This window comes from Pedobacter sp. A2324 (genome assembly GCF_059693705.1).
The window spans coordinates 451,953-509,623 of record NZ_JCASSK010000001.1 but is presented as its reverse complement, the minus strand read 5'-3'; the positions used below and the strand labels follow the sequence as shown (position 1 = coordinate 509,623).

The following is a 57,671-nucleotide window of genomic DNA, read 5'->3' as shown; positions in this document are numbered from 1 at the left end:
GTAAAAGCTACCATCGGAGGCAGTCAACACATTATTAAAGCTTAATGGAGCTAATAGTTTTTGAGCTTCAATTTCAGTAAACTGCTGATAAGTAATAGCAGCAAGTTGCCTGAAATCCAGCCAGCCTTCATAATTATCATAGCCGTTTTTTATCAGCCACCATCTTTCTTCTTTCTCTATAATTTCTACCTGATCACCGAATAACAATTGCGAAACAATCTCCGCTTTGTCTGATGGTTCAGCCCTTAGAGGAGCTACTGCAATTCTGCAAATACCGTATTGATTTTCCATTTAATGATGCTCGTGAAAGATTTAGTAAATCTAACAATTTACATCCATTGCCTAACATTTTGCCATGAAATTTGTTATTTTTATGATGTACACATTTAAAGCTGCCCGTTATGAATTTTAAGAAAATATTAATTGCTGTTGATAATAGTACCTGCTCGGAAAAAGCGGCTAAAGCGGGTTATGATATGGCCGGAAAGTTTGGCGCGGAAGTAGCGCTGGTCAATATTATTGAGCCCGTACCCGCGAATGTAAATCCTGATTTAACACTGGCTCCTGTATTTTTAGAGACTTACGACAACAGTGAGGAAAATAGTCATATTCTGCTAAGAGAAATTGAAACCAAATTTGGCAATGGAATAACAACTACCTATCTAAGTGTAGTAGATACAGCGGCTCACGGTATCATTCAACAATCTGACGAGTGGGGATCAGATTTAATCGTCATCGGAACTTATGGAAGAACCGGACTCTATCATTTTCTGATGGGCAGTGTTGCAGAACACGTGGCGCGAAAATCCGCTTGTCCGGTTTTGATTATCCCAAATAAATGTGATGTTTAGCCATTAAGTGATGAGAAAGCACTTCTACGTACAGCTCCTATCTCTCGTATTGTTCTTTAATATTTCCTATGCTCAGGTTAAAGAATCGAAAATTTCCTTATCAGAGAAAGGGCTCGGCAAAATAGATATCTTGTTCAAACAATATCTGGATAGTGGGTGGATTAAGGGCATTACAGCAAATATTTCTTACGAGGGAAAAACGGTATATAATAAGGCTTTTGGTAATCAGATTAACAGGCCTTTTAAAACTAATGATATTTTAAGAATTGCCTCGCAAACGAAAGCAGTTACCTGTGTTGCAGTGATGATGTTATTCGATCAGGGCAAGTTTACACTCGATGACCCCATCTCAAAATTCATTCCGTCTTTCAAACATCCGAAGGTTTTAGATAAGTTCAATAAAAAAGATTCGACCTATACCACTAAGCCTGCAAACAGGGAAATTACCATTCGGGATTTACTTACCCACACGTCAGGACTGGGTTATGCTCAGATTGGGTCGCCAGAGATGAATGCAATTTATGCAAAAGCAGGGATTGAAGCCGGATTTGTAATCAAAAAGAAAACACTGGAAACCGACATCAATAAACTGGGAACACTTCCACTTGCTCTACAACCCGGACAGAAATGGCAATACAGTTTAAGTATGGATGTTTTAGGCCGGTTGGTAGAAGTTGTATCGGGCTTAAATCTGGACCAATTTTTTAAAGAGAAGATATTTACGCCGCTTGGAATGAATGATACTTATTTTGCCCTACCAGAAGAAAAGCAATTCAGACTGGCAACAGTATATACCGAAGATCCTAATACCAAAAGTGTTAAACCCTGGAAAGATGGCACTTTCCCAGGTGCCACTATTAATTACCCGATAAATGGCAACGGGTATTTCTCAGGCGGAGCGGGCCTGGTCTCAACTTCAAAAGATTATGGTAATTTCCTCCAGATGCTGGCGAATAATGGCGAATTGAATGGTAACAGAATACTTTCTAAACAGAGTGTAGCGCTAATGACTACCAACCAGCTCGGAAACATTTCTTTTGGCGATAATTATTTTGGCCTGGGTTTTGAAATCATTTCCGAAAAGGGAAGTAGGAAGCTTGGTCAAAGCGTGGGTTCATACGGGTGGGGAGGCTTTTTTGGTTCAACTTATTGGGTTGATCCACAGAAGAAAATCGTAGCCCAGATCTATATTCAGCAATGGCCATTTTCCCATGGACAACTTTCTGATCAGTTTAAATCACTGATATATCAGGCAATAAAATAAGTGAGAAAACAAAAAAGTCCCGGCAATACCGGGACTTTCATTTCTATATCTTTCAGGTCACTATCCTTCCTGGTGTAACCACGCTTTCTTAGCCAATAATTCTTCTTCTGTTTCACGAATATCCTCATCGTCAACACAACAATCTACCGGACATACAGCCGCACATTGAGGCTCATCATGGAAACCCTTACATTCAGTACATTTATCAGAAACAATATAGTATACTTCATCAGAAACTGCTTCCTGAGTGGCATCAGCTTCAATTTGTTGATTACCAAAATCTATAACGCCTTCCAAATTTGTTCCGTCGGAGAAACGCCATGCAGTACCGGCATCGTAAATTGCATTATTCGGGCATTCTGGTTCGCAGGCCCCACAATTTATACACTCATCTGTTATTTTAATTGCCATGTTTTCTTCTAATTCTTTTGCTTAGTTTACCTTTGCGATGCAAATATAAGATATTAACAATTAATAATAATTCTAAATATGTCAGCATTAACTCAGGATAAAGTAATTATTGCATTTAAAGCGCTTGGACAAAAGCTCATAAACCCTACTTACCTACTAGGAGATGCGTTTTCCAGTGCTCAAAACAGCAATTCCTGGTTCACGCCAGAAAATGTAGGAAAATCACTTTTATCATTTGCTGAGATGTTAAATCCTGCTGATATCGATATCTGGTTCAGTAAAATGACCTTCACTGTATTGCCTAAAAAAGTTGGTTTGATACTGGCGGGTAACATTCCAATGGTTGGTTTCCATGATGTATTGTGCGTTTTGGCAACTGGCAATATTGCCTTAATTAAACTATCTTCATCAGATGATAAGTTGATCAAAATAGTAATTACTGAACTGATCAATATCGAACCCTTGCTATCAGATCGAATTCAATATTTGGAAAGGTTAAAAGATTTTGATGCAGTAATTGCAACAGGAAGCAATAACTCGTCACGATACTTTGATTTCTATTTTAGTAAAGTGCCCAATATCATCAGAAAAAATAGAAATAGTGTAGCTGTACTGGACGGATCAGAAACACAAGAAGAAATTGGACTGCTTGGAAATGATATCTTCGATTACTTTGGTCTCGGATGTAGAAACGTATCGAAGGTTTACTTACCGAAAAATTATGATATTGCCAGCTTATATGAGGGAATTGAAATTTTCCTTCCGGTTATTAACCACTTCAAATACCAGAATAACTACGATTACAACAAGTCCATTTATTTGGTTAATGGAGCTAAACATTTTGACAATGGCTTTCTATTGCTGAAAGAAGATGATAGTATGGCTTCCCCCCTGGCCGTGTTATACTATGAAGAATATGAAACTATTGATGAAGTAAATGGTAAACTTAAATCCCTGGAAGATCACATTCAATGTGTGGTTTCGAAATTAGATCTTGATATAGCCACCTTCCCTTTTGGAGAAAGTCAGCACCCCAAACTGTGGGACTATGCAGATAATGTGAATACTATTCATTTCTTAGGTAGCATTTGCAACAAAGAGGTCCATTAAACAGACGACAACGATTTTAACCTATGACCATTAATATCTAAATTATTATGAAAAAATTACTAATCTTTTTTTTCGCATTAGCACTTTCATGCTCAGGATTTGCACAATCAACCAGTAACATAGCTTTAACAAATAGTGATTTATTTGTTTCCGATTATCCAACTGGAATTTATAAGACAAAGGAGGACTTTCAGAAAAAACTACCAGGTGATACAACGCAGGTTATCCCCAAAAACTTGCCAGGTAAGAAAAAAGACTCACTCATCCTAAATCAGAATACATTTTTCTACACACTTGCTACAGATAAAAAAGTAAAAAATGTATTTGCCATCAGCTATCGCGGTTACATATTTTTTAACGTTCAATCAATCTTATTAAACAGGAACAAAACAGATCGGTCTCAAACCAATAGTAATCCAAATGCATTTGTAGGTGTAATGTATGCAGGAAACAATTATCTGTATACTGAAGCCAACCTTGCTAATGCCTGGGCGCAAGGCTTTTCCTATGGAATGGGCGGAGGAGTAGGTGGTGCAGTTGCCCAAACAATAGTTAATGGCAAGGGAATTCTTTGGGATTTCAAAAATAATGAATTCAATATTTTTAAAAACTGTAAAGATTACAACGATTTTATTAAAGACAAATATCCGGCTGGCGTACAGGAATGTAAAAACAATTATCCGGATATGCTAAAAGTCAGAAACGATATTAGAAATATTTTATAAACCATTCAATTTATTTCTCAATCCAAATTAGATCAATTTTTAAGGGTTTTATAAATTGAAATGCTATTTTTGAACACAATGTATATCGTTAAAGTAAAAGGCATAGCCAAAATACCTGATTATGTTCAGTTAAGGGATGAAAAGTTCACATTGCTGGCATATTTCAGGGTTGATCGCCCAGACAAATCACTCGAAAAGCTAGGGCTGGCAGATAAGCAGGATTACATAATGGAAATGGTTAAGGATTTACCTTTCGGGGAAATCAAAAAATTAGAAATATAAAATGGCAGGAAACGCAGTAATTCATTTAAGCAATGTTGATGTATTTCAACAGAAACACTTAGTACTCTCAAACGTTAATTTACATATCGAGAAAGATGAATTTATATTTCTAATCGGTCAAACAGGCTCAGGTAAAAGTAGTTTGCTTAAAATATTGTATGGCGATTTACACATCGGTAACGGGGAAGGTAATATTGCCGGATTTGATCTTAAAAACTTAAAAGAAAATCAGGTTCCCTTTTTACGTCGTAAACTGGGTGTAGTATTTCAGGATTTCCAATTGCTTACCGATCGTACCATAGAGAAAAATCTGGAATTTGTTTTGAAAGCCACAGGATGGAAAGACGAGAAACTGATCAGTGAACGCATTAAAGATGTTTTAGATAAAGTTGGACTGCGTTCTAAAATCAAGAAAATGCCACATGAAATCTCCGGTGGCGAACAACAAAGAATTGTAATTGCAAGGGCGCTGTTAAATGATCCCGAAATTATTCTTGCGGATGAACCAACCGGGAATTTAGATCCGGAAACATCTGAGGAAATTGTAACCCTGTTAAAACAAATTAGTCAGAATGGTACAGCAGTTCTGATGGCAACGCACGATTATCACATCATCCGTACCTTTCCATCGAGAATCATCAAATGTGAAAACGGTGCCGTTCTAGAAGGCGGCCAAATCGTATAAAACGCTGACATCCGTCAGTCTATCAGCCAATCTGTACAGATAAATTCAAATAAATCTGACAGCTTGGCTGATTTTGCTTTATGGCAAAATAGTTGATCATCCCACAAAAAATTCAGCCTCCTGTTATGTTTAATAAGAAGAAAAATAACGATCAAGAAGAAAATATAATGAACACTGAAAATGCATCAGAAAATCCTGCTGAAAACGTAGAAAATACTGATACAACTGCTAACGAAACAGAACAAGCTCCTGAATTATCAGCAGAAGAAAAATTACAGGCAGAAGTTCAACAACTAAACGATAAATATTTACGCCTTTATGCGGAATTTGATAATTACAAACGCCGCACCCAGAAAGAACGCATAGAATTATTGCAAACTGCAGGTAAAGATGTAATCGTTTCTTTACTTCCGGTATTGGATGATTTTGACCGTGCTTTAAAAGCCATGGAAACTGCAGCAGATGTTGCGCCAGTTAAAGAAGGTATTTTATTGGTGAGCAATAAGTTAAAGAATACGCTATCGCAAAAAGGCCTCAAAGATGTTGAAAGTATCAATCAGCCTTTCAACACCGATTTCCATGAAGCGATTACCAATATTCCAGCACCTACAGAGGAGCTTAAGGGAAAGGTAATTGATGAAGTAGAAAAAGGTTATACCTTAAATGATAATGTGATTCGCTTTGCTAAAGTTGTAGTTGGAGCATAAATTAATTTTGAATGAGAAAATTTTGGATGATAGAATATTAACCCCATTCATTCACTCAATCATTCAGTCATTCAATCATTAAAATAAAGATGAGTAAAAGAGATTACTACGACGTATTAGGCGTTAGCAAAAGTTCTTCTGCAGAAGAAATCAAGAAAGCGTACCGCAAAATGGCAATAAAATATCACCCTGATAAAAATCCTGGTGATAAGGCAGCAGAAGATCAATTCAAAGAAGCCGCAGAAGCTTATGAAATTTTAAGCAATTCGGAGAAGAAACAGCGTTACGACCAGTTTGGACACGCAGGCGTGGGAAGCAGTGCTTCCGGTGGTTATGGTGGCGGTAACATGAACATGGACGACATCTTCAGTAACTTCGGGGATATCTTCGGTGGCCATAATCCGTTTGAAAGCTTCTTCGGCGGTGGAGGGGGCGGCGGCCAGCAACGTGGTGGCCGACGGGTAGCTAAAGGATCTAATCTTCGTATAAAAGTAAAATTAACTTTAGAAGAAATAGCCCATGGTGCGGAGAAAAAGATCAAGGTTAACAAATTAATTGTTTGTAAAACCTGCGATGGATCTGGTGCAAAAGATAAATCATCAGTAAGCACTTGCGGTACCTGCGGCGGTAGCGGTCAGGTACGAAGAGTTACCAATACCATATTAGGCCAGATGCAAACGGCATCTACCTGCCCTACGTGTAACGGTAGTGGTCAGCAAATTACGGCAAAATGTAATGTGTGCCATGGTGATGGCGTTGTTCGCGGAGAAGAAACCATTACCATAAATATTCCTGCTGGTGTAAGTGAAGGAATGCAGTTGAGCATGAGTGGAAAAGGAAATGCCGCACCTAACGGCGGTATTCCGGGAGACTTGATTATACTGATTGAAGAAACTCCTCATGAAACCCTGAAACGCGAAGGAAATAATATTGTTTACGATTTACATTTAAGCTTTGTTGATGCGGCGCTGGGAATGAGTATCGAAGTTCCGACAATCGATGGTAAAGCAAAAATCAAGATCGAGCCAGGTACGCAAAGTGGCAAATTATTACGCTTGAAGGGTAAAGGATTGCCAGAGGTTAATTCTTATCACCGTGGTGATGAAATTATTCATATTAACATCTGGACGCCTAAGGCGTTAAGCAGTGAAGAGCGTACTGTTTTAGAAAAACTACGCGAATCGCCAAATTTCAAGCCACAGCCTGGAAAAAATGATAAAAGCTTCTTCGAAAGAATGAAAGAATATTTTGAGTAAGTAATTAATATTTTACTAAAACCGGTGTCAAAAGCACCGGTTTTTTTATTTGTATCTATTTCTGGTTACATTAGTAGTCATTCTAATTGTAAACGATTATGCGCATTGCTGCCATTGACTTAGGTACGAATACATTCCATTTAATCATTGTCGAAATTAAGGATTCGGCATTTCAGGTACTTTACAAAACCAACCAGGCTGTAAAACTTGGCGAAGGAAGAATCAACGAAAACATAATCATCCCTCCTGCTTTCGAGAGAGCAATCATTTGCCTCAAGGCCTATAACGAAACGATTAAATCCTATAATGTCGATATTGTAAAAGCCACAGCAACTTCTGCAGTTCGAAGCGCAAACAACGGACAAGAATTTATCGCTGCAGCGAAAGCTAATGCCAATATCAGTATTGAAGCTATAACCGGGGATGAAGAAGCAACGTTGATTTATGGAGGCGTAAAGCTGAGTGGCGCCATTAACGGAAAATGCCTCATTATGGACATCGGAGGCGGTAGCGTAGAATTTATTTTGTGCGACGAACGGCAAATATTTTGGAAGAAAAGTTATAACATAGGTGCCGCTCGCCTGATGCAACAATTTTTTAAATCCGATCCGATCGCAGACAGCGATAAAACTCATATTGTCACTCATATCCAACATGAATTGCAAGATTTGTTTAGCGCCTGTGCAGCGTTTAATCCCGAAACACTTATCGGTTCAGCTGGTGCATTTGAAACCTTTGCTGAATTAATAGAAGCAAAATACAATCGGGTGATAGATATCGCAAACATTAAAAACTATACTTTCAAACACGAAGATTATATTGGGATCAGTACAGACATCATCAAATCAACGCATCAGCAACGTTCAGAAATGAAAGGAATGATCCCCCTGCGCGTAGATATGATTGTGATGGCTACATTAATTACCAATTGCATATTAGACCGTCTGCAGATCGCTGATTTAAAGCTTTCTACCTACGATTTAAAAATGGGAATCATTGCTTCTTACGTCTGATATCAATCCCTTAACATATAGCTGAAAGAACGGTGTATAACTTTTCTGTTGGCAGGCCCATCACATTGGTGTACGACCCTTCTATTTTTTCAACTACTGTATTCCCCCACCAATCTTGTACGCCATAGCTTCCAGCCTTGTCGAAGGGTTCATAATTGTCTATATAGAAATCAATTTCCTCATCGCTTACTGTTCTGCAGTATACAACAGTGCGATCATAAAAAGAGCTTAAATGTCCGGACTGAATTACCGTTACTCCGGTAAAGACCTCATGTTTCTGCCCTGAAAGCTTTCTAAGCATTTCCTGAGCATGTGCTTTGTCGCGTGGTTTGCCTAAAATCTCTCCGCCAATCGCTACAATAGTGTCGGCGGTAATCACAATCTCATCCGCAGCATCGAAAGCGCGGGCCTTCTGCTCAGAAATATAAACGGCTATTTCTGCCGGACTTAGGTTTTCAGGGTAGCTTTCGTCTACATCCTTAAGCACAACTTTAAAATTTAATCCCATTAAGGTTAAAAGTTCCTGCCTGCGTGGCGACTTCGAAGCTAATATAATAGACAAGTGTTTCAGCATAGTATATAATATGGTCCTAAAATAAGAAAAGCGGCCGATAAGCCGCTCCTAATATTAGTTCTAATCTAAAAAGATTAGTTATTTCCACCACCCTGACGCTCTTTCATGCGTTTTTCCATTTCAACACGTTGCTCATCCTGCCACGTTTTGTAGGTTTTTTTCTGATCTTCAGTTAAAAGAGCAGTAATTTTCAATTCGCTTTCAGCACGCAATTTCTGGCCTTTCTCTCTCATTGCATCACGATCACCATCTTTAGCTTCTTCACGCATTTTCTTCATCGTTTCCGCCTGCTCGACGTAAATCGCTGTAAGTTTAGTTTTTTGGTCGTCACTTAATTTAAGTTTCTCATCCAATTGCTTAACCCTGTCCTCAGGTTTCATCATCATACCGCCTCTTCCCGGACCGCCACCTTGCTGCGCATTTGCAAATGTTACCACAGAAAATAACAGTGCACAAATCATCATTAATTTTTTCATGTTGTTTTTGTTTTGAAATTTAGACTAGTTGGAGTCATAATAAGATTGAAAGTTTAACAGCAAAAACGCAACTTAACTGTTACACTCAAACACGAAGAAATAATAATGATCGAAAGGGAATTTAAACGCCGGAATCGGCTGCATTAGGATCTTCGTCATGCCATCTTCCCTGAACTTTCATTACCTTCTCGATAATATCACGTACAGCGGTTTTTCCACCAGGGTAAGGTGAAATGAATGCCGAAACGGCCTTGATTTCTTCAACAGCATCACAAGGGCAAGTAGCCAATCCTACGAGCCTCATTACTTTTAAATCCGGGATATCATCGCCCATATACAACACCTCTGCAGCACTAATATTTTTATCAGCTAAATACTGATTAAAAACGGCAACCTTATCTCCGGTACCTAAAAACACATCTGAAATCCCAAGATTAGAAAAGCGCCTTCCCATAGCAATCCCGTCGCCTCCTGAAATAATACAGAGCTTATATCCCTTTTTTACCGCTAGCTGCATAGCGTAACCATCTTTGATGTTGAAAGTGCGAAGCGATTGGCCGTTATCAGTTACCTGTACAGATCCATCGGTCAATACGCCATCAACATCAAAAATAAATGTTGTAATATCTTTGAGCTTTTGTAGAAACATGAGCAGTTATAAAAAGGGAAGGACTGTTACAGTCCGATCAAATCCGGAGTTAATCTTGATTGTCTCTCCACTCGTAAACCCAGGCAGATTGAATTTGCTCCAGATGACCTTCATTACTTTCTTCCCGGGTTCCTTTAAAGTTTGGCAAGGTTAAAACCCATTCTAATAAATCGGTAAAACGAATACGGTAGATTTTAGTTTCACCAAATTCGTCTCCAAATTTTTCATATAAAGACATTGCTATGTCTTCGTAATCATTCCAGTAAAACGGTAAGGCAAATTTATCGTTGTTCATGTTTGTTTTGTTGTAAAGTTGAATGTTTGTTTAGTATGGTTCTCGAGTAAAGGGTCAAGATGCGAGTGATTTAGTGACCCATAAATCCAGACTGATCTGGAATGGTAACTTCAATGTTTCCATCAATTACGATACACTGGCAGCCTAATCTTGAAGTAATTCTCGGACGAACAGCCCTGTCTATAAAATCTTCTTCCTTATCTGAGATTTCCTGAATGTTATCCATTCCTTTGGTTACATATACATGGCATGTACTGCAACCGCAAACCCCGCCACAGTTGTGTTGTAACTCAACACCGTTGTCAAGGCAAACATCTAAAACAGATTCTCCCGCAGCAATAGGCAATTCTATCGATTCGTGATCTGCTTCTTCAAAATTTATTTTTAATTTAAAAATGCTCATAATATAATGCAAAAGTAATAAGCAAAAGCGGCACTTACGCTATTTATGTGTTATTTTAATGCTATTGCTTAAGGTTTGATAAATTTCCTGCAAGTGAGGAAGGTTATTAAGCATACTTAAATGCTTGTTTATAGTGGTTTCATCCCTACGTACAGATGGACCAGTTTGAACATCAAAAGGCATATTCGACATTACTTTATCGGCAGTTTCGCTGATCAATGGCCTCATGATATCAAAATCAAGTCCGCTTTCTTTTAAAACCTTTGCTGCTAATACGTAAAGGTGATTTGGAAAATTACAGGCAAAAACTGCCGAAAGATGCAACACCTTTCTTTTTTCACTATCTAATTGGTAAACCCGGCTGCTTAATCGTTCTGCTAATGCAATCAGAATGCTTAAATCATCATCATTGCTACTCTCCAAACAAAGGGGTACATCGTCCAATGAAACCAATCTGCTTTTTGAAAAAGTTTGTAAAGGATAAAACACCCCTACCCTTTTTAAATACCTTGACAAAGATTTAAGGCCAGTAGTACCCGAGGTATGAACAACCAACCCACTTACTTCAGTAAGCGATTGAGCAACCTGTTCTATCGCATCATCTTTAACGGAAATGATGTATAAATCGGCATAACGAACAACTTCAGATAAATTGGAGATACCTTCGGCTCCGACTTGTTCGGCCAGTACACAAGCATGCTCAATGTTTGGACTGTAAATCTGTAATAGCCTTTCACCAGCCGCATCAAATGCTTTGGCTAAATTTGTTGCAACATTCCCCGAACCGAGTATAACGATATCCATCTTAAGCTAGTTTGGCTTCTTTTCTTCTTCTGAAAATTGAAAGTAAAAAGCCTACAACCATAACAATTGTACCTGCCCAGTAAAGGTTAATGAATGGAAATTCTATCGCTTTAAAAACCACCCAGTCTTTAGCCTGCTGTGGCTTTTCAAAAATTTGAAGCTCCACTTTCTTCTCATCAGGCAGAACCTTCGAAAAACGGAATTTTAAGTCCAATTCGTCCACTTTCCGGGCAAAATCGAAAGTGTTGTTCCCCTTGATTAAGAACATCGGCTCAGCATTATAAACTTTGCCTGCCGAGTTAATTTCCAATGGCAATCCCACTGCGTAGTCGCCTTGTGCCAGTACTAAATCTTTGGCCTCTGGTTTATTGTTTAAAGCTTTTACAGTTACTACACCACTTGAGGTGTGAATGGTATCACCCGCCGAAACTTTCACAATGCGTGGCTCTTTATAATTCTCATCGTCCGAATGTCCTTCGTGATCATCATGCGATGCTGTCTTTATGGCCGCACTGGTAATATGCGTATACACATCATATGTTAAATAATGCTTGGTATCAGGCGATGCAATTAATCCCATTTTCTCATTATCCTGAACGTGCGGATGCAAATCGAAATCTTCTTTAACCTTACCTTCCTTGTCTACAATCTTAAAATTAAGGGTGTAAATGGTATTAGGTGCTACTGTTGTGTCTGTTGTATAAGTAACAGTGTATTTGCCCATTTGCTTAGGCTCATTCTTATACAACATAATGTTCTCACCTGGCTTTTCAGTTTTTTCAAAATCTTTAACAGGAATGAAATTATTCGCATTAATAGAAATTGGTTTATTGGTAGCCGCAGATATTAAGGCGCCCAATATCAAAAAGGCAAAACCTATATGTGCAATTGCCGAACCGGCCAGTTTAACTTTGCCACCAAAAGCCTGATATAATACGGCGGCATTGGAAAGCACGGCAAATAAACAACTGAAAGTGATGAGGATATACATGGTATTGGTATACACATCTGTAACGTACACCAATCCTGCCGTTAAAACAATAGAAAACAATACTACTGAAACCAGACTACTGTAAAACTTCCGTGGATCTGTACGTTTATATTTTAGGTACTGAGAAAACCCCGAAATAAGTGTAATCAACACCGCAAATGGCGCTTGCCACTGATTATAATATTTTACTGCATCGATAGGCGGAGAGAAATTTGTCCCAAAGGCCTTATTAAATACCGGAACTGATGTGGAGAATATAACCTGAATGCAGGCAATGGTTACCACAAGTGCCCCGATAAACATCCAGAACTCGCGCGAATACGTCTCTTCATCCTTTGTAGTGATTGGCAATTCTTTCCACCGCCACATAACTAATCCGATAGCTAGAACAGCAAAAACTACGTTGTACAGGATTAAATGCCCAAACATACCCATGTCGGTAAAGGAGTGAACTGATGTATCACCCAGAATACCACTTCTGGTTAAGAAAGATGCATATAATACCAGAAGGAAGCTTAGAAAAACAAGTGCAATAGCAGTGAAATAGGCATGACCGGTATTTTTATATGCAATCATTACGTGCACTGCCCCGATTAAAGTCAGCCAAGGAATCAATGATGCATTTTCAACAGGATCCCATGCCCAGAAACCACCAAAATTAAGTGCTTCATACGCCCAGAAAGAACCCATAATAATGCCTGTGCCCAACACCATAACTGCAAATAGCGTCCATGGCATGGCTGGCTTAATCCACTCTTTATATCTTCTTTGCCACAAACCCGCAATTGCATAAGCAAAAGGAACCACCATACTGGCAAAACCAAGAAATAAGGTAGGTGGGTGGATCACCATCCAGTAATTTTGGAGCAATGGATTTAATCCCCTGCCGTCTGTAATAAACTTCAGATAGTTGGCAAAATTTTCAGGATTGGCAAAAACCACAGGTGCCATCGATTTCAAATCAAGAGATTCTCTTAAAAGAATGAAAGGGGAACTGCCAATACGTTCTCCAAAAATCTCCACACCCAAGAGCATTGATGTTAGAAAAACCTGCGAAAAGGCAACAACAGTCATTACCGGACGCTCCCACGTCTTGGCTTTCCAGATTAACAGTGCACCTAAAAAAGACTGCCAGAAAGCCCAAAGCCAAAAACTTCCCTCCTGACCTTCCCAAAAGGCAGAGATGATAAAGTAAACAGGCAACTGTTTCGAAGAGTGCCAGTAAACGTAGCTGTATTCGTTATAATGTCCTAAAACAAGATAAAATAGAATGGCGCCGATACCGATTATACTGGCCCAGTTCACCAAAAATCCAATTCGGCCAAGGTTTCTCCAGGAATTATCGTTTAAGTTTTTTTCGCGACTAGCGTAAAAATACGCGATGGCTGATAATAACGATGCGCTAAACGCCAACACAATAAAAAACTGACCGATTTTACCCGGCAACAGGTTTTCGCCTACAAATTGAATGTCCATTAAATTAATTATATTTTTCGCCGTATTTACCTACTGTATCCGCCTTACCATCTTTATTAATCTCAACAAGATTATCGTTGTACTTAGATGGGCATTTCATTAATATTTTTGAGGCATAGAATTTGTCCTTATCCATTTTTCCGATAAGTACTAGCTTTTCAGATTTTTCGAAATCCTGGGGCTTCGTTCCATTGTATACAACTTCCCGAACCTCACCTTTTTCATCTTTCATGTGGAAAGCAAAATGATTGGCATCTTTTGCAGCATCATAATAGGTACCCATAGACTTTTCCCAGTAACCCATCACATGCTCTTCTTTCTGAGAGGCAGCAGCCTCTTTAAAATTAGAATACGTATCAGTGTTTGCGTTTAAACTAAAAAGAATTCCAACAGAAATCGCAATGGTAATGAGACCAATTATTGCACTTTTTTTCATTTTATATGTTATTGTAAAAGCTGGCAACAAAGATAGAAAAATAGCCTTAGCAAGCATTCTTTTACATTTTTCGTGTCGTTATATTGACAATTAACTGATAGTTGGGTTAGTAGGAATTCAGCTACATCACACTATTTATCTATGTTCTTAAGGGGAATATTGAACCTCGGCAGAAATGGCCACAAAATCTCCTTGATATTTAATCATAGATCACATCTTTCCTGGCTTCATATAACAATCGGGCAGAATCACCGATTTCATTTCCGTTTTCCAAATAATATCTATTTTTTTGTTATAATTATTCAACCGATACAAACTGCACATGCTACACGACAACCTGGTCCTTATTCTTGTACTTCTTCTGGGCGTAACCCTTCTGGTAATGTTAGGCCAGAAAATAAAAATTTCTTATCCGATATTTCTGGTTATGGCCGGTCTAATCATTGGCTTCATTCCAGGTATGCCGCAAATTAAAATCGATCCTAACATTGTTTTTCTATTATTCTTACCTCCTTTGCTCTATGAAGCTGCATGGTTTACCTCATGGAAAGATTTCTGGGAATATAAAGGCGCCATTTTCCTCATGGCGGTTGGACTGGTTTTTATTACTTCCGTAGCAGTTGCATATGCATCTGTAGCTTTTATACCAGGGTTTACCCTGGCTCTCGGCTTCCTGTTAGGCGGAATCATTTCACCTCCAGATGCAGTAGCTGCAGCAGCCGTTTTAAAAGGGATGAAAATACCAAAGGCAGTTAGTTCTTTGTTGGAGGGGGAAAGCCTGGTAAACGATGCATCCAGTTTGATTGTATTTAAATTTGCACTGGCAACTGTGACCACAGGTAGCTTCGTATTGCATGAAGCGGCCGTAAGTTTTGTTTCAGTGGCTGGATTGGGGATCGTAATCGGGCTGGCAATCGGAGGAATATTTTATTGTATACACAGATGGCTACCAACTAATGAAAACATAGATACCGTACTTACATTACTCACCCCATATTTTATGTATGTGGTAGCCGAGCATTTTGAAGCATCAGGGGTAATGGCTGTGGTATCAGGCGGTTTATTACTTTCGAGTCAATCACATGTAATCCTAACCCCAAATTCCCGAATCAAAACGGTTTCAGTATGGTCGGCACTTACTTTCATGCTTAATGGTGTCGTTTTCATCCTGATAGGATTAGCGCTGCCAGATATCGTACGCGGCCTCGGGCCCGATTACCCGATGATGACTGCAGTAGGTTATGGCGTAGGAATTAGCTTTCTTGCTCTTATAGTAAGGTTTATCTGGCTCTTTTCGACAGCCAACATCACTAAAGTTTTTAACAAAAAAACCCGCGTCAGATATCAGGATTTAACCTGGCATTCATCCCTTGTAATTGTTTACGCAGGTATGAGAGGTGTGGTATCACTCGCAGCAGCGCTCTCCATCCCGGTTATGATTTCTGAGCAGATTCCATTTCCATTAAGAAACCTGATATTGTTCATTACATTCGTAGTAATCTTCGTAACACTTGTTTTACAAGGACTTACACTGCCGTTTTTAATTAAATTACTCAAGATACCTGAAGCCAAACACAAGTTATCAGAATCAGAACAAAGCAACCAGATTAAGTTGAAGTTGCTGGACTTATCACTCGAAAAACTTCAGTCAGACTATCAGCATCAGTGTACCCACAACGAACTTATGGTAAATTTAAAGGCCGAACTTCAACATTCATTAGTGGAAAAGAAGGATACCATACAGGCTTACAAACGTGGGGATATCGATAAAGAAGATTTAAGTGCCTATAAAAAGATTGTACTCGAACTCATAGAGATCCAGAGGAATGAACTTCATCACCTTAAACACAACAAAAATTTCGACGATGAAATTATTAGAAAAGAAGAATGGAGACTAGATCTGGAAGAGTTGGGAATAACTTCTTAGACATTTTTTCTACATAAAAAAACTCCTTCAGATAAATGATCTGAAGGAATTTTTCATTTTTAGCATCTGCCATATGTGTTTACGGCCAAACACCGAGATTCATATAAGAAACTGCAATTTTATCAATTGAATTCACAAAAGCAGCAGTTCTAAGGGTCTGCGTACCTGGCTTATTTTTCAAAGTTTCACGAATTTCATGGTAAGAATGAATCATCGTATCCTCTAATCCCGAATTTACCAGTTCCATTTCCGAAGCGCCCTTAACAATCATTAGCCTATGCTCTGGAAGGATCGTTTTTCCTGTTAAGTTCTCTAACGTTGCAATCAGGTTCGCATTTGAATTAGCCGCGTAACGGTTCTCCATACGCCCGAATGCCACGTGTGAAAGGTTCTTCAACCACTCGAAATAGGACACAGTAACACCACCAGCATTGCAATACATATCAGGAATAATGATGCCGCCCATCTCCGTGAAAATAGCTTCAGCTTCAGGTGTGGTTGGTCCGTTTGCACCTTCAGCAATAATTTTAGCCTTAATGTTACGGATATTGCTTTCAGTAAACTGATTTTCTAATGCTGCAGGAACAATGATATCACAATATTGCTCTAAACCATCCATCGAGTTTTTAAAATCAGTTGCACCAGGAAAACCTAAAATTGAACCTGTATTTTTACGATGTGCAAAAACCTCGTCAACATTTAAGCCGTTAGGGTTATAAATTGCACCTTCAAATTCACATAAGCCAACAATAGTTGCACCAAATTCAGCAAGAAATTTAGCAGAGTGGTAACCAACATTTCCTAAACCCTGAACAATAACTCTTTTATCACCTAAACCGGCTTTTAATCCAATTTTAGCCATATCTTCAGCAACGTCTACACATTCGCGCACAGCATAAGCTACACCACGTCCCGTTGCCTCTTTACGTCCGCGTATCCCATGCAATGCAATAGGTTTTCCGGTTACACAACCCAGTGCGTCAAGCTGACCAGGATTCATGGTCATATAGGTATCGGCAATCCAGCTCATTTCACGTTCACCAGAACCATAATCCGGTGCCGGAACATCAATACCTGGGCCAATAAAGTTTTTCTTGATTAATTCTGTGGTATAACGACGGGTAATTGTTTCCAATTCCGCTACGCTATATTGTTTTGTATTAATTTTAATACCGCCTTTTGCGCCGCCAAAAGGGACGTTTACTATCGCACATTTGTAGGTCATTAACGCTGCAAGCGCCATCACCTCATCCTCATTTACCATCTCGCTGTAGCGGATACCACCTTTGGTTGGACTCATATGATGCGAGTGCTCTACACGCCAGGCATCGATAACTTCAAAACCGTTTCCACGGCGGATTGGAAACTGAAAACGATAAACACTATTACACGCTTTGATCTGGTTCAATAAACCTTCCGGATGATTGGTAAATTGAGCCGCACTGTCAAAGTTCTTGCATACATCAGCAAAAAACTTGTTCTCGTCTGCTAGATTAGCCATTTTTTATTTTTATGAATTAAGTATGCTGCAAAATTGCCTAAAAAAAATGCATATATCCAAATGGAAAAATACTTAGTGTAAAGCACACACCAATAGAAAATGTTTTAAAAAATGGCTTTAAACAGTTTAAACTTAGTTTTTAGGAAAGTTATCTTTCTCTATTTTTTTTAATCTTTTATCGATCGAGAAAAGATAGGCAAGCAAACCAACAAGAATGATCACAATACACGTTACCACAACGTAAATTTTACCATCGCTACGTAACTTATCGGCCATTTCTACACCATTGTCCTGCGCAAACAATTGTAAACCGGCAAGCATTAATATAAGTGAAAATAATATCTTTTTCATTAATTGTTTTGTTGTTTGTTTTCTATTGAACGTAGTCTGAAACGAATAGTGTAAACCCAGTATCCTATTAATATCCAGCCTAAACACGCTGGATAAAATACCATACGCATTCTGCTATCTAAATCATAACTGTTAAATCCCGGGTTTCCGCCATTCCCCGGATGAAGTGAGTCTTTTAATCGTGGCAAAACGAAAAGCAAAACAACCATCATCGGGAATGCAAAAATATTGTAGATGGCAGAAATCTTCGCCCTTTTCTGTTCTTCATCTATTGCATTGCGAAGGATTAAATAAGCGAAATACAATAGCACCGAAATGGCAGCGAAATTCTGCTTTGGATCAAAACTCCAGAATTGTCCCCATGTATATTTAGCCCATACTGCGCCGGTTACCAAACCTAAAAGCCCGAAAATAATTCCGGCGTTAACACTTTCTACGGCTTTGATATCATCGGCTTCGCTTTTCGTACTTAGAGATTTTATACTATAAAATACAGAAATAGAGAATAGCACAATCATGGCAAACCACATCGGTACGTGAAAATACAGGTTTCTTATTGATTCATTTAATATTGGTAAACGTGGTACACCAAGTAATAAACCTGCAATTGCAGTATAAATAACTAATACCGAACCTAAAATTTTCCACCAGATTTTATTCATATAAATATTAATTTTCAAGCACTCGTTCTATCATTTATCTAGTCCCGCCAAAGGTAAGGAAATAACAATAAAGAGGTCGCAACCGTTAATACATTTACAACAAGCAACATTCCTATTTCATCATAACTATTTTCCCAGGGCAATCCATCAACTGCATTTTTCGCTAGCTTAATAAGTAAAATCAAAACCGGAATAATGATTGGAAAACTTAGGATTGCCATCAACATGCCTCCATTGCCGGCTTTACTGGCAATTGCCGAAACCATGGTAAAAACAGTCGAAAAACTAATACTGCCAATTACAACCGCAACATAATACAACAGCAAATCGGGTGGCGTAAACGTGTCAAAAACAAGTGTATAAAACCCCAGCGCAATTGTTGTTAACACCAGCATTAATAAGATATTGTAAACCGTTTTGGAAATTAAAACGGCAGAAGGACTGGCGAGAATATAACTATACAATTGTTGTCCTTTGGTTTCCTGTAAAAAACTTTTCGAAACGCCATTGATTGAGGCAAAAAGCATAATTACCCAGAAGAGAGCATTCCACGCCAGCTTATCACTAAGGCTTACAAATGAAAGATAACAGGTAAAAATCGTAGATACTACATACAACAAAACACCATTAATAGTGTATTTGGATCGCCATTCTAACAGTACTTCCTTATGGATTAAATATTTAACCTCTTTGGCCAGTTGCATAACCGCAAATATACTTTTATTGACAAATATTGGATGCAAAAATTGTAGGATTGTTGTAATATTGTTTAAAGTTTCAACCACAGATATTGGCCACCGAAACACAGAATATAACGAAAATTGTGACACCCTATTCGGCAGTCTTTGTATTAATGCGGCATAACCTATGAAATATGCATCAATTATAGCGTCGCCAATTGGCAACATTACCATCTTTGCTGATGATGATTTTGTATACAGCATCACTTTCGCTGAGATAAAAGCTGAAGACCTGATTGAAAATGAGCTGACAAGAAACGCTGCCGCGCAATTAAATGCATATTTTGATGGTAAATTAAAAGATTTTGATTTACCAATAAAGCAAAAAGGAACTGAATTCCAACAAGATGTTTGGCAAAACTTGCTCACTATCCCCTATGGAGATACTACATCATATGCTAAATTCTCTGCACATAAGCCGTTAGCCATCAGGGCAATTGCAGCAGCAAACGGAAAAAACGACATTGCCATAGTAATTCCCTGCCACCGCGTAATCGGCAGTAACGGTAAACTTGTAGGGTATGCAGGTGGCTTATGGCGTAAACAATGGCTTTTACAACACGAAAGCGAAACGGAACAAAAAGGACAAACAACACTTAAATTTTAAAATGAATCACCCATCAACTCAAGCCGGTATACCAAATTACATAAAAGCAATACGCCTGATCAATATCAAAAATGATGAATGTGATTTCGAGATAGGGAGAATTCCAATCAGGCAGCACATAAACACCAGTTACTTTTTCGCACAAACAGATACTTCTTTGCAATATTCATCACATCCGGCACCACGAAGGCAATATGTAATAACGTTAAAGGGTAAATTAAAATTCACGGTTACCGATGGACAAACCTTTATCCTGGAGCCCGGCATTATCCTGATTGCCGATGATACGCAGGGAATTGGCCACACCTGGGAAATTGTTGAGGGCACTGAATGGGAAAGGATCTATCTTCCATTAGATGAAAATGCAGATGATCATTTTGTAAAGGATACTGTTTAAATCCGGTAAAGTCGCTATTTCGTACATAACATTAAACCTGTTGATGCTATGAAAACGATCTGCTTTACTCTTCTTGTACTTTTCTCCTACCTGCCAATGGAGAAAAATGTACCCGTGGCTAAACTTGATTTGAAGAAATATTCAGGAACGTGGTATTCTCTATACTCCATACCAACCATTTTCGATAAGGGAAGTAGACAAACTACCACAAAATATACCTTAAATAAAGAAGGCTACTATAATGTAGTAACAACATATAAGAAGCCCAACGATGAAAAAACCTATTCCAGAAACTCAAAGATGTTTCCATCAGAAGGAGGAAATAAAGGCGAATTACAGGCACAATTTGTATGGCCGATAAAGGTAGATTACTGGATTATAGAACTGGACGACGACTATTCTTATGTAGTAGTGGGCCACCCCGACCGTAAATTTTTATTCATCATGAGCCGCAATCAGACCATGCCGGCAAAGACCCATGATGAAATAGTTGCCCGTTGCAAGGCAAAAGGCTATGATGTTGCTAAGCTTACCGCTCAGTTTAAAGGTTAGTTTCGGATGTAATTTTTTCGCCTCGTTTAGTACTGAATAACATAAAGATTACCCCTACCAAAAATACAATCCAACCCCACTGGAAGTGTACAACTTTACCGATCAACTTATTTGCGAAACCATATTTTGTATAGTTGTTTGCTGTGAAATATACAGCTACAACAGCCAAAATATACCATATCGTCATTACAAAACTCATAAACTTAAAGGCTCCGGCCTTCCTTACAAAAAGGAAAAGGACTGATAGGGCAATGATTACGAAGGTAATCAGGAACAACCTGGCATCAGACTGATATAAATTCCAGTTACCTTTAATCGGAACTTTTAACATCGGGCAAAATGCAGCAATTACACAAAGTAATATACCCAACCAGGCCCTGAATTTGTTTAACACTAACATAGATATTTGGAGTTTTTTAATTTAACAATTACTGACCCTCAATAATGCCCATTTTCTCCGCGAAGTGTGCACAGTAATCGCGCAAATCTTCTACAATCAAGGTCTCATTTGTAGCCTTTAAAAAGCTATCACCCATAGTCTGCAAAGTCTCGTAAAAGAAACGTTTCATCTCATCAACAGGCATATCTTTAGTCCAAAGATCAATTTTCAATGTATTTTTATAGTTATGATCCCAAACCGATAAGAACATTGCTTTCGCAGGTACTTTATCGGCATTTCCAGAATCAGTACTTTCCCAAAGAATATTATCTGGGTTATTGGCCTCGTCTAACTCAACTGTTAATTTTATTTCTGCTGTTTTCATTTTAATTTTTTACAACTGCAAAGATGATGATTTTAGTAAATAATCACCCTTCACCTCATGCTACTTTTTGTAATATTACCATCAGGATTACCGTTATCAAAATGAAAACCGACTCAATAATCCAGATTCTTTTCAAACTTTTTAAGGTAAAACGGAAAATCAAATCCGTAATGAAAGTAACCAGAACCAAACACCCCAATATAAGCTTATAAAAACCACTCATATCAAAGGGCTGATTTCCGCTACGCGTTTGAAATAAACTAACCATTAAAAAAGCAAACGCAATGGAGCTTACGATATTCAAAGGTGTTACTCTAAACTTCATTATTTTTTCTTATCGAAACGTTTGCCCTTTTTAAAAGATTTTATCTGCTTGCCCGCCTTTTCTTTGGCCTTATCCCTGGCTTTTTGCTCAATTACCTTTGCATTCTTTTTTTCGTGAAAAGCTCCCCTGAAATCAGGGTCGTCCTTCCTTTTCTGCATATCGATTTCACGTGCAATATGCTGCCTTTCTTCGTAAGGCGTTTCATCGATATATACACCTACAGGTATATCAGTAACAGGAATCTGCTGACGGATTAACTTTTCAATTTTTTTGATATAATAAAGTTCAGCATCAGTAGCAAAAGTAATGGCATCGCCTTTAGCAAAAGCCCTCCCTGTTCTTCCAATTCTATGAACATAATCCTCAATAATAATTGGCACATCAAAATTGATAACATGGCTTACATCGCTTACATCAATCCCTCTGCTAGCCACGTCCGTAGCTACCAAAACCCTGATATTACCCTCTTTGAAACTATTTATCGAATTGATCCGAGTATTCTGCCCCTTATTCGCATGTATTACCCTAACATTTTCCGCGCCATACCTCCGTTCAATAAAACTGAAAATATTATCCGCAACCGTTTTTGTTTTACAAAAAATAATCAAACGGCTAAAAGCCTCATCATCTTTAAGCAAATACTGCAGCAGGTTAATTTTGGTTTTGAAATTCGGAACATGATACAACGTTTGCGTAACATTCGCTGCTGGTGTTGCCTGCTGCGAAGTTTCAATTATAGTTGGATTCTTTAGAAAATCCCCGGCAATCTTTTGAACCAGGTCGCTCATCGTTGCCGAGAATAATAAGTTCTGCCGTTTACGGGGAACAATTTCAAGTATCCGGTGGATCGAACCAATAAATCCCATGTCCATCATTTTATCTGCCTCATCCAGCACCAAAAATTTCAGACTTTGTGTATTAATGTCACCGGCAAGGTATAATTCCAAAAACCTGCCTGGGGTAGCAATCAAAATATCAACACCCTTTGCAATCTGCTCTTTCTGTGTTTTTGGTCCGATTCCGCCAAAAATCACCAGCGAACGCAAATCGGTATAAGTTGAAAATAACTTCACCTGTTCAGCAATCTGCATGGCCAGTTCACGTGTAGGAGACAAAATTAATGCCCTTGGGTTTTCTCCCTGAGCATATTTCAATTGCATTAATATCGGCAATACGAAAGCCGCAGTTTTTCCAGTTCCTGTTTCAGCAATACCGAAAATATCCTGTCCCGATAGTACCGGACCGATAGCCTTCTCCTGAATAGGCGTCGCAATGGTATAACCTGCATCGGCAACTGCGTTTAAAATTTGCCTGTTTAACTTAAATTCCTCGAACGATTTTGCCATAGCCTGCAAAGATAGTGATTAAGGTTGAGGGTTTGAACTCTCCTTTTGCACTACCAAACCCTGCTACATTTCTAAAATCTCACATCTAACTTCTCAAATCTATTTTTAACTTTGAACCTATGAATACTTACCTGATAAAAGCCGCCACAATTGTAAATGAAGGGCAGAAACTTGTTGCCGATGTATTAGTACAAGATGGATTGATTGCGAAAATTGGTCAAAACCTCTCCGCAAACGGTGCAACTGAAATTAATGCAGAAGGACAATATCTTTTACCAGGGATGATTGATGATCAGGTACATTTCCGCGAACCAGGGTTAACACATAAAGCAGATATTTTCACCGAAAGTATGGCTGCTGTTGCGGGAGGTATAACATCCTTCATGGAAATGCCCAACACTATTCCAAACACTTTAACGCAGGAACTATTGGCCGATAAATACGCAATTGCAGCTGAAAGTTCCCTGGCTAACTACTCATTTTATATGGGAGCAAGTAACGACAATATCGAAGAAGTGTTAAAAACGGATCCGAAACATGTCTGTGGGATAAAGGTATTCATGGGATCATCAACCGGAAATATGCTGGTTGATAACGAAAAGACACTGGAAAACATCTTTAGCAAAGCGCCGATTTTAGTAGCTACCCATTGTGAGGATGAAGCAACCATCCGCCATAACCTCGCGCAATTTAAAGCTAAATACGGTGACGACTTAACCATTGATATGCATCCGCTTATCCGCAGTGCAGAAGCTTGCTATAAATCTTCATCCTTAGCGGTCGAACTGGCAAAACAATATCAAACCCGCCTGCATATCCTTCATATCTCTACAGCAAAAGAAATTTCATTGTTCGATAACACTATCCCATTGAAAGATAAGAAGATTACTGCGGAAGCATGTGTGCATCACCTTTGGTTTAACGATGCTGATTACGCAACTAAGGGTAATTTCATAAAATGGAACCCGGCTGTAAAAACTGCATCAGACCAGGATGGTATTCTTCAGGGCGTACTTGCTAACAATATCGATGTAATTGCAACCGACCATGCACCTCATACGCTGGAAGAAAAAAATCAGCCCTATGCTCAGGCACCATCAGGAGGCCCCTTGGTTCAGCATGCACTTCCTGCTCTATTGGAGATGCATTTACAGGGGAAGATCTCGCTAGAGAAAATTGTCGAAAAAACAGCACATAACCTGGCAATATGTTTTGATATTGAAAAGCGCGGCTTTATCCGTGAAGGGTACTGGGCAGATTTAGTATTGGTTGATTTGAATGACTCATGGAAGGTAACAAAGCTGAATAACTTTTACAAATGCGGATGGAGTCCGTTTGATGGAGATACCTTCCAGGCAAGCGTTACCCACACTTTTGTATCAGGAAACCTGGCCTATCAAAAAGGCAGGTTCACCACCGATCAGATCGGTAAGCGACTAACCTTTGCAAGATAGATTTCTTGATAATCAATGATAACCCGCCCATTATTCACAAAGTCATTTATTTTAACAACGCTGGCCGTTCTCACGTATCTGCTCAGCTTCTTTCCCCATCTGATCAAAAGATATTATTCAACCGGTATCTATCCTTACATTTCCTCAGCTCTTCGCTTTGTTTCCGCATTTTTTCCCTTTGCATTAGGCGATATTGTTTATATGGCGCTGATTGGCTATGTATTGTATAAAATCATCAGGTTTTACCTAAACCGTAAAACATTAAAGATTAAACACAGAATTATAGTTCCGCTACAGGTTTTAAATTTCTCGTTAATCCTTTACATCCTATTTAAACTTTCATGGGGGCTAAACTACAGCCGACCCAGCGTTAGCGAGGAGTTAGGCATAGGGAATGAAAAATATAATGTTAAACAGTTGGTTTTACTGGGTAATTATTTTGTTAATAAAACAAACATATTAAAGCTCAAACAAAATAAAAACCTAGTCTATAACGTAAAAGACCTGGAGAATAAATCAGCTTCGGCATACAACTTAATGGGACATAAAAATCCATTATTTAAATATCCTTACCCCTGTTTAAAAGCAGTTTCAAGTGCCTGGCTAATCAGCAAAGCAGGCATTGAAGGCTATTATGCCCCCCTAACAGGCGAGGCCAATATGAACATGGCCCTCCCCGATTTTGTAAAGCCTTATGTTTCCTGCCACGAAATTGCGCACCAGTTGGGAATTGCCTACGAAGATGAAGCCAATCTTTTAGGTTATTTAACCGCAAACAATAGTCCTGATGTGAATTACCAATATTCGGCCAATTACGAAATGTTGAGATATATCTTATTTGAAATCAGGATGAAATCTCCTGATGATTATAAAATCCTGCATGATAAACTCTCGGCTGATATTTTAGCAGATTTTACAACCGAAAAAGAATTTTGGCGAAAATACAACGGAAAGATGTTCGGCTACATGGATAAAGCATTTGATAGCTTTTTGAAAATGAACAACCAGCCAAAGGGAACAGATAGTTACCAGGATATTGTAATCTGGTTATGGAACTTGCATAAATCCGAAATCACTAAGCCCAAAAATCTCGAATCAACTATCCATGTATCGCTTCTCTCGTCCCGAAGCTCTGAATAAGCTCCCCCTCAAACTCCAGCCATTCCTTCCACCGTTTATCTACATCAACATCAATAGCATACTTCCGTGCAAAATTTAAGAAAGTAGTGTAATGTGTCGCTTCAGAAACCATTAGTTCGTGGTAGAATTTTGCCAGTGCCTCATCCCTAATATTTAGTGAAAGTACCCGAAAACGCTCACAGCTTCTGGCCTCTATCATTGCCGCGAATAGCAGCCTGTCGATAAATGCCTGATTTCGGCTACCATCTTTCTTGCTAAATTTCACCAATCGGCCAACATAATCATCCTTACGCTCACGGCTCAAAGTATAACCACGTTCTTTAATAATCTCAATAACCATCTGAAAATGTTGCATTTCTTCAATCGCAATGGCTGTTAGCTCCTCAACCAAATCCTGATGCTCAGAGTTTTGGGTTATTAAGGTAATCGCATTGGTAGCAGCCTTTTGCTCACACCAAGCATGGTCAGATAAAATTTCCTCTAAATTAGATTCAGCAATATTTGCCCAACGTGGGTCTGTCAACAACTTCAATCCTAGCATCTGGTATTATCAATTAAGGTGCAAAATTAAGAATATTTAACATACATTTAATACGTCCCGGAGATTAAGATGGTATAGCTTTTAATCTGCGAAAATCACATTTATCTGCGGGAGCCAGAAAAAAGCACTTATTTTGTGGCTACATAAATATGGATCTGAAAAAATTATTGATTATTGGATTAGTATGGCCTGAGCCGTCTTCGTCGGCGGCAGGAACTCGGATGATCCAATTGGTCGATTTGTTTTTAAGCAAAGGATATCTGGTCACTTTTGCATCCGCTGCATCCAAAGGTGAATTCAGTTATGAGTTCACAGGAATGACAGTAACTGAACAGCATATCAAACTAAACGATGAAAGCTTTAACCGCTTGCTGAAAGAATTAAATCCTGATGTAGTGCTGTTCGATCGCTTTATGGTGGAAGAACAATATGGCTGGAGAGTACAACAAGAATGCCCCTGGGCGATGCGCATATTAGATACAGAAGATTTGCACTTTCTTCGCAGTGCCCGTCAGATAGGCAGTAAAAAGCGGGAAGCCTTAAATCTATTTAATGACATTGCAAAGCGTGAAATAGCTTCGATACTACGCTGCGATATATCATTGATCATTTCCGAAAAGGAAATGGAAATCCTTAAGGATAAGTTTAATATCGATCCCGCTCTACTACATTACCTCCCCTTTCTCGAAAAAGAAATTACACAAGAAGCCATTCAAAAATGGGTGCCGTTTGATGATAGAGCCGATTTTATCTTTATTGGCAATTTCCTGCACGAACCAAATTGGAATACAGTTCAAACGTTGAAAACACAGGTTTGGCCCCTGCTCAGAAAAAAGCTGCCGGGAGTGGCCATGAACATTTATGGCGCATATGCTGCTCAAAAAGCTTTGCAATTAGATAACAAGAATGAAAAGTTTTTTATTCGTGGTCGGGCCGCAAACGCGCAGCGAACCATAGCCAGGCACAGAATATTAATTGCCCCTATCCAGTTTGGCGCAGGTGTAAAGGGCAAGTTTATCGATGCCATGCACACCGGAACGCCATCAATAACCACAACAACCGGCGCCGAAGCCATGAAAGGCGACTTTGAATGGTGTGGATTTATTGAAGATAATCTGGAAATATTTGTTGACAAGGCGGTTGAGTTGTATTCGAATCAAAATATATGGCTGTCAGCTCAGGAAAAAGGTGTAACTATTATCAACAACCGCTATAGCGCCGCTACTTTCGCCGATAGATTTATTGCTGAAATAGAAAAACTGGATTTAACCGCTCACCGGCAGAAGAATTTCATAGGACAAATCTTAAATCACCATACACTACAAAGCACAAAATACATGTCGCTATGGATTGAAGAGAAAAACCGGAAGTAATTAAGTGTCACCAAAACCTGCCAACTTTACAACATTCCAACAATTTTGAGTGAACTATTACGTAAATTCGCCCCATGGCGAAAATATCGATTAACCTGGCCACAGGTTCATTACAGAAAGAAGAAATCATTGTTGGTATCGACTTAGGTACAACAAATAGTCTCGTAGCATTTATTAATCCTGAAAAAAATCCACAGGTGATAAATGATGCAGGAAAAGGAATACTGGTTCCATCAGTGGTTTACTTCAATAATCAAAACGAAGCTGTTGTAGGAAATGAAGCAAAGGAATTCTTAACAACAGATCCAGCAAATACTATTTTTTCTGTGAAAAGATTGTTAGGCCGTTCTTATAAAGATGTGGCCGAACACAAGGATATTTTCTCTTATAAAGTTATAGATGATGATACCGATGCGCTGGTGAAAATCCAGGCAGGGAATCGTTTCTATACCCCGATAGAATTATCGGCAGAAATATTAAAAGAACTTAAAGCAAGGGCTGAACACGCATTAAAAACACCTGTTAACCGAGCGGTTATTACTGTTCCAGCCTACTTCAACGATAGTCAGCGCCAGGCTACACGTGATGCTGGAAAACTTGCAGGATTGGATGTAATGCGAATCGTAAATGAGCCCACAGCTGCAAGTCTGGCTTATGGGATAGGTCTCGACCCTAGTGAGCAAAAAACGATTGCTGTGTACGATTTAGGCGGCGGAACTTTCGATGTCTCCATCCTTCAAATTCAAAACGGCATTTTTGAGGTCTTGTCAACGAATGGAAACACTTACCTGGGAGGCGATGATTTCGACCGTGCAATACTAAACTATTGGCTGGAGAAAAACAATCTTGAGCTAAGCACAGTAGCTAAAGATAATATTTTAATGCAAACACTGCGTTTGCAGGCAGAAGCTGCGAAAAAAGCATTATCAAACCAGAATTTATATAACGAAAAGGTTGGTGAAATTTGGTGTACGCTTGATAAACAAACCTTTGAGCAACTAATTTCAGCAAAGGTGGAAGAAACCATTACTGCTTGTAAAAATGCTTTAACGGATGCTGAATTAACAGCTGCCGCTATTGATGAAGTAATTTTGGTTGGCGGCTCCACACGTACGCCATTTGTAAAGCAGGCCGTAGAAAATTTCTTCGGTAAAAAACCACAAGATAACATTAATCCTGATGAAGTAGTAGCATTAGGCGCCGCTATCCAGGCGGATGTTTTGGCAGGAAACCGCTCTGATATTTTGTTGCTTGATGTTACCCCCCTTTCATTGGGTATTGAAACTATGGGAGGACTGATGGACGTGATTATCGCCCGTAACAGTAAAGTGCCTACCAAAGCCGGTCGCCAATATACTACATCTGTCGACGGACAGGTAAACATGAAAATTTCGGTTTACCAGGGGGAACGCGATCTGGTAAAAGAAAATCGTAAACTCGCTGAGTTTGATCTCAAAGGGATCCCCGCAATGCCTGCAGGTTTGCCGAAAGTAGACATCAACTTTTTGCTTAATGCAGATGGAATTCTAACTGTTCAGGCAATTGAATTACGTTCCGGAGTGAAGCAGGAAATTGAAGTGAAGCCAAGTTATGGTTTGAATGATGATACAGTGGAAAAAATGCTTATAGACAGTATTACCCACGCTAAGAGCGATGTAGAACAACGTATGCTCATTGAAGCCCGTAGTGAAGGAGAGCAACTGCTATATACAGCTGAACGTTTCATCGAAAAACACCAGGAACATTTAATAACCGAAGAGATCGCTGAAACAAAAGTTCACATCGAAGCACTAAAAACCGCATTAGCCTCGCAGGAAAAAGATACTATCCTTAAAAAAGCCGATGAATTAAATGAATTCACACGCCCCTTCGCAGAACGTGTAATGGATGCAGCCATCGCTACGGCCATGAAAGGTAAAAAAATAGAGTAGTAGAATTAAACCTCCATAAATTCTTTTCTTACCATACATCAAATGTCGCAAATCTTAAATCAATTACTTTTGTTAAATAAATTTTAGCACAATGGAATTAGGTATCGGCATGTTTGGCGATTTGCAAATCAATGCAAATGGGGAAATTCAACCCGCACAGCAAAGACTTCAGGAAATTATTGAGGAAATTAAACTGATGGATGAAGTAGGATTAGATTTCTATGGAATAGGTGAACACCATCGTCCTGATTATGCAGTATCAAGCCCCGAAATCATCCTGGCAGCTGCAGCAACAGTTACGAAAAACATCAAATTAAGTAGCGCTGTGTCTGTGTTAAGCTCTTCCGATCCGGTTAAGCTGTACCAGAATTTTGCAACAGTAGATTTGATCTCTAACGGCAGAGCTGAATTGATGGCTGGCCGCGGAAGCTTCATTGAGTCCTTCCCGTTATTCGGCTATAACCTTCAGGATTATGATGAACTCTATGAAGAAAAATTAGAACTCCTGTTAAAAATCAATAAAGAACCCAAAATTACCTGGAAAGGTAAGTTCCGCCCCGAATTAGCTAACCAGGAAGTCCTGCCCCGCGCGGTTAATGATCATTTAAAAATCTGGGTGGCCGTTGGTGGTACGCCTGAATCTGTAGAAAGAGCAGGAAGATTGGGCTTGCCCGTAATGTTTGCCATCATCGGCGGACAACCGGTACAATTCAAGCCACTTTTCGATTACTATAAAAAAGTATATCAGGCTTATGGCCACGACTTGAATAAGTTCGAAGTCGGGGTACATATGCACTCCCTGTTCGGAGAAAACAGTCAGGAAATTTCCGACTATTATTTCCCGCTGTATTCAGCTCAAATGAATAGAATCGGAAAAACACGTGGCTGGGCTCCCTTTCAACGCAATCAATTTGAAGCAGGAAGAAGCAGCAATGGCGCGCTTATTATTGGTGATGTCAATGAATCGGTAGATAAAATTCTGGCGATGGAGCAAACTTTCGGGCTAACTCGTTTTTCAGCGCATATGGATGTTGGAGGACCATCACATTCAGCGATGATGAAATCAATTGAAATCTTTGGCACACAGATAGCGCCAAAAGTAAGGGCAGCTTTGGGTTAAACAGATGATCAGAAACAGAGCACTCACGCTCTCCCAACCAGCAAATCAATAGCTTTTAGTTTTCTTGAACAGCTGAGTCAAAGTGTAAATGTGACATCCCACACAAACTGCAAATAAACTCTCAAGTAAGGCAAAAAAAGTCATTACCGATGTAAGAATAAGTGCAGCAACTGGAAAGTCGAAAATAAATGTTGCGGTAATCATAAGGCAAAAAACAAAGCCCATGGTTGCTGCAAACTTTTTTGGAGCCAGATCAGTCATCTTAGGCGTTAAGTTCAGGAACCTTGTGGTTTTAGCAGCAATAAATTTCAATAAACTATACTTTCCTACACTAAAAGCCCTCACACCGAAATCAAAAATCAGAAACAGAACAGGCCAGTAGTCAGACCACACAATACACCCGATTGCAATCAGGGCTACCATGAATGCAATCAATCGTACAACATTTTCATTTACTCTTTCGGCAGATACCGGGCACGATAAATCCATATACCTTTATTTATTAGTAAAAATACAAATTGAATATTGATAAATCTTAAAAATTCATTCCTATATTTATTAACGTAAATTACGCACATCAACCTAAATATAGAATGAATAATTCGGACCAGTTAAACCTGCTTTTAGTTAAGCTCGAAAATTTGCTACTCCGGCAACAAGGCTTTGAAGAGGAAATAGAAGCTTTAAAACAACAAGTAAGAGCCATGCAGTCCACTGGAACTGCCGGGTTATCGCCAAAACCACAAACAAATCCTTTAGCTGTGCCCCCAACAATAAAAACACAGCCGCCACTTGTTCATAATAACAGACTACCTTCACAACCTATTCCTGAAAAGTTTAAACCACCTGTAAACCAACCGCTAAGTAATTTTTCAGATCGTTTTAAGCGTGAGAATATGGTTAAATCCGATTTCGAAAAATTCATTGGTGAAAATCTGATCAGTAAAATCGGTATCCTTATCTTAATTTTAGGCGTTGCTATCGGCGCAAAATATGCCATCGATCATGATATGATAAGCCCGCTCACGCGTATTATTTTAGGATATGCAGTAGGAGCCGCTTTGATGACATTTGCAATTAAACTAAAAAACCGTTACGAAAACTTTTCAGCGGTACTTGTGAGCGGTGCCATTGCCATCATGTACTTTATTACCTATGCTGCCTATGATTTTTATTCCCTCATTCCGCAAGCTTTGGCGTTTATATTAATGTTCATATTCACCTCGTTCACGGTAGTGGCAGCAATAAAATACAACAAACAGGTCATCGCGCATATTGGTCTTTTTGGCGCTTATGCAGTCCCGTTTTTACTCAGCGATGGATCCGGTAAAGTGGGCGTCTTGTTTACATATATGGCCATTATCAACATAGGCATTTTAATTCTGAGCTTTAAAAAATACTGGAAACCGCTATTTTATGCCTCCTTTGGATTAACGTGGATCATTTTCTTAGCCTGGAGGCTAAACCTCAGCTCTAATACTGACTTCTTTACGCTGTCATTACTATTCTCTGCTATATTCTTCATCACATTTCACATTACAAACCTGGCATACAAAATCACCAAACAGGAAAGGTTTGAATTTAGCGATGTCGTAATGTTACTCCTAAACTCGTTTATATTTTATGGAATAGGTTATTTTATACTCGCGCAAAATAAAAATAGCGTAGAATTCCTTGGTCTCTTTACACTGGCTAATGCAGTAATTCACTTTTTAGTAGGTTTAATCGTCTACAAAAAGCAACTCGCAGATAAAAACCTTTTCTACCTGATCTTAGCAATGGTAATTACCTTTATTACTGTTGCTGTACCTGTGCAACTTAATGGTGGCTGGGTAACAATCTTCTGGGCAGTAGAGGCCGCAGTTTTATTTTATCTAGCTCGGGTAAAGGATATTGCTATATATGAAAAGTTGTCCTTTCCACTAATATTTTTGGCATTTTTTAGCCTCCTGCAAGATTGGACTACCTTTTATGATTTTTACTACGGCAATTATTTTTCCATAACACCAATAATAAATATTGGTTTTTTAACCGGCTGCATTTTTATAAGTTGTTTTTCCTGGATGCTTCGCGTAAGCAGCGCAAAAACAGAACCTCAGCCTGAATGGCCATGGATGAGACAGGTTTTGACTTATGCCATCCCTTGTATTTTGATCATAGCAACGTACGTAACCTTTAGATTGGAGATTTCGAAATACTTCAACAACCTTACCCAAACGACCAGAATCAGTCTTCATCCACAGGCCAAAACTGATAACCAGACCTATGAATTCAACTATAATTACGAAACACTCGAAACTGCCTGGATTTATATCTACACCTTATTTTTTGCATCAGCACTGACCTTTCTCAACCTTAAAAAACTGAAAAATAATGAGCTTGCTATTGCAAATCTGATCATCAATTTAGTGGTTGTGGTAATATTTCTAACGCATGCCCTGTATACCCTGAGCGAACTTAGGGACCATTATCTTTTTCCAGACACGACTTATTTCACCATAACCACCTTCAATATTGTAATCAGATATGTGTCGATAGCTTTTTTTGCTTTACTGATCTTTCAATGCCATCAGCTCCAGCGCTCAGGGATATTGAAACGTAACTTTAAAACTATGTTCGATTATCTGCTGTATATATCGATTTTGTGGGTAGTGAGTAGCGAGCTGATCAATATCCTGGAGCTATCACATTCGGAGGCGAGTGATAAGTTAGGTTTGAGTATTCTTTGGGGCATCTATGCATTGTTCTTAATCAGTATAGGCCTGGCAAAAAACAAAAAGCATCTACGGATCGGAGCAATGATTTTATTTGGTATCACATTGATTAAACTATTCTTCTACGATATTTATTCACTCTCTACCATTTCGAAAACAATAGTTTTTGTATCATTAGGTATGCTCCTGCTCATCATATCCTTTCTCTATAACAAGTACAAACATTTAATTATTGATGATGCTAAAATTGAAGATTAATTCTTTTTTGTTATTGATGCTGCTCTTCACCATTACGAAGGCACAAACAAATAAATTTAAATTCAGGCGAAATATAACTGGCGTTAATACAAACTGGCATAACTTAAAACTGCCGGAAGGACTGTATAAAAATGTTGGTTTAGGCTTTGATGATTTACGAATCTTCGGCATAAATGGTAAAGACACATCGGAAGTACCATACCTTTTGAAACAAAAGGATGATCTGATCAGCAGCCAGGATGTTCCGTTCAAACAAATCAATCAGAGCACTAATACGGAGGGCTACTTCTATACTTTCCATTCGCAACAAGCCAATACCATTAATCAGATTACCTTAAATTTTAAAGATCAGAATTTCGACTGGCAGGTAAAACTCGAAGGAAGTAATGATAATAAGGAATGGTTTACTATACTGAACAACTACCGCATCCTGTCAATCAAAAATAGCAGCACCGATTATCATTTCACTAAACTGGACTTTGCAGATTCGAAATATCAGTTTTACAGAGTTGCGCTGAAAAGTCAGGTTCAGCCTGGATTGTTATCCGCTAAAATTTCCAGAATTGATACCATTAAGGGAATTTCTCAGGAGGTAAAGTATAAAAAATTTAATATACAGAATGACGCGGTTCAAAAGGAAACAATTATTGATATTCCCCTGGAAAACACAGTGCCGGTTTCATTTTTAAAATTGAAAGCAACGAATAGTTTCGATTTCTACCGACCACTGAGAATCGAATATGTAACAGATAGTTTCAAAACCGATAACGGCATTCGCTATAATTATGCAGAACTCTACCAGGGAACCTTCAGCTCATTTGAAAAACCGGAATATCATTTTTCAAACACCATCACTTCAGGATTAAGAATTACCATTCAGAATAATGACAACCAACCCCTGCGTTTAATTGACTTGGAATTAAAAGGTAATGTTTACGAAATTATTGCCCGCTTCGATAATCCTGCACAATCCTTTGCACTATATTATGGAAATGAGAAAAGTACCGCGCCGAGCTATGAAATAGAAAAATTTCAAAGCAAAATCCCCGCAGACTTATCTTCCGCAACAATTGGAGATGAAGAAAAAAATCCGGCATATTCCGTAAATAAAACTAAACCATTATTTGAAAACAAAGCATGGCTATGGATCTTAATGGCCATTATTATTGCACTATTAAGTTGGTTTTCATTCAGAATGTTGAAAAATTAAAATACATGATTATATTTAGGTATGAAAAGATTAACGATTATATCGGCGTTAATCATCCCTCTGCTTCTTTGTACATCCTGGGGATTCTTTGCGCACCAAAGGATCAATAACCTCGCCGTTTTCACGCTACCTGCTGAAATGGTTGGGTTCTTTAAAAGAAATATCAAATACATTACTCAACATGCGGTAGATCCTGATAAGCGCAGATACATCGATAGTCTCGAAGCACCAAGACATTATCTCGACGTTGAGAATTACGAAAAGGAGATAGATAGCATTCCTGCAAAATTCAATGATGCCAAAACAAAATATGGGGAAGCACACCTACAAAAGAATGGAACGCTGCCCTGGCAAATTCAGAGAACTTATTATAATTTGGTTGCTGCCTTTAAAACAAGGGATTCAATTAAAATTCTTAAACACGCTGCAGATTTAGGGCATTACATCGGTGATGCTCATGTTCCATTGCATACAACTAATAACCACAATGGCCAGCTCACCAACCAGGTTGGAATCCATGCCTTTTGGGAAAGCCGTTTACCAGAATTATTTTCAACGAATTATAGCTTCCTCGTAGGTAGAGCCCTTTACATTGAAAACCCATTGAAGGAGGCATGGAAAATAATAAAGCACACACACAGCTTAGTAGATACAGTATTGGCTTTCGACGCACAGCTCTCAGCCTCATTTCCGTCAGATCAGAAATACAGTTTCAGTGAAAGAAACAATGCAGTTCTGAAACAATATTCCTTTGCCTATTCAAAAAAATACCACGAAATGATGGACAAGATGGTTGAAAAACAAATGCGATCAGCAATCCTGGAAATCGGATCCTATTGGTATTCGGCGTGGGTAGATGCCGGACAACCTGAGCTAAAAAACCTCGTCAAAATCGAACCGGATCCGGAAGAGAAAAAGTCAGAATTAAACGCTGAAAAGAAATACCAGGATGGAAAACCAATTGGCCGGGAAATATAGCCAAAACAAAAAAGCGGGAATAAATCCCGCCTCCCTATTTTCTTTATTTAGGTTCTTCGCCCTCAATAATTTTTTCAATTTTCTTTGGCTCCATACGGCTTTTTATTGCCGCCCATATCGCTGGAACAAAAGTCACCACAGCTATTGTTAAAATCACAATTTCAAAATTGTTCTTAATAACAGGAATTTGTCCCAGTAAATAACCTCCTACCAACAAGGCAAAAATCCAGGCTATACCCCCAATAATATTATAGTAGGTAAAACGACTAAATGGCATCTTCGCAATCCCCGCAACAAATGGAGCTATGGTTCTGAAAATTGGTAAAAACCTGCTCAACATAATGGCCTTTCCCCCATGCTTTTCAAAAAACTCGTGAGATTGATGGTAATACTTAAGCTTCAGTATTTTATTATTTTCCTTAAATACACCCGAACCCAACACTGTTCCCAATTTATAGTTCAAGGTATTCCCTGTAATGGCAGCAATAACTAAGATGACCAGCATTAACCAGATATTCAATCCGGTGTTTCCACCTGCAATAAGCGCACCTGCAGCAAAAAGCAAAGAATCACCAGGCAAAAAAGGCGTAACCACAAATCCTGTTTCAGCGAAAATAATCAGGAACAAAATAAGGTACGTCCAGGTTTGGTAATCGCGAATAATCTCTGCTAAATGAACGTCTATATGGGCAATAAAATCCCAAAGTTGATGTAGTAATTCCAAGTTATATGATTTTAGGCAAAAGTAGGGATATCAAATGATTTTATTTGTAATCTTTAAAACAATTAATTGTTCGAAACCAGGCGCTCTTTCAACTTTCCATTTGCAGCACCTTCCAGAATAACGGTGTACACTTTGCCCAAAGCCAAACCCGAAAAACTAATCGAGTCAACAACACCTGTCGAGTCTGCCAAATTAAATAACATGGTTGCCTGATTATTTTTAATATTCGTAAACTCGTAATACTGAGATTTTTTTCCTAACGTAAGCGCACTTGTAAACGTTTTCGCTCTGTTCGTAATTTGTACTGCAGAACCCAATGTATATCCCATATTAATAAACATCACTTTAGCCATTGTTGCATTAGGCCTAACGGTATCTTGATAAACAATCATCTTGGCTTTTCTGCCGGAAGATGCGTCGACCTTCGTATAGTAAATGGAATAATTTAAACCCAAACCAAACTTGGTTGTAAGGGAAGTATCACTTGATCTTGCGGTAATACTGTTCCTCGCATCGATAGTATACTCCTTATCGGCATCAACCACAAAATAAGATGAATTTGTAGCAGTAGCGAGTGCACTAACGCTCGTTAAGTCATTAAATAACCTGTTATTGAAATAAAAGTTCTTGGTCGTATCAGAAATCACAGTGTTGAAAATCCTCACTTTTGCATCTCCGGTTAAGTTACCTTCGTTTTTAATACAGGAACTGGCCAGCAAAATCACAAAAAACAACAGAAAAATTTTTGAGAAGAGAAACCGCGGATTATTCATATATGTAACTAAACAATTAAAACGTAAAGATAGCAGAAAGCATACCAATCTCTGAAATTAATTATCGGCGATCACGTGGGCTTCTAAATTAGCAGCTGTTGTGCCACTAAACCAAATGGTGTAAATCTTGCCCGCGATAAAATTCGAATTATCTATCGTTTTGACATTTCCAGAACCCACAACTGTGTAACGAAGATTAATATCCGCGTCAATAGAAAAATAGTTAGAAGATTCTTTATAGGCTAATGCATTCACAAACTGTGTTCCCGCCTGTACACTCACATTGATCCCCGTAATAAAAGATGGCGTTAAACTAATCAGTTTCACCTTTGCTTTTCCAGTTTCCGTATTACTTAAATTATCCTCATAGCTTACAATCTCCCGGTTTCCTGCCCGGTCGCTGGTTAAAAACGTAGTATAAGTAATCGATGGGGTAAAGTTCATCGATGCTGTAGTTGGCCCGCTGGGAGAATTGGTGAAGGAGATGTTTCTCATGCCGGAAACAATTTTAACATAAGAACTCATTTCCCCAAAAGCAAGTGCTGTGGTGGTCAGCTTGGCATCATCAACATAAACATCCTGATTGGTTTCAGTCGATACCGCATTTACAACTTTCAGTTTAGCCTCTCCTCTTACCACAACATCAGGATCATGTTTTTTGCAGGAGGTTAATGCGACTGTTAACAAAACGATTAAAAAGAGTGAGAGATTAGTAAAGATTTTCATACGAGCTGATTTGGTTATAAACAAAAATAGCCTGGTCAAAAACCAAGCCATTTTATGTTAAAACTAAAATATCAGTTGGTTAATAGCTGTTATTTAACATAACGGGCATCACCAACATCAACACATCCTCATTTTCATCATTTGTCTGAGGAATTAAAAGTCCTGCTCTGTTTGGTGTTGAAAGCTCCAATGTAACTTCGTCACCACTTAAATTATTTAGCATTTCGATAATGAAACGTGCGTTAAAGCCAATTTCAAGATCTTCACCATCATATTGACAGCTTAAACGTTCATGTGCCTCATTAGCAAAATCTAAATCCTCAGAGGAGATATTTAACTCACTGCCGCTGATCTTTAATCTTACCTGGTGTGTAGTTTTGTTAGCAAAAATCACAACCCGACGAAGTGTGTTTAAAAACAAACTCCTGTCAATGATCAGTTTGTTTGGATTGTTTTGAGGGATTACTGCCTCATAATCAGGATAGCGCTCGTCTATTAAACGACACACCAGATTAATATTTTCAAACTTAAAAAAAGCACTTGTTGCATTATAATCTACTGATACATTGATATCTGTAGATGGAAGCGCACCTTTTAAAAGCGTCAATGCTTTTTTGGGTAAAATAAATGAAGCTGCTTTGTCTGCCTTGCTATCCATACGGCGGTAGCGCACTAATTTATGTGCATCTGTAGCTACAAAAGTAATGTGCTGTGGAGATAACTGGCAAAATACACCAGTCATGGCCGGACGCAGTTCATCATTACTAACTGCAAATATGGTTTTAGTAATAGCCTCTGTTAAAACTGATGCCGGCAAATTAACAGATGAAGCATTCTCTACAACCGGAATCTTTGGAAAATCATCACCATTTTCACCGCTTAATTTGTATTTTCCATCACCGGCACTGATCTCAATCGCAAATGTTGTATCATCAATATTAAAAGCAATCGGTTGATCTGGAAGGGTTTTAAGCGTATCTAATAAAATTTTAGATGGAACTGCTACTTTACCCTCCTCTTTCGATTCTACAAGCAAAGCAGTGGTCATACTCGTTTGCAAATCAGTAGCAGAGATCGTTAAGTTTCCGTCTTTAATTTCGAAAAGAAAATTTTCCAGTATAGGCAAAACCGTACTGCTGCTCGAGGCACCATTTACAGTTTGTAAATGTTTTAATAAAGTTGATGTGGATACAATAAATCTCATGATATCTTTTAGTCTTCTTCAAAAATATAAAAATTATTTAGCGTACTTGTATTTACGATAATAATGTTGAAAAATCGCGAACAATATTAACAATAACAGTGGAACTACTATATTTACGATCTGCCATTTGGTTTTTTCGAGCTGTATTTTTGCCTTATCCAATAACCTGATCTTAACCTCCTTGTTTCTTAAATCTATTAAATTTCCCTCATCCGTGAAATAATCAACAATATTTAACAAAAGCGCTTTATTTCCGAATGTACGTTGAGTATACCGGTCAAAGCCAAGTGGAAATGGCGCACCATCCTTTTCCGAAACCTGATTTTTAAACACGTCTCCATCGCCAATAACAATCATTTTTGCTGGCTTACTCCTTCCGGCAAGAGTATAGGGCTCATCAATGCCAGCGGGTAGCGGCCTGCCTGCAAACACCGAAGGAAAACTCCCCTCAAGCAATATAGCTGCATTTTGTGGAGCACCTTGAAAATTTCGGGGATCCAGTTGATCGCCAACCATTTGCAAGCTAAACAATTTTGGGGTACTAAATACCTTATTGAACGACGAAGTTGTCAAGATATATGACTTGGATACGCCTGTCACTCCAATAGTATCTACAGTGCTGGGAAATTCCGACTTAATCCCATCCAGTTTTTTCACTACACTGTGCACAGTATCTGCCAGTAGTATGGGATAATATATCCATGGAACCAGCTGCATTTGATTCTGCCCGCCTACAACCCCTGTCGATACCGGAATCTCAGCAGCATTAGCCGGATCCGCAACGACGTTATAATTAATCCTCGCTCCATACATAAACAGCATGTCATCCAGGTTTAAGTTCTTATTTGTTGCCAGTTGGCCGCCGCTTCTCCTCAAACTGTCAAGCTCAGCGGTGACCTGATCTATGCTCCAAAGTACACTTCCACCATTCATCACAAAATAGTTGATCTTATACTTCTCTGTCTCTGTAAACGCCTTTCTCGGCTTCGCAATAACAAGCATGCTCAGCTTATCCAAACCGGCCTGGTCGATAGTGCTCAGGTCTACCCTACCAACCTCATAGCTGGCCGATAACGTATGAATGGCATCAGCCAGTTGTAAATCGCTTAACTCGCCGTTCGACTCCGAAAATCCAACACGCGGACTCTTACCCGATAATACTTTTTTTAAACCTGAGGTAAAAACATATTCCAGGTTTTCAATGGCCCGGTTGATATTATCCTCATAACTGCCTCTGGTATCCAGATTCTGAAAAAGTTTTATTGGAAATTCGTTCCCGTTACCTTCTACCATAGCCATTGGAAATACAAGCTTTTGTGTTAAGCCCGAGGCCGTTTTAACACTTAAATTGGTAGCTTCAATCCCGCGCTCGTAAAGGTTATTGATAACTGTATCCTGTTCTGTCTGATTCAATCCCGCAAGCGGATCAACAAAAACAATCTTAAAATCAGTTTTCGAATAAGCGCTATAATCAGACAAAATATCGTTAACTGCTACTCGCAGACGCTTAAAAGCAGGCGGAAGTTCTCCATCCAGATATACGGTAACCACAACTGCTTGCTGATTGTCCTCAAGAATATTTTTGGTTTTATCACTTAACGAAAAACGCTTATCTGCCGTAAAATCAAAACGATAAAAAAAATACTGGCTTATAATATTCAGAACGAAAATTCCAGCCAACAAAATAAAAAAACCTACCCATTTATTTCTAGTCGCCATCATTTCTTACCTCCGATAATTAAGCTGGTTAACAACAGAAACAGAAATGAAAAAGTAATGAAATACATTAAATCTCTGGTGTCTAGCACACCTCTGCTAATCGCTGTATAGTGCTGGTTGATACCCAGATTGACAATCAATGATTCTATCGATTGAAAGCCCGTGATTTGACTGGAATAATCGAATCCCAAAAATGCAAAAGCACATAACCCTGCGCAAATTACAAAAGCAATGACCTGATTTTTGGTGATTGAGGAAGCAAATATCCCGATAGCAGTGAAAGAAGCGCCCAGTAGAAATAAACCAATGTAAGAGCCAATAACCGCCCCCGAATCAATATTACCCTCCGGAAAACCAAGTTTCGAAATTGAATAGTAATACACCAGTGTGGGTATCAGTGCAAATAAAACCAATACCAGGCTCGCGAAATATTTTGCAAAAACGATTTGCCATACTGTAACTGGCCGGGTAATTAAAAGCTCAAAGGTTCCTTCCCGTTTTTCCTCAGCAAATGAGCGCATGGTAATCGCCGGAATTAAAAACATAAATAAATAAGGAACCAGACTAAAAAAACCACTCAGTTCAGCATAACCATAATCCAGAATGGATGTATCGGGAAAAACCCAAAGCAATAATCCGGAAACCAGAAGAAAAATGCCAATGGTGATATAAGCAACCATTGAACTTAAAAAACTAAAGAATTCGCGTTTAAAAACTGCGTACATGGGCTATTGAAACGTCGAAGTTAACTAAATAATAATTCAATTATGGAATAATGCAATCCCTAATTAATTCCAGACAATCATAATGCGTAACCCAAACCAGCTGAGAAAATAAGATTCCGAGCGTCAAGATAAGTATCACTGGAATTGGATATTTTAAATGCACTTGCACTGATACCGGAGTGAATGTTTATGCCGTTGCCAAATGTATACCCGGCAATTGCATTTCCGCCCAGGTCAAACCGCTTGAAGTTTTTGGTTGAACCAAATTCAATAGCTTGCTTAGTTTGCGTAGCAATGTTCGTATTACTGAAAGTGTATTTTGCCGTGCCAGAAAGTGCATAAGCAACGTAAGGCCCCAAACCCACAAAAAAACTGCCCGCTTTAAATGGAAAAACACGAACAAGATTCGCAGGGAGTTCAAGATAAGTCAGATTGATTGTAGCTGATGAGGGTGAGTTTGGCAGATAACTGTAATAAGAAACCTTTGTACCTTTTCCCGAAACAGAAAATCCTGGTTGCACCAATAGGTTTTTACCTACAGGTAAATTCACTGTTGCTCCAAAATAAAAAGAAGTATTGATATCACTTTCTTTAATGCCGCCACCATCGTAAGCGATCGCATCGTTAGAAGTATGTATATTGGGAAACATTACTCCCGCCTTTACTCCAATCTTTAAAGGTTCCCGCTGCGCCATAGCACTAGTCGAAATGATGGAGAAAAAAAACAATAAAAAGACTGTTCGCTTCATCTATATGTCAATTTGCCGCTAAATATAAAAAATCCTAAGCTGTTAACTTCCTGAAAATATGCTCTAGTGAGTTATTCCCATATGTTTTCTTTATCCCCTCAAGAGAATCGTTCGCAACAATTTTACCCTTGCTGATGATGATAATGTCATCACATATTGCTTCAACCTCCTGCATAATATGCGTGGAGATAACTACAGTCTTATTTCTCCCAAGCTCCTTGATTAACGCCCGGATATCTACCAGTTGATTGGGATCTAACCCAGAAGTTGGCTCATCCAGAATTAAAACTTCTGGATCATGGATAATGGCCTGAGCTAATCCCACCCGCTGTTTATACCCCTTAGATAACATCCCTATCTTTTTATGTTGCTCTGGAGTTAACCCTACCAGTTTGACGACTTCGTCAATCCGCTGCGATAGGTTTTTAAGTGCATAAGTTTCCCCAACAAAACTTAAAAACTCTTTCACATACATTTCCATATAAAGCGGTGTATTTTCAGGGAGGTAACCAATGTGCGTTTTAGCTGCTATAGCATGGGTGAAAATGTTATAACCCGAAATCGTTGCATTACCCGAGGTGGGGTCCAGATAGCCCGTAAGCATCCTCATGGTTGTTGATTTTCCTGCACCGTTCGGACCAAGAAAACCCAAAATACGCCCAGGTTTTGCATCAAAACTAATTGAATCGACCGCTTTCTGTTTGTCGTAATGTTTGCTAAGTTTCTCGACTGAAATACTCATGTTGTTTAATTAGAAGTCAGTTGTCATCATTAGTTAATGTGCTCCGAACTTAGCTTTTTATTATACCTGAACTTATTCAGTTCCTCCGAAGCCTGAGGCAAATTATCGCCCGAAAGAATATCTGCTCCATTATTCACCAAATGATAATAAACATTCTTCGCCGGACTAGTAATGGCACTTTTATCAATATTTCCCATTGTACCTAGTATAGTAGTGATTCCCTTAGAATGAAGAAACTGATATAATTCCTTTTCCGGAGCAAAAACGCCAACAAAGGCAACAATCCTGCTATCTGGAATTCCCAGACCATTCAGTCTTTTCAACTCCGCTTTTTTCTGAACAGATGCTGAAATCATTAAATCGGGCGCCAATTGATGAACTTCCCTGGCCTGATCTGCAGTATAGGTGATGATAATGGAATTACTTTCAACCTTATATTGCCTCACCTTTTCAATTACTTTAGCATAGGAGACCCCTTTTTTTAAATCTATAGTCAACAGAACTTTTCCTTTGCTCCAACTCAAAACGCTATCTAAAGAAGGAATTTTAAAGCTGGTCTCTTTCCCTTCATCATCTTTTAAATTAAATGCTTTCAATTCTTCATAAGTATAACTACCGATATTCCCCTTTCCTGTTGATGTCCTTTCCAGTTGATCATCATGCATAATTACCATTACAGAATCTTTACTATACGCAATATCAAACTCTATAATCACAGGATTAAAAGTCGTTGCATTTTCAAACGTTTCAATGCAGTTCTCAGGAAATCCAGGCATCGGCCCACCCCGGTGCGCACTAATTAGTGGAAAACGGTTTTCCGGTGTCCATTTTAAAAAACCGTATAATTCACTTGTATTATTAAAATGAATGTAATGATGAACTTTTTCCTCTTGCTTACACGAGGCAAACACAACAGCAAAGGCAAGAAAAAGCAACTGACGAAATTTCATGGTTCAAAAATAGAAAAAAATGAATGATGTAAGAGGGCCTTTTACCGCTTACCTTTAAACCCTCCGCCTTTTTATTATCTTTGCTTCCATTATGGCTCAAAAGAATAACGACGAACAATTTAAAAATGTAATCTCACACGCTAAAGAATATGGTTTTGTATTCCAGAGCAGTGAAATATATGATGGCTTAAGTGCTGTTTACGATTATGGCCAGCTGGGTGCCGAATTAAAAAACAATATCAAATCATACTGGTGGAAAGCCATGGTTCAAATGCATGAGAATATTGTCGGTATCGACTCTGCAATTTTCATGCATCCTAAGGTATGGAAAGCAAGTGGTCACGTAGATGGATTTAATGACCCGATGATTGATAACAAAGACTCAAAAAAACGTTATCGGGCCGATCAGCTCTTAGAAAACAAAATTGACGAATTATACTCCGAGCTGGCTAATTTCAGCGCTGAAAACAAAGCAAAATTCGAAGAATTCCAGCAGGAAATACTGGGTTTAAGTGACGAAGGACAGGCAAGCTGGATTCCCGGATTTAAAGAAGAAAATTCAATTTTAGACGCTACACAATACCCGTTTATTGATGAGGCAAGCTGGAGGTTTGTGAAAAAGGGCCTTGCTCTGGAAGTTGAAATGAACCTGGCGCTGAAAGCTGAGAATCTTGCACAACTAAAAGATTTAATTGTTGATTATAAAGTAATCTGTCCCATTTCTAAAACATCAAACTGGACCGATGTTCGCCAGTTCAACCTGATGTTTAGCACACAGTTTGGTGCGATGGCCGAAGGCAGCGATGAAGTATACCTCCGTCCTGAAACCGCACAGGGAATTTTTGTAAACTTTCTTAACGTGCAGAAATCAGGACGAATGAAAATTCCTTTTGGAATCGCCCAGATTGGTAAAGCATTCAGAAATGAAGTAATTGCACGCCAGTTCATTATGCGTATGCGCGAATTCGAACAAATGGAAATGCAGTTTTTTGTACGCCCGGGCGAAGACAAAAAATGGTTCAAATATTGGAAAGAAGCACGTTTGAAATGGCATAAAGCGCTGGGAACTAATCCAGATAAATACCGTTACCATGATCACGTAAAATTGGCTCATTACGCAAATGCAGCAACAGATATAGAATTTGAATTTCCATTCGGCTTTAAGGAAGTTGAAGGTATCCACAGCCGTACCGATTTCGATTTAACCCAGCATCAGGAGTTTTCGGGAAAGAAAATGCAGTATTTTGATAACGACTTAAATGAGGAAGGAAAACCTTACGGTAACTACGTCCCTTATGTAATCGAAACATCAATTGGCCTGGATCGTATGTTCCTGTTAACCATGATCAACGCATTCGAAGAGCAGGACTTAAGCACGGATGAAAAGCAAGACAGCCGTACACTATTACGCTTACACCCGGCTTTGGCACCTTACAAAGTGGCGGTTTTCCCACTAACCAAAAAAGATGGTTTACCAGAAAAAGCCAGGGAGATTATGGATGCATTGAAATTCGATTTCAATTGTATTTATGAAGAAAAAGATGCGATAGGTAAACGCTATCGCCGTCAGGATGCCATTGGTACACCTTTTTGCTTAACAGTAGATCACCAGAGCTTGGAAGACAGTACAGTTACCATTCGTCACCGCGACAGTATGGAACAGGAACGTGTTGCCATGGCAGATTTAGCCGGCATTATCGGCAATGCAGTGAGCTGGAAAACACTTTTGGCCTAACCAGAAACACATTTCTCAACACATTAACTTAGATATGAAGTCGCAAGCAAAAGCTTGCGACTTTTTTTTGGACCTTTTAAGCCCCTAAAACACATTTGAACTGAATCCCTAAAAAACTTATATTAGCACCCAATTAATCAAACAAATAACTATCACAATTTTACGCTCGTGAAAACAAACAAACTTTTTATTGTTCTGGCCTGCCTGTGCCTCATCATCATTTCTGCCTGCAAAAAAGAAATCGACTGGAGTTCTGAGCAGGGAAAATCCACAATGAGTGGAAAAATTGACGGTATTTTACTCGAATGCACCACCTCCGCAGCAGCATTTTACCCACTCGGTAACAAAACAACAGTACAAATTATCGGGTCAAAAGAATTGAGCGGCTTCAGCTTAACCATCGACGATTTCAAAGGTGCAGGGACTTACAATGTTTCTGGCACCAATATGGCTATTTATCTGAAGGGTGTTAGCGGCCTCCAGGATGCTTATCTGGGTACAACCAACGGAACGATCAAAATTATCAGTTACACGGAAAATAAAATCCTGACGGGCACATTCGAATTTAAAGGGGAAAATACGAATACTTCGCTTGAAAAAACAATCACAGAAGGTAAGTTTTCCATTAGCCTGGTACCAGTTAAATTACCGGAAATAAACAGCACAACCAATAATCTGTCAGCAAAAGTTGATGGCATAGCAACTGGTTTTACCGGCGAAGCTATGTCTGCAAATACTGCTATGGGAAAAGTTCTTTCTATCGTTACAGTGAATGGTGATAAAAGAATGATTTTAGCTACTTCCAGTTATAAAGGAGTTGGCATCTATACCATGCCTGCCGATGCCGATGGTGTTTACATGAAAGACCAAACAGCTACAGGATCATTTTCGAGTGATAGCGGCACATTAAAAATCACAAGCGAAACCAGCAACCGGATCAAAGGCACTTTTTCTTTCACCGCTAAGAATGAAGATACCCGCATTAATACCTCAGTATCAGTTACAGAAGGCACTTTTGATATTCCATTAACAAAAATGTAAAAAACCAGAGCTGATTACTGAATGCCCTGGCTGATATAAATTCAGTCAGGGCATTATTTTTTACAGGTATTTCAAGAAGCCATGATTTGTCTCAAAATTTTTATATCTAAATCATTCGGTAGCTGATGTAGAAAATTGTACCTTGAAACGTAATTTTTCTCATATGCTCTTAATCAATAACTACCTGCAAAAAGTACGCGATTACTTTAAAAATCAGACAAAAACATGGAATTTCTTTGCCATTGATAAAAATAAGGAAGAGCAGCTGGAACAGTTTAAAACTGAACTGTTAAAAAACACTTACAAATTCGATGAAAAAAGTGATCAGTTTATTTACGATAAAGTTAACAAAGCCAAAGAACACCTTAACCTCGGCACACTACCTGTTACGGTTTATCAGGCGCAATATTCTGATGAATTAAATGCTAATATCGTTTATTTAAATAATGAGGCCCACATTGTATTTAGTGGTTCGATTACGAAAATATTAAACGAAGAAGAGTTACTTGCAGTGTTGGCACATGAACTTTCTCATATTAAGCTTTACACCATGCTTAACGGAGATCTGGAAATTGCCGACCGCATTATTACTTCAATAGCAAATAATTACGGCAGCGAACCCGCCTGGTTTGAAACTGCCAGGCTATTCAGGCTCTATACCGAAATATTTTGCGATCGGGGCGCTTACACTGTTCTTCAAAATATCGACCCCATTATCACCAGTCTGGTAAAAGCCTCAACAGGTTTAGAAAACGTGAACGTAGAAAGCTATCTGAAACAGGCCGACGAAATATTGTCAAGGGATAATAATTTTAAAACCGCTGCTGCTACTCATCCCGAAAACTTTATCCGTGCAAAAGCAATTCAGCTTTGGCATATGAAAAAAGAAGAAGCTGAAAAGGAAATTACGACCATTATTGAGGGCCTGACCGATATAGACCAGCTCGATATTTTTAAACAAAAAGAGCTTTCCTTGCTAACCCAAAAATTCATCAGCTTAATGCTAAAACCAGGGTGGTTTAAATCAGTCACTGTAATGAGTCTGGCAAAACAATACTTTCCTTCCTATAAGAGTGATGACAGCATACTGCTTGGAGAAGATATGGTTGAAAGTTTTAAAAATGCCCATCAGAGCATTAAGGATTACTTTAGCTATGTATTAATGGATTTTGCTATGGCTGATCCGTCGCTCGAAGAAGTTCCGTCGGGGTGGGCCTTTCAGCTGGCCGAAGATCTCTTTCTGAAAGAAACATTTGACGAGCTAATTAAAAAAGAACTGAAATTCAGTGATAAAAAACTCCAGCAATACAGACAGAAAACATTGTCAGCTTATTATGAAGTCAAAGAAAGCGATAGCGAACAGATTTATGACGGGTAAACACCGGTAACATCCTTCTCAAAATAATTTGCCATTTGCTAAAAAAACAACCATGACTCCTGATAAAATTACATTCAAAACTTTCCTCAATACAGCTTTTGATAAGGGCCAGTACGCAACTGATGATATTATTGCTTTTGTGACCCCGCTATTTGAAGAAGTATTAAGTTTTCACGAAAATAACCAGGTTGCACCCTTCTATAATGACGATGCCATCTTTATTACAGAAGCTGCAATTGATATTGATGAAAATCTCACATCACGCCCTCAATACAATACTTCGAAAATCACTGAACTGTTTAAATCTCTGAAATCTAAACAATTCCATATTGTTGAACGCGAAAAATTAGAGGCCGATATAGACAAGGGGACTTATAACAGCGAAACGGTTCATATTCACACAGCTATCAATGAACCATTAAGTTACCCTGCTTATTTAACCGGATACAACTGTTTTGAAATATTACTCAATCATCACGATGCGCAGACAGATATTTTTTGCCTCGGACTGATATTGGGAAGTTTAGCTTTGAGCTTAAACCTGTACGACAAGGATGATCTGGTTACCTTTACCAGATACCGCCAGAATCCGGTTCAGTATAACCAGCGCATACATCCTACCATAAGTGCACTCATTAAGGAAATGACAGAACTGGATCGGCAGTTAAGAAGTCAGGATTTGTACGATGTGATTCACCGGTTAAAATTTTACCGCGATTACGACATCGAAAAGCAAGTCGATTTAAGTCATATTGCAGGTTGGGTTAATAAGGAACTAAAGGAACGTAGCCAGTTTATTTTGAATAAATTACGAAACAGGTTGTTTGATACCAGCAGAAGAAACAGGCTGTTATACTATAAGCCCAATATGCGTTTTGTAAACCTGACGGTAAGCAGTGTACCTATGGTTTTGCATTATCAAAGTATTCGCCCCGACCTTCTCTTTACATGGAACAGTGAAATTTCTGCCAAAGTTAAAGGCATGAAAGAAATTGTACTGAACAAGTATCTGCGTTTTGAAGATCACAATTATTTACTAGGTGCGTTAGACAAGATCAGGGTAGAAAGTCAGAGAGATATTCAGGAGTATGGATTTAGTCAGTTAAAACTGGTAATCACGTTTTTAAATTGGCACAACTTAAAGGAAGATATCAGTGAGCGTATTCAAAGTCCGCTGTTGATGATCCCTGTAGAACTTAAAAAAACAAAAAAATTAAAGGAAGATCATTATACCGTTCAGGTTCTTGATAATGCCGCCGAAGTAAACCCGGTACTGGCTAATCAGCTTCGTGAACTATATGGAATTAAACTGCCCGATTTTGTTGATCTTGATGAAATGAGTATTGAACAATTTTATCAGATCTTAAAATCGCAGATAGATAGTGCAAACCAGGGAATACAGCTTCAGTTTATACAGAAACCCCTCATAAAGCTCATTCATGGCGTAGCCAAACAAACTGTTGGAAACTACCGTAAACGCCTGCGAAAAAACTCAGGTTTAGACAGCTATAAAAATATTTTATACAGTTACCAGCATGAACATTTTAAACCCCTTGGATTAGAAATATTTAAACAAAGAATTGAACAGAATCCTTCATTTCTTGAATTTTTAATTAACGACGAGATAAAACTGGCCAGTAAGCAACTTACCGGAGACAAGAATAACGGACGTGAGCTTTTTGAATTAACTGAAAATGCAAATAACCCCTACAGCTGGGATTTTGATACCTGCAACATGGTTCTGGGCAATTTCAACTATAAAAAAATGAGCCTGGTTCGCGATTACAACCATGTTATCGATAACAAAGTTCAGCATGAGGTGTTCGAATCACTTTTCAGTAATCAGCCGAAGCAGATCAGGGAACATCATATCAATTTAAATAAGCTTGAAGACTGGAATCATGTAATTACAGCCGACCCTGCACAAACAAAGGCCATTCTGCAAAGCCGTACCGGCGAAAGCTATATTATCCAGGGGCCGCCTGGAACCGGAAAAAGTCAAACCATTACCAATCTTATCGCCGATTTTTTGGCACAAGGCAAAAATATCCTCTTTGTTTGCGAAAAGAGAGCTGCACTGGATGTGGTATTTCATCGCCTTAAACAAAACGGACTTGATGAACTTTGCTGTTACATACACGACAGTCAGGGAGATAAACGCGAATTCATCAAAAATTTAAAAACAACCTACGAAGAATTTATCCGTAACAGAAAAGATCTGCAACTGATTATTCAAACCAAGCACAGTTTAATCACCGACCTCAATGTTCAGCTAAATACCTTACTGCAATTTCATCAGCACCATAACGAAATACCCGAAACAGCAGGCATTCCGATTCGGAAGCTGATTGATAGAGTCATAGAACTTAAAAACCAGATTTTACCTTTACAGCCCCGTCAGGAAGAGCTGGTACCCGACTATAAGCAATGGGTAGATTTTGGTGAAATGATTGTAGCACTAAGTAAGCAGCTGGAAGAAACAGGTGCCGAACCCGAATTTGCCGGTCACCCGCTGAGTAAGTTAAACGATGAGGTTTTTAATCAGGAAAACCCCTTAAATTACCTCGAAAACCTCATTAAAGATTTGCAGCATTCGCTAACTGACATAGATAACTTTATCCATACCAATCAAATCAGCTCCGAACACTGTACCTATCTTACACAACTAACAGAACTCGCTGAAGATGCCCTTTTACTTGCACCCTTTGTAGAATTTAATAATACAGAGTTGCTTGAAGCAAATTCAGCTGCAGCAAAAGCCTTTGATAAGGAAATCAGTCAGTACAAACAGTTGCAGCAAACGCTCGATAACCTGACCGAACAAAACCTGAACTGGCTTCACAAATTAAGCAGGCAGGATTTGGCAAATGCACTGGCACTGGCAGATAAAAATGACGGTGCTTTTTTTAGTTTTTTAAATGGCAGCTGGAGGACCTTAAAAAAGCAATTACAACAATCTTATAACTTTAGCCAGCATCTTGTAAAGCCAACCTTTAGGAGCATATTGCAACTTTTAAAAGCTGAATATGATACAGCAGATGATTTACTCCGAAACAAAAATCAATTGCAGGAAAATTATCATTTCCAAGATATTGAAGATACATTACTTAAGATCAGCAGCATCAGACAAAAACTTGGCGATCAGGAAATAGATTATTTAATTACACATCCCGATGCCTCCGCATTAATTAAGAAACTTAACAAAATCTATCCGGCCCTTCCGGTACTTGCAGAAAAACTTGAATCGTGCCTGGTACAAAGCCGGCAAAAATCTTTTAATGAACTGCAGGATGACTTAGAAAGTATTTTGATGAACATCGAAAGCTTACCTGATTTACTTCCTGCATTGAAAGATTACAGCAAAGCATCTGAAAATGTAAAAACCTTACTTAACAGTATCCCGATAACGCCGGTTGAAACAGAAGCTTCAATGGCTAATAAAACTTTAAAACAGTTTTATCAGTACAATAAAGCTTTCGCAGCAACAGATATTCAAAGCATCGAAAAGGCAGTAAATCAGATCAGGCAGGGTTATAAAAAATTATTAAAGCTCAATGCCGAACAAATAAGGGCAACAGTGCGCCAGCGCTTCCTCGATCATATTGAATTGGGTAATATGGCCCCTAGTCAGCTAAATCCTCAGCAAAAGGCATTTAAGAAGGATTATAACGAAGGCAGAAAAATTCTTGAAAATGAATTTGGCAAAAGCATGCGCTATAAAAGTATCAGGGAATTAAGTGCAAAAGAAAGCGGACTTGTTCTAAAAGACATTAAGCCGGTATGGTTAATGAGTCCGTTGAGCGTAAGTGACAGCCTTCCGTTAAATACAAATTATTTTGATGTGGTAATTTTTGACGAAGCCAGTCAGATTACCCTCGAAGAGGGAATCCCCGCATTGTATAGAAGTCCTCAAACGATTATTGTTGGTGATGATAAACAGATGCCGCCATCTAATTTCTTTTCGGCAAAGGCCGAAGATCCCGATGATCTGGAAACAGATGAAACTGATAATGAAAACGAACTCCTGAGTGCAGATGCAGATAGTTTACTGGTACAGGGAAGCAGAAAACTCGACAGTACAATGCTGAGCTGGCACTACCGCAGCCATTATGAAACGCTAATCAGTTATAGTAACCATGCCTTTTACGAAGCAGGTTTATTAACAATTCCTGATAAAACAGTTCATCATAATGAAAAGGAAGCAATTGAAGTTAACAGCCCCGATGATGCGGCCAAATTTGCCGGTACACTGTTCGACAGGAGTATCAGCTTTCATTTTCATCCTGACAGTGTTTACGAAAAACGCAGCAATACCGGAGAGGCAAACTATATTGCATCGTTGATAAGGGAGTTGTTAACAAAAGGAACCAAAGACAGCATTGGTATTGTTGCATTTAGTCAGGAACAGCAACATGCTATTGAAAACGCATTATCAAGCCTTGCTGCAAGCGATAAAGCTTTCGAATTGCTTTTGGGAGAAGCTTATAACAGAACTGAAGACGAACAGTTTGTTGGCCTGATTATTAAAAACCTCGAGAACATTCAGGGAGATGAACGCGATATCATCATCATGAGTGTTTGCTATGGCTTTGATAGCCGCAAAAAAATGTTAATGAATTTTGGCCCTGTAAATAAAAAGGGTGGCGAAAAAAGGCTAAATGTAATTTTTAGCCGTGCCAGAAAACACATGGCCGTGGTAAGCAGTATTGAATACCACAATATTACAAATGAATATAACGAAGGTGCAAGCTATTTCCGCAGGTTTCTGCAATATGCAGAAAGCGTATCAAACGGCAATATGCAAATGGCCAGAACAATTCTGGATAGTTTGATTTTCAGCAAGAAACAAGTTATCCGTCAGGATAGTAACATCGTGTTGCAACAGATCAAAAAAGAACTCGGAAACAGAGGATTTGAAGTACAGGAAAATGTCGGGCAGAGTACATTTAAATGTTCGCTCGCAATTAAACTTCATCCTTCAGATAAAACTTATACCCTGGGTATCCTTGTCGACGATGAAGCCCATTACAGCAACGATAATCTATTGGAACAGTATTATCAGCGGCCTGCTATTCTAAAATCATTTGGCTGGCAAACCATGCACTTATTCGCCAAAGACTGGCTCAATAACCCTCAAAAAATGACAGATATCATCCTAAAAAGGATAAATGAGGTTCAGATTGAGAATAATGACGACGATACAGAGCTGCCGGCCTTTAACAGTGTTGCGCCGGTAGAATCTTTAAACAGTGAGGTGAATGCATTAAACAACAGCCAGGATAAAACAGAAACCATAGCAGGATATGAGCATTTAAAGTTCGACCGCCTGGTTTTTGCAGATATGGGCAGTAACAAATTCTGGGAATCGGCACTGGACGAATCAAAACTAATAGTCAGGTTTGGAAGAACCGGAACCAAAGGACAAGTAAATATTAAAACTTTTGAGACAGTAGAAATGGCACAAAAAGAAAGAGATAAGCTCATTCGCGAAAAACTGAATAAAGGTTATAAAACTCAAAATTAGTAGCGTTTAACAGGATGTCTCCTGGTTGTTCATTTGGATCAGGAGATAATCACCTTAGAAATTGAATGCTATTGCAAAACTGGTTGATAACGAAATCGATAATCTTTGAGTCATAAATTACTTCCGGCTTAAAGCAAATTTTCATTTCGCCAGTTGCTCTTATATATTTGTTTACCCTCAAAACATCCAGTATGAAAATTCCACAAAAATTCTTTGCCCGACAACATGAAATTGCCGCAGATTATTTACGGGAATTAGATAAGCACCTCGACGATATAGTGTCTGGTAGGGCAACAGAAATGTTTGAGGTACGTGATTTTGCTGAACTGATCCATGTTCACCCCACCCACTTAAGTAATACCATCAAGTCTGCAACCGGACACTCTCCCTGCTACTTTTTTGAAGAACGGTTGATGGAAATTTCTAAATCCATGCTACAGAATATAAGTATGCCGATTTCTGAAATTGCACGGATTTTAACATACGACCCCTCAAACTTCACCAAATTCTTCAAGCATTTTGCGGGACAAACACCTAAACAATATCGCGAAGAATACTTTCAATCCTTGGCAAATAAGGAAAATGTCACCATATAAAACTTAAGCTGTCACCATTTTTACTTAACGTATCACCATTTTTACTGGTAGTTTCTCTTCAACTTTGTTCTATAAATAAAAAACAAAATGGAAACACAAAATAAAATTGCATTAGTAACTGGCGGAAGTCGTGGATTAGGCAAAAACGCTGCTATACACTTGGCTAAAAAAGGCCTGGATGTAATCATTACCTATCAGTCGAAAAAAGAAGATGCCGAGGAAACGGTAGAACTTTTAAAAAACGTCGGGGTAAAAGCTGCAGCACTTCAGCTGAATGTTGCTGACATCAAAACGTTTGAAACCTTTTTCAATGAAGTAAAGTCAATATTAACATCCGTGTTTAACGCAGAGAAATTTGATTACTTAGTAAACAACGCCGGTATTGGTATTCATGTGCCCTTTGCCGAAACTACTGAAGAACAATTCGACACATTGGTTAACATACAATTTAAAGGCGTATTCTTTCTCACTCAAAAAGCACTGGGCTTGATCAATGATGGAGGGGGAATTGTAAATGTATCAACTGGTTTAGCACGTTTTGCTTTGCCAGGCTATGCAGCCTATGCGTCAATGAAAGGCGCTATGGAAACCCTGACCAAATATCAGGCAAAGGAATTGGGATCGAGAGGCATTAATGTTAATATTGTTGCACCTGGCGCTATCGAAACCGACTTTGGCGGTGGCGTGGTACGCGATAACGAACAAATGAATAAAGGCATTGCATCACAAACCGCATTGGGCAGAGTTGGATTGCCAAATGACATCGGACCTGTTGTCGCATTCTTATGCACCAAAGAAGCAAAATGGATCAATGCACAACGGATTGAAGCTTCCGGAGGCATGTTTTTATAAGTAGAAAATTCACAACCAATATTGCCTGATTCCTCAGAGTCAGGCAATATCACACCCACGTTTCTCCACCCCCGGTAAGCCGACAAAATAAACCCCATAAAATCACGTTATGCTTGCAAAGTAAAAAATGTGATTAAAAAACTATTACCTGTTTTCTTTCTTATTTTAGCCAGTGGAACCGCAAATGCCCAGCGGTGGACTGATGCCGAATTTCGAAGAGCCAATACTGCAGCAACAGCAAACTACCTTACCAATGAAGAGAAAAATATAATCCTGTATCTCAACCTCATTCGAATTGATGGTGAGAAATTTTATTACACTTTTTTGGAAGATTACTTTAATACCTACAACGCAAAAGTTAAACAATACCGCAATTACAACGAATTGCGTCTTACCCGAAACAACCCCTATTACACGTCATTGCTCAAACACTTAAAGGTCATAAAAAACCTGCCGGTATTCTACCCTGATGAAAAACTAACGGTATTGAGCCGCAGCCATGCGCAGGATCTAAACCGGAACAATTTAGATACCCATGAAAGCAGTAACGGCGATAAATTCTCTAAAAGACTATCCAGATACTTTCCCAACAAAGCCATGAGCGAAAATATAGATTTCGGATATTCAAATAGCCTGGATATCGTTTGTCACCTGCTTTTGGATTGTGGCGTACCATCCCTTGGCCACCGTTTCAATATGCTCGATCAGAAATATAAGTTAAATACCGTCGGCATCAGCATTCAGCCACACCCCTCTTACACCTGGTGCGCAGTAATGGACTTTGTAGCATTACCTGCTTATACCGCTGGTAAACCATAGTTTACCAGAATATCAAAATAATTTTCTGAAGGTTTTTATTAAAAAAACTACCTTTGCCCAAATACCACAAACAATTCATGCGCAAAGCTATTTTAGCATTCATCGATTTTTTCTATCCCCCTTTCAGAAGATTTGTATCCTTGCATAACTTCAGGTACCTTGCAACTGGTGGGAGTACATTCGTTTTGGGACTTGTAATGTTTTGGGTAGCTTACAATTACATATTCCTTACTGAAGAGGTTAAAGTATTATTCTTCACCCTAAAGCGCAATACAGTTTCCCTGGCTGTTGAATTTGTTGTTGTGATTCCTTATAGCTTCATCCTCAACAAATATCTTATTTTTACCCACAGCGAGGTTAAATCCCGCACACAGTTATTTCGTTTCATCAACCTGCAGTTTATAAACATGTTATTAAACTATGTTTTACTGAAGTTTTTTGTCGAAATAATGGGCATATATCCCACTGTTTCAAGATTGGTTGTGCAAGTCGGAATCGCCTTGTTCAGCTATTTATATCAGCACTACTTCACCTTCAGTGTAAAAAAGATCGGCAGCAATAAAGACAAAAAGAACTAGTTCCACCCAGATCAATTCAGCCTTCCTTTCATTTCGTGTAAAGCTGCACACAAAATCGATATACAGTAAATAATCAGGGCTTAAATAAACACCATACTTCTTGCTTAGCTAATCACAACAAGCTAACTTAGTGCTCAACCAACTTATTCATCATAATAGCAATGAGCCATTTTAACGACTTTAGTAATCCACAGGTTGCGAAACTGCCCAATCATTTAAAGCAGTTTATCGTTAATCAGAACTATGGAAAATACACCCCAATAGATCAGGCAGTATGGCGATACGTCATGCGTCAGAATTATAGCTACCTGAAAAATGTTGCTTACTACCCTTATATCAAAGGCTTGCAGCGGGCCGGTTTAAGCATTGAACATATCCCCGACCTGCAAACCATGAACGATAATCTAGGCAAAATCGGTTGGGGAGCAGTTACCGTTGATGGTTTTATACCGCCTGCGGCCTTTATGGAATATCAGGCTTACAGGGTTTTGGTTATCGCCGCCGATATCCGTCAGATTAACCACATCGAATATACAC

Annotated in this window: 59 protein-coding genes (2 of these 59 cut by a window edge); 30 read left to right on the top strand and 29 right to left on the bottom strand. The window is 38.8% G+C overall.

Annotation, left to right across the window (positions count from 1 at the left end; translation table 11 throughout):
- A protein-coding gene (locus AC570I_RS02320; RefSeq protein WP_497404068.1) for a C40 family peptidase crosses the window boundary here: on the bottom strand, positions 1-291 show its 5' portion. 495 nt of this gene lie to the left of the window's left edge; only the first 291 of its 786 coding nucleotides appear in the window; it begins with the start codon at positions 289-291; its stop codon lies beyond the left edge, outside the window.
- Between the two features lie 110 nt (positions 292-401).
- On the opposite strand from AC570I_RS02320, the gene AC570I_RS02315 reads away from it, so the two are divergent.
- Positions 402-851 (top strand): universal stress protein, encoded by a 450-nt coding sequence (locus AC570I_RS02315; protein ID WP_047797570.1) that lies wholly within the window; start codon positions 402-404, stop codon positions 849-851.
- Between the two features lie 10 nt (positions 852-861).
- The gene (locus AC570I_RS02310) at positions 862-2,115 is read left to right on the top strand and encodes a serine hydrolase domain-containing protein (RefSeq protein ID WP_497404066.1); all 1,254 of its coding nucleotides are present in this window, start codon (positions 862-864) and stop codon (positions 2,113-2,115) included.
- A 60-nt stretch (positions 2,116-2,175) separates the two neighbouring features.
- Here the strand turns inward: AC570I_RS02310 and AC570I_RS02305 are convergent, their stop codons facing one another.
- Positions 2,176-2,526 carry a 4Fe-4S dicluster domain-containing protein gene (locus AC570I_RS02305; RefSeq protein ID WP_047797572.1) on the bottom strand — a complete coding sequence of 117 codons (351 nt, stop codon included), beginning with the start codon at positions 2,524-2,526 and terminating at the stop codon, positions 2,176-2,178.
- A gap of 78 nt (positions 2,527-2,604) precedes the next feature.
- Between AC570I_RS02305 and AC570I_RS02300 the strand changes: the two genes are divergently transcribed.
- From AC570I_RS02300 to AC570I_RS02270, 7 genes are all read left to right on the top strand, one after another.
- Positions 2,605-3,636 carry an acyl-CoA reductase gene (locus AC570I_RS02300; protein WP_497404064.1) on the top strand — a complete coding sequence of 344 codons (1,032 nt, stop codon included), beginning with the start codon at positions 2,605-2,607 and terminating at the stop codon, positions 3,634-3,636.
- A gap of 47 nt (positions 3,637-3,683) precedes the next feature.
- On the top strand, positions 3,684-4,361 hold the full coding sequence (locus tag AC570I_RS02295) for a hypothetical protein (protein WP_497404062.1): 678 nt from the start codon (positions 3,684-3,686) through the stop codon (positions 4,359-4,361).
- 78 nt (positions 4,362-4,439) lie between these two features.
- The gene (locus AC570I_RS02290) at positions 4,440-4,643 is read left to right on the top strand and encodes a fructose-6-phosphate aldolase (RefSeq protein ID WP_047797575.1); all 204 of its coding nucleotides are present in this window, start codon (positions 4,440-4,442) and stop codon (positions 4,641-4,643) included.
- A gap of 1 nt (position 4,644) precedes the next feature.
- Positions 4,645-5,328, top strand: a complete 684-nt coding sequence (locus AC570I_RS02285) for a cell division ATP-binding protein FtsE (RefSeq protein ID WP_047797576.1) — start codon at positions 4,645-4,647, stop codon at positions 5,326-5,328.
- Positions 5,329-5,453: 125 nt separating this feature from the next.
- Positions 5,454-6,035 carry a nucleotide exchange factor GrpE gene (locus tag AC570I_RS02280; RefSeq protein WP_497404058.1) on the top strand — a complete coding sequence of 194 codons (582 nt, stop codon included), beginning with the start codon at positions 5,454-5,456 and terminating at the stop codon, positions 6,033-6,035.
- A gap of 89 nt (positions 6,036-6,124) precedes the next feature.
- The gene (gene dnaJ, locus AC570I_RS02275) at positions 6,125-7,291 is read left to right on the top strand and encodes a molecular chaperone DnaJ (RefSeq protein ID WP_497404054.1); all 1,167 of its coding nucleotides are present in this window, start codon (positions 6,125-6,127) and stop codon (positions 7,289-7,291) included.
- Between the two features lie 98 nt (positions 7,292-7,389).
- The gene (locus tag AC570I_RS02270) at positions 7,390-8,304 is read left to right on the top strand and encodes a Ppx/GppA phosphatase family protein (RefSeq protein ID WP_497404052.1); all 915 of its coding nucleotides are present in this window, start codon (positions 7,390-7,392) and stop codon (positions 8,302-8,304) included.
- Positions 8,305-8,314: 10 nt separating this feature from the next.
- Here the strand turns inward: AC570I_RS02270 and AC570I_RS02265 are convergent, their stop codons facing one another.
- The 8 genes from AC570I_RS02265 to AC570I_RS02230 all read right to left on the bottom strand — a co-directional run bounded on the left by AC570I_RS02265 (position 8,315) and on the right by AC570I_RS02230 (position 14,408).
- Entirely contained in the window at positions 8,315-8,878 is a 564-nt protein-coding gene (locus AC570I_RS02265) for a Maf family protein (RefSeq protein WP_047797579.1), read from the bottom strand.
- A gap of 74 nt (positions 8,879-8,952) precedes the next feature.
- The gene (locus AC570I_RS02260) at positions 8,953-9,354 is read right to left on the bottom strand and encodes a Spy/CpxP family protein refolding chaperone (RefSeq protein ID WP_497404050.1); all 402 of its coding nucleotides are present in this window, start codon (positions 9,352-9,354) and stop codon (positions 8,953-8,955) included.
- A gap of 121 nt (positions 9,355-9,475) precedes the next feature.
- Positions 9,476-10,003, bottom strand: coding sequence for a KdsC family phosphatase (locus tag AC570I_RS02255; RefSeq protein ID WP_497404048.1), 528 nt, complete (start codon positions 10,001-10,003; stop codon positions 9,476-9,478).
- A 49-nt stretch (positions 10,004-10,052) separates the two neighbouring features.
- Positions 10,053-10,298, bottom strand: a complete 246-nt coding sequence (iscX, locus tag AC570I_RS02250) for a Fe-S cluster assembly protein IscX (RefSeq protein ID WP_047797582.1) — start codon at positions 10,296-10,298, stop codon at positions 10,053-10,055.
- A 70-nt stretch (positions 10,299-10,368) separates the two neighbouring features.
- Entirely contained in the window at positions 10,369-10,701 is a 333-nt protein-coding gene (locus tag AC570I_RS02245; protein ID WP_497404045.1) for a 2Fe-2S iron-sulfur cluster-binding protein, read from the bottom strand.
- Positions 10,702-10,740: 39 nt separating this feature from the next.
- A complete protein-coding gene (locus tag AC570I_RS02240; RefSeq protein WP_497404043.1) occupies positions 10,741-11,505 on the bottom strand; it encodes a Rossmann-like and DUF2520 domain-containing protein in 765 nt (254 codons plus the stop codon).
- 1 nt (position 11,506) lies between these two features.
- Positions 11,507-13,972, bottom strand: coding sequence for a cytochrome c biogenesis protein CcsA (gene ccsA / locus AC570I_RS02235; RefSeq protein WP_497404041.1), 2,466 nt, complete (start codon positions 13,970-13,972; stop codon positions 11,507-11,509).
- A gap of 4 nt (positions 13,973-13,976) precedes the next feature.
- Entirely contained in the window at positions 13,977-14,408 is a 432-nt protein-coding gene (locus AC570I_RS02230; protein WP_047797586.1) for a cytochrome c maturation protein CcmE domain-containing protein, read from the bottom strand.
- A gap of 322 nt (positions 14,409-14,730) precedes the next feature.
- Here AC570I_RS02230 and AC570I_RS02225 point away from each other — a divergent pair, with 322 nt between their 5' ends.
- Entirely contained in the window at positions 14,731-16,335 is a 1,605-nt protein-coding gene (locus AC570I_RS02225) for a Na+/H+ antiporter (RefSeq protein ID WP_497404039.1), read from the top strand.
- Between the two features lie 79 nt (positions 16,336-16,414).
- Here AC570I_RS02225 and AC570I_RS02220 read toward each other — a convergent pair whose 3' ends face one another.
- The 4 genes from AC570I_RS02220 to AC570I_RS02205 all read right to left on the bottom strand — a co-directional run bounded on the left by AC570I_RS02220 (position 16,415) and on the right by AC570I_RS02205 (position 19,553).
- A complete protein-coding gene (locus AC570I_RS02220) occupies positions 16,415-17,836 on the bottom strand; it encodes a Glu/Leu/Phe/Val family dehydrogenase (protein ID WP_497404037.1) in 1,422 nt (473 codons plus the stop codon).
- Positions 17,837-17,968: 132 nt separating this feature from the next.
- Positions 17,969-18,187: a CcmD family protein gene (locus AC570I_RS02215; RefSeq protein ID WP_047797589.1), complete on the bottom strand. Its 219-nt coding sequence runs from the start codon at positions 18,185-18,187 to the stop codon at positions 17,969-17,971.
- Positions 18,187-18,849 (bottom strand): cytochrome c biogenesis protein CcsA, encoded by a 663-nt coding sequence (ccsA, locus tag AC570I_RS02210; RefSeq protein WP_047797590.1) that lies wholly within the window; start codon positions 18,847-18,849, stop codon positions 18,187-18,189. The genes AC570I_RS02215 and ccsA (AC570I_RS02210) overlap by 1 nt, the downstream gene beginning before the upstream one ends.
- Before the next feature lie 38 nt (positions 18,850-18,887).
- Complete coding sequence (locus AC570I_RS02205; RefSeq protein ID WP_047797591.1) at positions 18,888-19,553, bottom strand: heme exporter protein CcmB; 666 nt, start codon at positions 19,551-19,553, stop codon at positions 18,888-18,890.
- A 163-nt stretch (positions 19,554-19,716) separates the two neighbouring features.
- Here AC570I_RS02205 and AC570I_RS02200 point away from each other — a divergent pair, with 163 nt between their 5' ends.
- Genes AC570I_RS02200 through AC570I_RS02190 form a run of 3 tightly spaced genes read left to right on the top strand, consistent with a single transcriptional unit; the run spans position 19,717 to position 21,145 of the window.
- The gene (locus tag AC570I_RS02200) at positions 19,717-20,196 is read left to right on the top strand and encodes a methylated-DNA--[protein]-cysteine S-methyltransferase (RefSeq protein ID WP_497404035.1); all 480 of its coding nucleotides are present in this window, start codon (positions 19,717-19,719) and stop codon (positions 20,194-20,196) included.
- A gap of 1 nt (position 20,197) precedes the next feature.
- Positions 20,198-20,593 (top strand): cupin domain-containing protein, encoded by a 396-nt coding sequence (locus AC570I_RS02195; RefSeq protein ID WP_497404033.1) that lies wholly within the window; start codon positions 20,198-20,200, stop codon positions 20,591-20,593.
- Positions 20,594-20,641: 48 nt separating this feature from the next.
- Complete coding sequence (locus AC570I_RS02190; RefSeq protein WP_497404031.1) at positions 20,642-21,145, top strand: lipocalin family protein; 504 nt, start codon at positions 20,642-20,644, stop codon at positions 21,143-21,145.
- On the opposite strand, the gene AC570I_RS02185 is transcribed toward AC570I_RS02190, so the two are convergent.
- The 4 genes from AC570I_RS02185 to AC570I_RS02170 are packed head-to-tail and all read right to left on the bottom strand — an operon-like array spanning position 21,135 to position 23,580.
- Positions 21,135-21,545 (bottom strand): hypothetical protein, encoded by a 411-nt coding sequence (locus AC570I_RS02185; RefSeq protein WP_047797595.1) that lies wholly within the window; start codon positions 21,543-21,545, stop codon positions 21,135-21,137. The two genes, AC570I_RS02190 and AC570I_RS02185, sit on opposite strands and share 11 nt — an antisense overlap.
- A gap of 28 nt (positions 21,546-21,573) precedes the next feature.
- The gene (gene gldC, locus AC570I_RS02180) at positions 21,574-21,909 is read right to left on the bottom strand and encodes a gliding motility protein GldC (RefSeq protein ID WP_010602534.1); all 336 of its coding nucleotides are present in this window, start codon (positions 21,907-21,909) and stop codon (positions 21,574-21,576) included.
- Between the two features lie 55 nt (positions 21,910-21,964).
- Positions 21,965-22,234 (bottom strand): hypothetical protein, encoded by a 270-nt coding sequence (locus AC570I_RS02175; RefSeq protein WP_047797596.1) that lies wholly within the window; start codon positions 22,232-22,234, stop codon positions 21,965-21,967.
- Entirely contained in the window at positions 22,234-23,580 is a 1,347-nt protein-coding gene (locus tag AC570I_RS02170; RefSeq protein WP_047797597.1) for a DEAD/DEAH box helicase, read from the bottom strand. The genes AC570I_RS02175 and AC570I_RS02170 overlap by 1 nt, the downstream gene beginning before the upstream one ends.
- 119 nt (positions 23,581-23,699) lie before the next feature.
- Here AC570I_RS02170 and AC570I_RS02165 point away from each other — a divergent pair, with 119 nt between their 5' ends.
- The gene (locus AC570I_RS02165; protein ID WP_497404028.1) at positions 23,700-25,034 is read left to right on the top strand and encodes a dihydroorotase; all 1,335 of its coding nucleotides are present in this window, start codon (positions 23,700-23,702) and stop codon (positions 25,032-25,034) included.
- 15 nt (positions 25,035-25,049) lie between these two features.
- Positions 25,050-26,174, top strand: coding sequence for a DUF3810 domain-containing protein (locus AC570I_RS02160; RefSeq protein ID WP_497404026.1), 1,125 nt, complete (start codon positions 25,050-25,052; stop codon positions 26,172-26,174).
- On the opposite strand, the gene AC570I_RS02155 is transcribed toward AC570I_RS02160, so the two are convergent.
- A complete protein-coding gene (locus tag AC570I_RS02155) occupies positions 26,134-26,715 on the bottom strand; it encodes a MiaE family protein (RefSeq protein WP_497404024.1) in 582 nt (193 codons plus the stop codon). The two genes, AC570I_RS02160 and AC570I_RS02155, sit on opposite strands and share 41 nt — an antisense overlap.
- Before the next feature lie 149 nt (positions 26,716-26,864).
- Here AC570I_RS02155 and AC570I_RS02150 point away from each other — a divergent pair, with 149 nt between their 5' ends.
- From AC570I_RS02150 to AC570I_RS02140, 3 genes are all read left to right on the top strand, one after another.
- A complete protein-coding gene (locus tag AC570I_RS02150; RefSeq protein ID WP_497404022.1) occupies positions 26,865-28,088 on the top strand; it encodes a glycosyltransferase in 1,224 nt (407 codons plus the stop codon).
- A gap of 74 nt (positions 28,089-28,162) precedes the next feature.
- A complete protein-coding gene (hscA, locus tag AC570I_RS02145) occupies positions 28,163-30,019 on the top strand; it encodes a Fe-S protein assembly chaperone HscA (protein ID WP_497404020.1) in 1,857 nt (618 codons plus the stop codon).
- Between the two features lie 91 nt (positions 30,020-30,110).
- Positions 30,111-31,139, top strand: coding sequence for an Atu2307/SP_0267 family LLM class monooxygenase (locus AC570I_RS02140; protein ID WP_497404018.1), 1,029 nt, complete (start codon positions 30,111-30,113; stop codon positions 31,137-31,139).
- A 45-nt stretch (positions 31,140-31,184) separates the two neighbouring features.
- On the opposite strand, the gene AC570I_RS02135 is transcribed toward AC570I_RS02140, so the two are convergent.
- On the bottom strand, positions 31,185-31,628 hold the full coding sequence (locus AC570I_RS02135) for a DUF4395 domain-containing protein (protein ID WP_497404016.1): 444 nt from the start codon (positions 31,626-31,628) through the stop codon (positions 31,185-31,187).
- A 104-nt stretch (positions 31,629-31,732) separates the two neighbouring features.
- Here AC570I_RS02135 and AC570I_RS02130 point away from each other — a divergent pair, with 104 nt between their 5' ends.
- Genes AC570I_RS02130 through AC570I_RS02120 form a run of 3 tightly spaced genes read left to right on the top strand, consistent with a single transcriptional unit; the run spans position 31,733 to position 36,299 of the window.
- Complete coding sequence (locus tag AC570I_RS02130) at positions 31,733-34,111, top strand: DUF2339 domain-containing protein (RefSeq protein ID WP_497404014.1); 2,379 nt, start codon at positions 31,733-31,735, stop codon at positions 34,109-34,111.
- Positions 34,101-35,321, top strand: a complete 1,221-nt coding sequence (locus tag AC570I_RS02125) for a hypothetical protein (RefSeq protein WP_497404012.1) — start codon at positions 34,101-34,103, stop codon at positions 35,319-35,321. Before AC570I_RS02130 ends, AC570I_RS02125 begins: the two co-directional genes overlap by 11 nt.
- 21 nt (positions 35,322-35,342) lie before the next feature.
- Complete coding sequence (locus tag AC570I_RS02120) at positions 35,343-36,299, top strand: zinc dependent phospholipase C family protein (RefSeq protein ID WP_497404010.1); 957 nt, start codon at positions 35,343-35,345, stop codon at positions 36,297-36,299.
- 43 nt (positions 36,300-36,342) lie between these two features.
- Here the strand turns inward: AC570I_RS02120 and AC570I_RS02115 are convergent, their stop codons facing one another.
- The 9 genes from AC570I_RS02115 to AC570I_RS02075 form a co-directional block, all read right to left on the bottom strand.
- Positions 36,343-37,023: a DedA family protein gene (locus AC570I_RS02115; protein WP_497404008.1), complete on the bottom strand. Its 681-nt coding sequence runs from the start codon at positions 37,021-37,023 to the stop codon at positions 36,343-36,345.
- A gap of 62 nt (positions 37,024-37,085) precedes the next feature.
- A complete protein-coding gene (locus AC570I_RS02110) occupies positions 37,086-37,796 on the bottom strand; it encodes a hypothetical protein (RefSeq protein WP_497404006.1) in 711 nt (236 codons plus the stop codon).
- A gap of 57 nt (positions 37,797-37,853) precedes the next feature.
- Positions 37,854-38,522 carry a DUF4397 domain-containing protein gene (locus AC570I_RS02105; protein WP_497404004.1) on the bottom strand — a complete coding sequence of 223 codons (669 nt, stop codon included), beginning with the start codon at positions 38,520-38,522 and terminating at the stop codon, positions 37,854-37,856.
- A gap of 79 nt (positions 38,523-38,601) precedes the next feature.
- Positions 38,602-39,726, bottom strand: a complete 1,125-nt coding sequence (gene dnaN / locus AC570I_RS02100) for a DNA polymerase III subunit beta (RefSeq protein ID WP_497404002.1) — start codon at positions 39,724-39,726, stop codon at positions 38,602-38,604.
- A 33-nt stretch (positions 39,727-39,759) separates the two neighbouring features.
- Complete coding sequence (gene gldG / locus AC570I_RS02095) at positions 39,760-41,448, bottom strand: gliding motility-associated ABC transporter substrate-binding protein GldG (protein ID WP_497404000.1); 1,689 nt, start codon at positions 41,446-41,448, stop codon at positions 39,760-39,762.
- The gene (gene gldF, locus AC570I_RS02090; RefSeq protein ID WP_047797612.1) at positions 41,445-42,170 is read right to left on the bottom strand and encodes a gliding motility-associated ABC transporter permease subunit GldF; all 726 of its coding nucleotides are present in this window, start codon (positions 42,168-42,170) and stop codon (positions 41,445-41,447) included. Before gldF ends, gldG begins: the two co-directional genes overlap by 4 nt.
- Positions 42,171-42,247: 77 nt before the next feature.
- The gene (locus AC570I_RS02085; RefSeq protein ID WP_497403997.1) at positions 42,248-42,919 is read right to left on the bottom strand and encodes a porin family protein; all 672 of its coding nucleotides are present in this window, start codon (positions 42,917-42,919) and stop codon (positions 42,248-42,250) included.
- 34 nt (positions 42,920-42,953) lie between these two features.
- Positions 42,954-43,661 (bottom strand): ATP-binding cassette domain-containing protein, encoded by a 708-nt coding sequence (locus tag AC570I_RS02080; protein ID WP_497403995.1) that lies wholly within the window; start codon positions 43,659-43,661, stop codon positions 42,954-42,956.
- Positions 43,662-43,690: 29 nt separating this feature from the next.
- The gene (locus tag AC570I_RS02075) at positions 43,691-44,611 is read right to left on the bottom strand and encodes a glycerophosphodiester phosphodiesterase family protein (protein ID WP_497403992.1); all 921 of its coding nucleotides are present in this window, start codon (positions 44,609-44,611) and stop codon (positions 43,691-43,693) included.
- 91 nt (positions 44,612-44,702) lie between these two features.
- On the opposite strand from AC570I_RS02075, the gene AC570I_RS02070 reads away from it, so the two are divergent.
- The 9 genes from AC570I_RS02070 to AC570I_RS02030 all read left to right on the top strand — a co-directional run.
- Complete coding sequence (locus AC570I_RS02070) at positions 44,703-46,346, top strand: glycine--tRNA ligase (RefSeq protein ID WP_497403990.1); 1,644 nt, start codon at positions 44,703-44,705, stop codon at positions 46,344-46,346.
- 168 nt (positions 46,347-46,514) lie between these two features.
- Positions 46,515-47,387 carry a DUF6252 domain-containing protein gene (locus tag AC570I_RS02065; RefSeq protein WP_497403988.1) on the top strand — a complete coding sequence of 291 codons (873 nt, stop codon included), beginning with the start codon at positions 46,515-46,517 and terminating at the stop codon, positions 47,385-47,387.
- Positions 47,388-47,550: 163 nt separating this feature from the next.
- Entirely contained in the window at positions 47,551-48,765 is a 1,215-nt protein-coding gene (locus tag AC570I_RS02060) for a M48 family metalloprotease (protein ID WP_497403986.1), read from the top strand.
- Positions 48,766-48,817: 52 nt separating this feature from the next.
- Positions 48,818-54,289 (top strand): AAA domain-containing protein, encoded by a 5,472-nt coding sequence (locus tag AC570I_RS02055; RefSeq protein WP_497403983.1) that lies wholly within the window; start codon positions 48,818-48,820, stop codon positions 54,287-54,289.
- A 191-nt stretch (positions 54,290-54,480) separates the two neighbouring features.
- The gene (locus AC570I_RS02050) at positions 54,481-54,885 is read left to right on the top strand and encodes a helix-turn-helix domain-containing protein (protein ID WP_497403981.1); all 405 of its coding nucleotides are present in this window, start codon (positions 54,481-54,483) and stop codon (positions 54,883-54,885) included.
- 87 nt (positions 54,886-54,972) lie between these two features.
- Positions 54,973-55,737, top strand: a complete 765-nt coding sequence (locus AC570I_RS02045; protein WP_497403979.1) for an SDR family oxidoreductase — start codon at positions 54,973-54,975, stop codon at positions 55,735-55,737.
- A gap of 129 nt (positions 55,738-55,866) precedes the next feature.
- Positions 55,867-56,556, top strand: coding sequence for a CAP domain-containing protein (locus tag AC570I_RS02040; RefSeq protein ID WP_497403977.1), 690 nt, complete (start codon positions 55,867-55,869; stop codon positions 56,554-56,556).
- Between the two features lie 77 nt (positions 56,557-56,633).
- Positions 56,634-57,134 carry a GtrA family protein gene (locus AC570I_RS02035; RefSeq protein ID WP_497403975.1) on the top strand — a complete coding sequence of 167 codons (501 nt, stop codon included), beginning with the start codon at positions 56,634-56,636 and terminating at the stop codon, positions 57,132-57,134.
- 161 nt (positions 57,135-57,295) lie between these two features.
- Positions 57,296-57,671 carry the start of an aromatic amino acid hydroxylase gene (locus tag AC570I_RS02030; RefSeq protein WP_497403973.1) on the top strand. 1,397 nt of this gene lie beyond the right edge of the window, so only the first 376 of its 1,773 coding nucleotides appear in the window; it begins with the start codon at positions 57,296-57,298; the stop codon falls past the right edge of the window.

Bases quoted from the DNA above. Each gene is read 5' to 3' on its own strand.
- AC570I_RS02315 (WP_047797570.1), top strand. From the start codon at position 402: ATGAATTTTAAGAAAATATTAATTGCTGTTGATAATAGTACCTGCTCG.
- AC570I_RS02310 (WP_497404066.1), top strand. From the start codon at position 862: ATGAGAAAGCACTTCTACGTACAGCTCCTATCTCTCGTATTGTTCTTT.
- AC570I_RS02305 (WP_047797572.1), bottom strand. From the start codon at position 2,526: ATGGCAATTAAAATAACAGATGAGTGTATAAATTGTGGGGCCTGCGAA.
- AC570I_RS02300 (WP_497404064.1), top strand. From the start codon at position 2,605: ATGTCAGCATTAACTCAGGATAAAGTAATTATTGCATTTAAAGCGCTT.
- AC570I_RS02295 (WP_497404062.1), top strand. From the start codon at position 3,684: ATGAAAAAATTACTAATCTTTTTTTTCGCATTAGCACTTTCATGCTCA.
- AC570I_RS02290 (WP_047797575.1), top strand. From the start codon at position 4,440: ATGTATATCGTTAAAGTAAAAGGCATAGCCAAAATACCTGATTATGTT.
- AC570I_RS02285 (WP_047797576.1), top strand. From the start codon at position 4,645: ATGGCAGGAAACGCAGTAATTCATTTAAGCAATGTTGATGTATTTCAA.
- AC570I_RS02280 (WP_497404058.1), top strand. From the start codon at position 5,454: ATGTTTAATAAGAAGAAAAATAACGATCAAGAAGAAAATATAATGAAC.
- dnaJ (WP_497404054.1), top strand. From the start codon at position 6,125: ATGAGTAAAAGAGATTACTACGACGTATTAGGCGTTAGCAAAAGTTCT.
- AC570I_RS02270 (WP_497404052.1), top strand. From the start codon at position 7,390: ATGCGCATTGCTGCCATTGACTTAGGTACGAATACATTCCATTTAATC.
- AC570I_RS02265 (WP_047797579.1), bottom strand. From the start codon at position 8,878: ATGCTGAAACACTTGTCTATTATATTAGCTTCGAAGTCGCCACGCAGG.
- AC570I_RS02260 (WP_497404050.1), bottom strand. From the start codon at position 9,354: ATGAAAAAATTAATGATGATTTGTGCACTGTTATTTTCTGTGGTAACA.
- AC570I_RS02255 (WP_497404048.1), bottom strand. From the start codon at position 10,003: ATGTTTCTACAAAAGCTCAAAGATATTACAACATTTATTTTTGATGTT.
- iscX (WP_047797582.1), bottom strand. From the start codon at position 10,298: ATGAACAACGATAAATTTGCCTTACCGTTTTACTGGAATGATTACGAA.
- AC570I_RS02245 (WP_497404045.1), bottom strand. From the start codon at position 10,701: ATGAGCATTTTTAAATTAAAAATAAATTTTGAAGAAGCAGATCACGAA.
- AC570I_RS02240 (WP_497404043.1), bottom strand. From the start codon at position 11,505: ATGGATATCGTTATACTCGGTTCGGGGAATGTTGCAACAAATTTAGCC.
- ccsA (WP_497404041.1), bottom strand. From the start codon at position 13,972: ATGGACATTCAATTTGTAGGCGAAAACCTGTTGCCGGGTAAAATCGGT.
- AC570I_RS02230 (WP_047797586.1), bottom strand. From the start codon at position 14,408: ATGAAAAAAAGTGCAATAATTGGTCTCATTACCATTGCGATTTCTGTT.
- AC570I_RS02225 (WP_497404039.1), top strand. From the start codon at position 14,731: ATGCTACACGACAACCTGGTCCTTATTCTTGTACTTCTTCTGGGCGTA.
- AC570I_RS02220 (WP_497404037.1), bottom strand. From the start codon at position 17,836: ATGGCTAATCTAGCAGACGAGAACAAGTTTTTTGCTGATGTATGCAAG.
- AC570I_RS02215 (WP_047797589.1), bottom strand. From the start codon at position 18,187: ATGAAAAAGATATTATTTTCACTTATATTAATGCTTGCCGGTTTACAA.
- ccsA (WP_047797590.1), bottom strand. From the start codon at position 18,849: ATGAATAAAATCTGGTGGAAAATTTTAGGTTCGGTATTAGTTATTTAT.
- AC570I_RS02205 (WP_047797591.1), bottom strand. From the start codon at position 19,553: ATGCAACTGGCCAAAGAGGTTAAATATTTAATCCATAAGGAAGTACTG.
- AC570I_RS02200 (WP_497404035.1), top strand. From the start codon at position 19,717: ATGAAATATGCATCAATTATAGCGTCGCCAATTGGCAACATTACCATC.
- AC570I_RS02195 (WP_497404033.1), top strand. From the start codon at position 20,198: ATGAATCACCCATCAACTCAAGCCGGTATACCAAATTACATAAAAGCA.
- AC570I_RS02190 (WP_497404031.1), top strand. From the start codon at position 20,642: ATGAAAACGATCTGCTTTACTCTTCTTGTACTTTTCTCCTACCTGCCA.
- AC570I_RS02185 (WP_047797595.1), bottom strand. From the start codon at position 21,545: ATGTTAGTGTTAAACAAATTCAGGGCCTGGTTGGGTATATTACTTTGT.
- gldC (WP_010602534.1), bottom strand. From the start codon at position 21,909: ATGAAAACAGCAGAAATAAAATTAACAGTTGAGTTAGACGAGGCCAAT.
- AC570I_RS02175 (WP_047797596.1), bottom strand. From the start codon at position 22,234: ATGAAGTTTAGAGTAACACCTTTGAATATCGTAAGCTCCATTGCGTTT.
- AC570I_RS02170 (WP_047797597.1), bottom strand. From the start codon at position 23,580: ATGGCAAAATCGTTCGAGGAATTTAAGTTAAACAGGCAAATTTTAAAC.
- AC570I_RS02165 (WP_497404028.1), top strand. From the start codon at position 23,700: ATGAATACTTACCTGATAAAAGCCGCCACAATTGTAAATGAAGGGCAG.
- AC570I_RS02160 (WP_497404026.1), top strand. From the start codon at position 25,050: ATGATAACCCGCCCATTATTCACAAAGTCATTTATTTTAACAACGCTG.
- AC570I_RS02155 (WP_497404024.1), bottom strand. From the start codon at position 26,715: ATGCTAGGATTGAAGTTGTTGACAGACCCACGTTGGGCAAATATTGCT.
- AC570I_RS02150 (WP_497404022.1), top strand. From the start codon at position 26,865: ATGGATCTGAAAAAATTATTGATTATTGGATTAGTATGGCCTGAGCCG.
- hscA (WP_497404020.1), top strand. From the start codon at position 28,163: ATGGCGAAAATATCGATTAACCTGGCCACAGGTTCATTACAGAAAGAA.
- AC570I_RS02140 (WP_497404018.1), top strand. From the start codon at position 30,111: ATGGAATTAGGTATCGGCATGTTTGGCGATTTGCAAATCAATGCAAAT.
- AC570I_RS02135 (WP_497404016.1), bottom strand. From the start codon at position 31,628: ATGGATTTATCGTGCCCGGTATCTGCCGAAAGAGTAAATGAAAATGTT.
- AC570I_RS02130 (WP_497404014.1), top strand. From the start codon at position 31,733: ATGAATAATTCGGACCAGTTAAACCTGCTTTTAGTTAAGCTCGAAAAT.
- AC570I_RS02120 (WP_497404010.1), top strand. From the start codon at position 35,343: ATGAAAAGATTAACGATTATATCGGCGTTAATCATCCCTCTGCTTCTT.
- AC570I_RS02110 (WP_497404006.1), bottom strand. From the start codon at position 37,796: ATGAATAATCCGCGGTTTCTCTTCTCAAAAATTTTTCTGTTGTTTTTT.
- AC570I_RS02105 (WP_497404004.1), bottom strand. From the start codon at position 38,522: ATGAAAATCTTTACTAATCTCTCACTCTTTTTAATCGTTTTGTTAACA.
- dnaN (WP_497404002.1), bottom strand. From the start codon at position 39,726: ATGAGATTTATTGTATCCACATCAACTTTATTAAAACATTTACAAACT.
- gldG (WP_497404000.1), bottom strand. From the start codon at position 41,448: ATGATGGCGACTAGAAATAAATGGGTAGGTTTTTTTATTTTGTTGGCT.
- gldF (WP_047797612.1), bottom strand. From the start codon at position 42,170: ATGTACGCAGTTTTTAAACGCGAATTCTTTAGTTTTTTAAGTTCAATG.
- AC570I_RS02085 (WP_497403997.1), bottom strand. From the start codon at position 42,919: ATGAAGCGAACAGTCTTTTTATTGTTTTTTTTCTCCATCATTTCGACT.
- AC570I_RS02080 (WP_497403995.1), bottom strand. From the start codon at position 43,661: ATGAGTATTTCAGTCGAGAAACTTAGCAAACATTACGACAAACAGAAA.
- AC570I_RS02075 (WP_497403992.1), bottom strand. From the start codon at position 44,611: ATGAAATTTCGTCAGTTGCTTTTTCTTGCCTTTGCTGTTGTGTTTGCC.
- AC570I_RS02070 (WP_497403990.1), top strand. From the start codon at position 44,703: ATGGCTCAAAAGAATAACGACGAACAATTTAAAAATGTAATCTCACAC.
- AC570I_RS02060 (WP_497403986.1), top strand. From the start codon at position 47,551: ATGCTCTTAATCAATAACTACCTGCAAAAAGTACGCGATTACTTTAAA.
- AC570I_RS02055 (WP_497403983.1), top strand. From the start codon at position 48,818: ATGACTCCTGATAAAATTACATTCAAAACTTTCCTCAATACAGCTTTT.
- AC570I_RS02050 (WP_497403981.1), top strand. From the start codon at position 54,481: ATGAAAATTCCACAAAAATTCTTTGCCCGACAACATGAAATTGCCGCA.
- AC570I_RS02045 (WP_497403979.1), top strand. From the start codon at position 54,973: ATGGAAACACAAAATAAAATTGCATTAGTAACTGGCGGAAGTCGTGGA.
- AC570I_RS02035 (WP_497403975.1), top strand. From the start codon at position 56,634: ATGCGCAAAGCTATTTTAGCATTCATCGATTTTTTCTATCCCCCTTTC.